Source organism: Bradyrhizobium sp. 191 (genome assembly GCF_023100985.1).
GTDB classification, from domain to species: domain Bacteria; phylum Pseudomonadota; class Alphaproteobacteria; order Rhizobiales; family Xanthobacteraceae; genus Bradyrhizobium; species Bradyrhizobium diversitatis.
The window spans coordinates 5,285,058-5,342,728 of the sequence record NZ_CP064692.1 but is presented as its reverse complement, the minus strand read 5'-3'; the positions used below and the strand labels follow the sequence as shown (position 1 = coordinate 5,342,728).

Genomic DNA, 57,671 nt, shown 5'->3' with positions numbered 1-57,671 from the left:
CCGCGCGCTCGGCGCCGGCGACCGCGACCGCGCCGAAAGTCTCGCCACCCACGCGCTGCTGATCGCGATCTTCTTCGGCCTCGCCTTCATGCTGGGCATGATGCTCGGTGGCCGGCAGCTACTAGAGCTGCTCGGCGGCCGAGGTGACGTACTGGCGCAGGCGGTCGCTTATAGCCAAGTGTATTTCGGCGGAGCCGTGCTCACCTGGCTGGTCAATATTCTGGCCGGCGTCCTGCGCGGCACCGGCAACATGAAATTGCCGTCGATGATGATCGTCAATTCAGCGATCTGCCAGATCATCCTGGGCGGAACGCTGGGTCTTGGTCTCGGACCTGTGCCGCAATTCGGCATGCCGGGAGTCGCGACGGGGTCATTGATCGCCTATTCAATCAATATCGCGATCATGAGCTGGTACCTGTTCTCCGGGCGGGGCCGCATCGTCCCCCGATTGCGCGGGTTTCGCATGCGGTGGGCGTTGTTCGCCGACATCCTCAAGGTCGGCGTAGTCGCCTGCTTCTCCCCGCTGCAAAATACGCTGACCAACCTTGTCTTTACTCATATGCTGGCCGTGTTCGGCACCGCGGTCCTCGCGGCTTATGGCATCGGAGCCCGGCTCGAATATGTGCTGGCGACCATTGCTTTCTCGATCGGCATCGGCTCGGTACCCATGATCGGTGTTGCGATCGGTGCGGGACGCATCGCGCGAGCCCGTCGCATCGCCTGGACGACCGGCGTTGTCGCGCTCATTGTGATCGGAGGACTCGCATGCGCGGCCGCTCTCTTCCCCGACCCGTGGGTTCGCCTCTTCACCGACAATGCTGAAGCGCATGCCGCCAGCCGGCAGTTTCTGCGGACCGTCGCCCCGTTCTACGCCTTCATCGGGCTTGCCTCGGCGATGTATTTTTCGTCGCAGGGCGCGGGCAACGTGCTCGGTCCGGTGCTGGCACAGACTGCCCGGCTTCTCCTCATCGTGCTCGGCGGCTCGTATCTGATGTCGCAGGCGGCAACTGCCGAGGGCTTCTTCGCGCTTACGGCCGCTTCGATGGCATCGCTCGGCCTTCTCTCCTGCGCAGCAGTTGCGTTTACGCGCTGGGAGCCTCGCAAGGAGGACACGAAGGGCAAGCTGAATTTGGCGAGCGCCGCCAACAAATAGGCACGCACGGCGAAACTCCCTCAGGTTGCTTTCGTTGACTTTGTTTCTTTTCGAATGATACGCTCTCAGAAGCCGGGTCAAGGAATTGGGGAGCCATCAATGGGTTCTGATGAACGCCAACTACTACCCGCTCGAAAACATGAAGAAGAGCGTGGCCCGGCTCAAGGCCTCCAAGCAGATCGACATCGAGACGATGGAATACGGCCAGTATCAGCCGATCCTTTCGCCGCTCGACACGTGGCCGAACGGCAGCGGCAAGGTCTGGTTCAAGGCGCTCGGCCACGCCCGCCTTCAGCTCACCGCCCAGCCCAACACCACGCCGCTGTCGAACGACGAGCGCGTCGTGGTGCCGCCGACGAAATGCGCGCTGCTGGATGCATCCATCCGCAAGTGCTTCAACTCGGAGCCGCCGATCCCGATGAAGGCCGACATCCGGCAGCACCAAAAGGACGACGCCAATTCCGACCAGCACGAGATTCGTCTGGTCTGGGAATATGGCAATGGTGAAGACAAGGCGCCGACGCTGCTCAACCTCACCATGGTCTGCCCTTACACGACCAAGTCGCGGAAGGCGGATGCCTCGGCCGAAGCTCGGCAGGAGCACTCCGAGAAGTAGGCCGCATCCGGCGACCTGATGTCCTGCTCTGCGCGAGTTGGCACTTTGCCGGCCCGCGTGTGGTCCCCTCGGAGACAGCACCGGCGACCCGCCTCCCAAAACAAAAATGGCCCGCATCAAGCGGGCCATTTTCGTGTCGGATCCGGCAAAATCCGAATTTGGTTGCGGGGATAGGATTTGAACCTATGACCTTCAGGTTATGAGCCTGACGAGCTACCGGGCTGCTCCACCCCGCGTTAAATCGTTGCGTGCCTTTGCGAAAATCCCGGGGACGGTCGGTTGAGGCCGGCGCTGTTCGCGTGGCTTGCTCTTCCGTCCCAAAGGCTTCCTTGGAAGGCGACCCCGGGGCAATGCCCGTCGGGTGCGGGGCGTATGTATCAAGGCGGGGTGCCTTTGGAAAGGGCTGCGCGAACGTTTTTTTCGACTTTATGACAGGGGATGGACGAATTTCCGCTGCGTTCCGCGCGCTCTTGCCAGAAGTTCCGCAAAGCGCCAGCTTGCGGCAACAAGATTCAGGCTGAAACGCCTGGAGGGAGGAACGCCGTGGACAAATCCCCGACGAGCGCCCCACTGCGGGCCCTCGAAGAGGCCCTCCATGCCATGCGCGCGCGGTCGCGGGAGGAACCGGCCCCTGACCTGGCCCAGCGACTCGACCGGCTGGCGCGGCTGCGCGCGGTGATCGCAGATAACGAGGAGCGCTTCCGGCAGGCGATCTCGGCCGATTTCGGCCACCGCTGCGCGGTCGAAACCACCATCGCCGAGACCATGCTGCTGTTCTCCGAGATCCGGCATGCCACCAAGCACCTCAAGGCCTGGATGGCGCCGCAGCGCGTCGCCACCGCGCTGCAATTCCTCCCCGCGCGCAACCGGCTGATGCCGCAGCCGCTCGGCGGCGTCGGCGCCTCCGGCACCGGCGCCTATCACGGCGAATGGGGTTTCAGGACGTTCAGCAAGCTGAAGCCGGTGTTCTATCGCTCCGGGTTCAACCGTCTCGCCGATCTCTATCCGCCCTATGACGGCAAGATCGCGCGACTGGAGAAGTTGATGCGGTTCATGTCGTCGGGAACAGTCATTCCGGGGCGCGCGTAGCGCGAGCCCGGAATCCATCTGTCCCGCATCGATGGTGGTGACATGGATTCCGGGCTCGCGACTTCGTCGCGCCCCGGAATGACGATAACGGGGAAACAACAATTGACCGACACATTCGATTTCGTCGTCGTGGGCGCGGGCTCGGGCGGCTGCACCGTCGCTGGCCGGTTATCCGAGGATGCGGCGACATCCGTGGCGCTGCTCGATGCCGGCGGGCCTTGCGACAACTGGGTCGTGACCACGCCGGGCGCGCTGGTGCTGATGGTCGCCGGCAACGTCAACAACTGGGCGTTCAACACCGTGCCGCAGAAGGGGCTGAACGGCCGCATCGGCTATCAGCCGCGCGGCAAGGGTCTCGGCGGCTCGTCGGCGATCAACGCCATGGTCTATATCCGCGGCCACCGCTCCGACTACGACCACTGGGCTTCGCTCGGCAACACCGGCTGGGCCTATGCCGACGTGCTGCCCTATTTCAAGCGCTCGGAGAACAACGCCGATTTCGACGGCAAGTATCACGGCAAGGACGGGCCGCTCTTCGTCAACAAATTGCGCTCCGGCAATCCGGTGCAGCAGATCTTCCTGCAGGCGGCACAGGAAGGGCAATTCCGCATCCGCGAGGATTTCAACACTGACGACCATGAGGGCCTCGGCATCTACCAGGTGACGCAGAGGAACGGCGAGCGCTGGAGCGCGGCGCGAGCCTATGTCCATCCGCACATGGGCAAGCGCGCCAACCTGCGCGTCGTGACCCAGGCGCATGCCACGCGCATCCTGTTCGATGGCAGGCGCGCGGTCGGCGTCGAATACCGCCAGGGCAAGGAATTGATGCAGCTTCGCGCGCGGCGTGAGGTGATCCTGGCCGCCGGCGCATTTCAATCGCCGCAGCTCCTGATGCTGTCGGGCATCGGCGATGCCGCCGCGCTGCACGGGCACGGCATCGCAAGCGTGCATCATCTGCCGGGCGTCGGACAGAACCTGCAGGACCATCCCGACTTCATCTTCGGCTACATGTCCGACAGCCCCTATTTCTCCGGCATCTCGCTGAAGGGCATGCCGCGGCTGATCCGCGCCATCCTGCAATATCGGCGCGAGCGCCGCGGTCCCCTCACCTCCAATTTCGCCGAATGCGGCGGCTTCCTGAAGACGCGGCCCGATCTCGACATCCCCGACATCCAGCTGCATTTCGGCATGGCGATGGTCGACGACCACGGCCGCAAGCGCCATAACGGTACCGGCTTCTCCTGCCATGTCTGCCTGCTCCGCCCGAAGAGCCGCGGCAGCGTTGCGCTCGCCAGCCTTGATGCGATGCAGGCCCCGCTGATCGATCCGAACTTCCTTGGGCACGAGGACGATCTCGAGACCATGGTCGCGGGCTTCAAGACCACGCGCCGCCTGATGGAGACACCGGCGCTGCGCGCGCTGCAGAAGAAGGACATGTTCACCGCCAACGTGCGCAGCGACGACGATATTCGCGCCGTGCTGCGCGAACGCGTCGACACCGTCTACCACCCCGTCGGCACCTGCAAGATGGGGACGGACGCGATGGCCGTGGTCGATCCGGCGCTGAAGGTGCACGGGCTCGAAGCTCTGCGCGTCGTCGACGCCTCGATCATGCCGACGCTGATCGGCGGCAACACCAATGCGCCGACCATCATGATCGGGGAGAAGGCGGCGGATATGATCAGGGCGGAGATGCGGTAATGTGAAGCTGCCGCCGCGTCATTCCCCTCTGTCGTCCCGGACAAGCGTAAGCGCCGATCCGGGACCCATAGCCACAGGACATGGTTTGGCGAAGACTCGGAGTTGCCATCGCGCGCCCCAACTTCTCCCTGTGGTTATGGGTCCCGGATCTGCGCGCGCTTGCGGCGCGCTTGTCCGGGACGACAGTTGGGCTCAATTCAGCAAGAACCCGCCGTCCACCGTCACGACACTCCCCGTCATGTAGCGCGAGGCCTTTGACGCCAGCAGCAGGATGGCGCCGTCGAGATCGGACTCGGCGCCGACGCGGCGCTGGGGGATGCGTTTGGCGAGGCGTTCGCCTGATGGCGTCGACCAGAACGCATGGTTCATTTCGGTGTCGATATAGCCCGGCGCGAGCGCGTTGATGCGGATGTTCTGCCCCGCCAGTTCCAGCGCCATCGCCCTGGTCGCCTGGATGATGCCGGCCTTGGAGATCGCATAGGGCGAGACTGCCTTCAGGACGCCGATGCCGAGCACGGAGGCGATGTTGACGATGTTGCCCTCCTGCTTGCGCGCGATCATGCGGCGGGCAATTTCGGTCGCGAGGAAATAGGCGCCCTTCAGGTTGGCGCCGATCACCGCGTCCCAGTCCGCCTCGGTCTGCTCGGTCGCGAGCTTCTCGATGGCGATGCCGGCATTGTTGATCAGCACGGTGACGGGGCCGAGCGCGGCTTCGGCGGCGTCGACAGCCCCGGCGATCGAGGCGGTGTCGGTGACATCGAGCGCGACCGCGGCCGCGCGGCCGCCCTTGCCGCGGATCTCCTCCTCGAGGCTCTTCAGCTTGTCGGTCTGCCGCGCAGCCAGCGCGACCGCCGCACCATGCGCCGCCAGCACCCGTGCAAACTGCCGGCCCAGCCCCTGGCTCGCGCCCGTGACGAGGATGGTTTCTTTACTGACGTCGAATAGGTCTGACATGACGACTTCCTTGCCGATTTCCTTACCGATTCCTTGGGCGCATCCCTTGAGCTTTGGGGCCATCAATACAGACGATTTTAGCGATCTGAAACCGGAATGATCGGTTCGGCGTTCATTCGTTCCAGAGGCAGGGTTTCGCTCATGAACAGTTTCGATCTCGCCGTGTATGCCGCGCTCGCCGTCGCGGTCGGCTTCGGGTTCAGGACCGGCCTGCTGCGCAGCGCCATGACCATCCTCGCCTATCTCCTCGCCGCGCCGATCGCGGTTGCGCTGATGCCGATGATCGCACCGCAGATTGCCGGCAATGCCAACTCGCCGCTGCCGCAGAACTGGATCTGGTTCTTCGCGATCTTCGTCGTGGTGGGCATGCTGTTCGGCCATATCGGCCGCATCGCGCTGAACGACACCGTCGGCGAGGCGGGCATCGGCGACCGGCTCGGCGGCGCCGCGCTCGGCGCCATCAGGGTCGGCCTCGTCGCCACCACGCTGGTGCTGGTGTTCGACCAGATCGTGCCGGCCAACCGCGAGCCGCCTTTCCTCGCCGGCTCGCATCTGCGGCCGCTGTTCTCGGCCGCCGGCCAGATGGGCTTCAAGTCGCTCCCGCCGGAGGCGGCCTCCGCGATCGACCGCCTCAAGCAGGAGCGGCGCATCTGATCTGGCGCATTTGCATCGCAGCGTGGCCGCGCATGCATTTTGGTGCGGGCCCGTCCCTTATCAGCGGCGCAACAGTTGGCTAGAGTGCCGCCGTCCAAAACCTGCCTGACATTACGGAGTGATACAGTGGATCTTGGGATCAAGGGTCGCCGCGCCATCGTCTGCGCATCCAGCAAGGGCCTCGGGCGCGCCTGCGCCATCTCGCTGGCGGAGGCCGGCGTTCACGTCACGCTGACCGCGCGCGGCGCCGAAGCCCTGAAGAAAACCGCCGATGAGATCCGCAAGGCCTATCCCGACGTGACGGTCACCGAGATCGTCGGCGACATCACGACGCCTGCGGGACGCGAGGCGGTGCTGAAGGCGTGTCCCGAGCCCGATATCCTGATCAACAATGCCGGCGGTCCGCCGCCCGGCGATTTCCGCAACTGGACCCGCGACGACTGGATCAAGGCGATCGACGCCAACATGCTCACCCCGATCGAGCTGATCAAGGCGACGGTGGACGGGATGATGGCGCGCAAGTTCGGCCGCATCGTCAACATCACCTCGGCCGCGGTGAAGGCGCCGATCGACATTCTCGGCCTCTCCAACGGCGCGCGCGCTGGCCTCACCGGCTTCATCGCCGGCCTGTCGCGCAAGACCGTGATCAACAACGTCACCATCAACGGCCTGCTGCCGGGCCCGTTCGAGACCGATCGCCTGACCAGCACCGCGAAGGGCGAAGCCGACAAGCGCGGCGTCACGCCGCAGCAGATCCTGGCCGAGCGTGCCAAGCTCAACCCCGCCGGCCGCTTCGGCCAGCCCGACGAGTTCGGCTATGCCTGCGCCTTCCTGTGCGGCGCCAAGGCCGGCTTCATCACCGGGCAGAACATTCTGCTGGATGGTGGTGCGTTCCCGGGCACGCTGTAACCGCGTTTGCAGGTGTACTCCCTCGCCCCGTTCTTACGGGGAGAGGGCTGGGGTGAGGGGCTCTCTCCACAAGCACCGTGAGGACTGGACTCGCGGAGGCTCCCCCTCACCCGGAATTCAAACTGCGTTTGAATTCCGGCCTCTCCCCGCAGGCGGGGAGAGGCAAAGCAACTCACCGCTGCTTCGTCGCCTCGTCCTCGTCCCGCTCGCTGGGATCGGAGGAATCGGCGGTGAGGCGCTCACCGGTCCAGTCGATGCCGAACTCCTCGAGCCCATTCGCGAGCAGGTCGCCCAGCATCGGCTCGCCGAGCAGATAGTGCACCGTTTCGCGGCGCGGGCTGCGATACTCGCCGCGCGCCTCCACGGCGCGGGCGCGCAGATCGTCCCAATCGTCGATCGTGCCGTCGCCGCGGCCAAGCCAGGTCAGCGCGACGAGATCGACCTGCTCGTCCTCGTTCAACGCAATCATGAAGCTGCCGAGCTCTTGCACGACAGGGTCGGAGCCATCGTCCTCGAGGACATCGATCGCATCGTCGTCGCTCGGGTTCGAGCCGGAATCCGGATCGGAATCCCCCTCCTTGACGTCGAATTCACGCGCCTTCTCGATGATGAAGGCAACCTTCTCGGCGGAAATCGTAAGCTCCGGCATGGCTCTCTCCAGGGTTCCCGCGATAACGCCGCATCGCGTCAGATGATCCATTGCGCTTGACGGCGGAAAACCGCATGTTTCTGCACCAAAAAGAAGCTGGGAAGGTGCCGGATGCAGTGGCAGGTGGGCAAGGTCAAAATCACCAAAGTGGTGGAATTGGAGACGGTCGGCTCGACCCGTTTCATCCTGCCGCTCGCGAGCAATGAGGAAATTTGCAAGCTGCCCTGGCTGATCCCGCATTTTGCCACCGAAGAAGGCCGGCTTAAAATGTCGATCCATTCGCTGGTGGTGGAGACGCCCGGCAGGCGCATCGTGGTCGATACCGGCCTCGGCAACGACAAGCAGGGCCGCAACGTCCCGACCTGGAACAACCGCAGCACGCCGTTCCTGGAGACCATTACGGCGGCCGGCTTTGCCCCCGACAGCATCGACACCGTGCTGTGCACGCATCTTCATGTCGATCACGTCGGCTGGAATACGAAACTGTCCGGCGGCAAATGGGTGCCGACCTTCCCGAAGGCGCGCTACGTTTTCGGCAGGACCGAATACGAATATTGGCGCGACCATTCGACCGCGCCGGACAAGCAGGCCGTGTTCGGCGATTCCGTGCAGCCGATCGTCGATGCCGACAGGGCCGATCTGATCCCGAGCGACCACCGGCTGTGCGAGGAGATCAGCATGATCCCGACCCCCGGCCACAGTCCCGGCCATATGAGCATCCTCATCCAGTCGGACGGCGAACAGGCCCTGCTCACCGGCGACGTCGCCCATCACCCCTGCCAGATGGCGCATCTCGACTGGTCTTCGACCGCCGATTCCGACCAGGCGCAATCGGCCGCAACGCGGGCAGCGCTGTTCGGCCGCTTTGCCGATACGCCGACGCTGGTGATCGGCGGACATTTTTCGGCCGGGCATATCAGGCGGGAGGGGGACGCGTTCAGGTTCGTCGCGCTGGGGTGATCTCTGTTTTGGGCGGTTGAATTTCCTGCCGCCCTGTTCCATGAAGCTGTTAACCGACCGGTCCAATCTCCAGGGAGAAACGAGAATGAAGCTTGTTCGTTACGGCGAGAAGGGTGCGGAAAAGCCCGGCCTGATCGACAGATCCGGCCAGCTGCGCGACCTGTCGGCGCATGTGAAGGACCTCACCGGCGAAGCCTATTCGCCCGAGTCCCTGAAGAAGCTGGCGGCGCTCGATCCCGCCACGCTGCCCGCCGTTTCCGGCAAGCCGCGGTTCGGCGCGCCCGTCACCGGCATCTCGAAATTCGTGGCGATCGGCCTCAACTACAGCGACCATGCCAAGGAGACTGGCGCCGACATTCCGAGCGAGCCGATCATCTTCATGAAGGCCAACACCTCGCTGTCGGGTCCGAACGATCCGGTCGAGAAGCCGCGCGGCTCGACCAAGCTCGACTGGGAGGTCGAGATCGCCGCCATCATCGGCACCCGCGCGAAATACGTCTCGGAAGCCGACGCGCTGAACCATGTCGCCGGCTATTGCGTCTGCAACGACGTCTCCGAGCGCGCGTTCCAGATCGAGCGTCTGGGCCAGTGGACCAAGGGCAAGTCGCACGACACGTTCGGCCCGCTCGGCCCGTGGCTCGCGACCAAGGACGAGATCAAGGACGTGCAGAGCCTGTCGATGTGGCTCGACGTCAACGGCCAGCGCCGCCAGACCGGCTCGACCAAGACCATGATCTTCTCCATGGCCAAGTGCATCTCCTACGTCTCGCAGTTCATGACCCTGCTGCCCGGCGACGTCATCACGACAGGCACTCCGCCCGGCGTCGGCCTCGGCATGAAGCCACCGACCTTCCTCAATGTCGGCGACGTCGTCACGCTCGGCATCGAAGGCCTCGGCGAGCAGCGCCAGGAGATCGTGGCGGCGTAAGACGCGCGCGCATCATACACCGTCGTCATGCCCGGGCTTGACCCGGGCATCCACGTCTCACAGTCTGACCACGACGCGACGCGTGGATGGCCGGGTCAAGCCCGGCCATGACGAGGAGACACCGTTCGCACAAGACCGAATGCAGGACATCCTCATGAAACTCACCTTCTCCCCCGCCTCGCCCTTCGCCCGCAAGGTGCGCATCGCCGCGATCGAGCTCGGGCTGATCGACAAGATCGAGTTCGTGCCTGCGGCGGTGACGCCGGGCACGGCCAACGAGGATTATTCGAAGATCACGCCGCTGAAGAAGCTGCCGGTGCTGATCACCAATGATGGCGACGTGATCCTGGATTCCTACGTGATCGTCGAATATCTCAATGAGATGGCCGGCGGCAGCCTGATCCCCGATTACGGCCCGCGGCGCTGGAAGGCCAAGACCAACCACTCGCTGATCAACGCCATGCTCGATTCCATGCTGCTGTGCCGCTACGAGAAGATGGTGCGGCCGCAGGGCCTGCAATGGCAGGCGTGGTCGGACGACCACTGGAACCGGGCCTGGACCGGCATGGCGCGCTTCGAGAACATGCCGGAGGTGCTGAACGGCCCGTTCGACATCTCGCAGATCGGCCTCGTTTGCGTGCTCGGCTATGCCGACTTCCGCTTCGCCGATTGCGGCTGGCGCAAGGCCTATCCCAAGCTCGACGCCTTCCACCAGAAGATGCTGGAGCGGCCGTCCGTGAAGATCTCGGTGCCGCCGGCAGCGTAGCGGAATACGCCGGGAGAATGACGGTGCGCGATCGCTTCTCCCTCACAAGTCTCAGTGCGAGCCTCGTGCTCGCGCTCACCGTTTCAGCCACCCATCTGCGGGCCGAGAGCATGCCGCCGGGACAAGCCGATCAGGCCTGCGGATCACCATCATCGGTCGACGATGGCTGGGAGATCGCCTCGCCCGACAGTGTCGGCATGAACACTGCGCAGCTGTGCACCCTCGCAGCGCGGCTCGCGCAGCGGTCAACCGCGGTCCATTCGGTCGTCGTCGCCAGGCATGGCAAGCTGGTTTTCGAACAGTATTTTGCCGGCTATGATCAACCCTGGGGACAGCCCGACGGCCAGTACGAGTTCGCTGCGACGATCAGGCACGACATGCGCTCGGTATCCAAGAGCGTGACCTCGCTGCTGGTTGGAATCGCGATTGATCGCAAGCTCATCGCGGGCGTAGATGTGCCCGTCCTGAAATTCTTCCCCGACTACGCAACCGTGAAGCAGCCGGGATGGGACGCCATCACGATTCGCCATCTGCTGACGATGTCCTCCGGCTTCAAATGGGACGAGGCGCGGGCCTGGACCGATCCAAAAAACGACGAACCGCGTCTCGTCACCGAGCCGGATCCCCTCGGCTATGTGCTGTCGCGACCCATCGCTGCACCGCCGGACACATTGTGGAACTATAGCGGCGGCAGCACGGAGCTGCTCGGCAACATCGTCGAGCGCGTCTCGAAACAGTCGCTGGAGGCGTTCGCGCGCGAGGCGCTGTTCCAGCCGCTCGGCATCACCGATGTCGAATGGAAGGCCTATAAGAACGGCAAGATCGCAGCGGCTGCGGGCCTGCGCCTGCGACCACGCGATGCGGCCAAGATCGGCCAGCTCGTGCTGAGTCGCGGCCAGTGGAACGGCCGACAAGTCGTCCCGGCCGACTGGATCGCGCAGTCGATCACGCCGCGTTTCCAAGCGGTCGGCCTTTTCGGCGGTACGCTGTTCTACGGCTATCAATGGTGGATGGGCCGCTCGCTCGCCGGTAGCAAGGAGATCAAATGGGTTGGTGCCTTCGGCTGGGGCGGACAACGCATTTTCATCGTGCCCGGTCTTGATCTCGTCATGATGACGACTGCTGCGCAGTACGGCCAACCGAAGGAAGGCCTGGCCGCGATCGACATCCTCTCCAATATCGTCATTCCATCCGTGCACGACGCACATTGATACCCGGGAAGCTTTTATGAGCCTGAAGTTCTCAGTCGGCGATCTCACCATCCATCGCGTCATCGAGCAGGAGACCTCGTTCGTCCCGGCGCTGGAGATGCTGCCAGCATTGACGCCGGACGTGCTGGCCGAGAACCGCGCGTGGATGCGCGAGGCGAAGGCGCTGGACGAAGAGGACGTGCTGCTGCTGTGCTTCCAGTCCTACGTGGTGAAGACGCCACATCACACCATTTTGGTCGACAGCTGCATCGGCAACGACAAGCCGCGGCCGCGGCCGAAATGGAACATGAAGACCGACGATACCTATCTGCGCGGGCTCGATGCCGCGGGGTTCTCGGTCGACGACATCGACTTCGTGATGTGCACGCATCTGCATGTCGATCATGTCGGCTGGAATACGCGGCTGGAGAACGGCCGCTGGGTGCCAACCTTCCCCAAGGCGCGCTATCTGTTCGCCAAACAGGAATTCGATCACTGGTTCGCGCAGAACGCCAAGACGGAGATCCCGCCCTTCGCCGACAGCGTGTTGCCGGTGGTCGAGGCGGGGCGCCATGAGCTCGTTGGCAACGACCACCAGATCGGCGATCACGTTCGCATCCTGCCGACGCCCGGTCACACGCCCGGCCATATCGCCATCACGATGGGGCGCGGCAAGGACGATGCGGTGTTCTCCGGCGATCTCATGCACTCGCCATTGCAGACGCTCTACCCCGAGCTGTCGATCAAGTTCGACGTCGACCCAGCCAAGGCAGCCACGACGCGCCGCAGCTTCCTGGAGCGCTATTGCGACGCCGACACGCTGTGCTGCACGGCACATTTCCCCTCGCCGTCGGTCGGCAAGATCAAGCGCAAGGGCAGCGGATTCGTTTGCGCGGCGGTGTAGCGCAAGCGGTCTTCCTGCTTCCTCCCGTCATGCCCGGGCTTGTCCCGGGCATCCACGCTCTTACAATCCATCGATCACGAAGAACGTGGATGGCCGGGACAAGCCCGGCCATGACGAGGAAACAACATGCCTGATCTGCCCGACATTCCCCTCCCCGCCGGCATCCGCTCGCGTACCATCGACGGCATCAACGGCTTGCGCGTGCATGTGCTCGAGGCGGGATTCGAGACCAGCGGACGGCGCTGCATCCTGCTGCTGCACGGCTTTCCCGAGCTTGCGTTCTCCTGGCGCAAGGTGATGCCGGCGCTGGCTGCGGCCGGCTACCACGTGATCGCGCCGGATCAGCGCGGCTATGGACGCACGACGGGATGGAGTGCGGAATACGACGGCAATCTCGCCCCGTTCTCGCTCTTCAATCTGGTGCGTGACGCGCTCGCCCTGGTGTCGGCGTTCGGCTACAGGCAGGTCGATGTGGTCGGGCATGATTTCGGCAGCCCGGTCGCGGCCTGGTGCGCCTTGATCCGGCCAGACGTGTTTCGGTCGGTGACGATGATGAGCGCGCCGTTCGGCGGACCGCCGCCGCTGCCGTTCGGCACCGCGCATGCGCCGGCTGAGCCTGCGGCCGAAGACGCGGTCCATCGCGAGCTCGCCGCGCTGCCGCGTCCGCGAAAGCACTATCAATGGTACTATTCGACGCGCGAGGCGAACGCCGACATGCACGGCGCACCGCAGGGCCTGCATGATTTCCTGCGCGCCTATTATCATCACAAGAGCGCGGACTGGACCGGCAACAAACCCTATCCGCTGGCGTCGTGGTCGGCGGGCGAGCTGGCGAAGCTGCCGACCTATTACGTGATGGACCTGAACGAGACCATGGCGGAGACGGTCGCGAAGGAGATGCCCTCGCCGGACGCGATCGCCGCCAATCGATGGCTGCCGGACAGCGACCTCGCCTACTACAGCGCCGAATATGGCCGCACCGGATTCCAGGGCGGGCTGCAATGGTATCGCTACGGCACCTCGGGCACGATGAACAACGAGCTGCAGCTGTTCGCGGGCCGCAGCATCGACGTGCCCTCGTGCTTCATCTCGGGCAAGCAGGACTGGGGCACTTATCAGCGCCCGGGCGTGTTCGAGGCGATGCAGGCGCGCGCATGCACGAAGATGCTCGGCTGCCATCTCGTCGACGGCGCCGGCCATTGGGTGCAGCAGGAGCAGCCGGCCAAGGTGAGCCGGTTGCTGCTCGACTTCCTCGCCAAAGCCCGCGCCGCATGATTTGACCGGGGAACCGCGGCCTCCTATATAGTTTAGAATAATTCTAAATTAGGAAGACAGGCCGCCGTGAAGAATTTTGCCGATCTGACCGAGCGCGAAGTGCTGGCGGTTGCGATCTCCTCCGAGGAGGAGGACAGCCGGATCTACATGACCTTCGCCGAGGATCTGAAGGAACGCTATCCCGACTCCGCGAAGCTGTTCGAGCAGATGGCCGAGGAAGAGCGCGGCCATCGCCACATGCTGCTGGAGATGTACGAGCAGCGCTTCGGCCAGCATCTGCCGCCGATCCGCCGCGAGGACGTCAAGGGTTTCCTGCGTCGCCGTCCGATCTGGCTGACCAAGAACCTGCCGCTCGACACCATCCGCCGGGAAGTCGAGACCATGGAGCTCGAGGCCGAGCGCTTCTACGCCAAGGCCGCCGAGCAGGCCGAGGACGTCAACGTGCGCCGGCTGCTCGGCGACCTCGCCGAGGCCGAGAAGGGTCACGAGCACACCGCCGCCAGGCTGACCGACGAGATCCTGAGGCCCGACGTGCGCGCCGAAGAGGACCGCACGCGCCGGCGGATGTTCGTGCTGCAATATGTGCAACCGGGACTTGCCGGCCTGATGGACGGCTCGGTCTCGACGCTCGCGCCGCTGTTTGCGGCCGCCTTTGCCACGCATCAGAACTGGCAAACCTTTCTGGTGGGCCTTGCCGCCTCGATCGGCGCCGGCATCAGCATGGGATTTGCGGAAGCGCTCTCCGACGACGGCTCGCTCACGGGGCGCGGCTCGCCCTGGCTGCGCGGCATCACCTGCGGCGCGATGACGACGCTCGGCGGGCTTGGCCACACCGCGCCCTATCTCGTTCCCGACAGCTGGGCCAATGCGTTCTGGATCGCGACGGGAATCGCCTGTGTCGTCGTGTTCTTCGAATTGTGGGCGATCGCCTTCATCCGCTCGCGCTACATGGACACGCCGTTCCTCCAGGCGGTGTTCCAGATCGTTCTCGGCGGCGCCATCGTGCTGGCGGTCGGGATCGTGATCGGGGCGGCGTAGGAGCCACACTGTCCCACTGACATAGCAATCGCCATCAAACAGCCGTTGCCGCGTTCGGCCAAACTGCGCATCATCCTCCAACAACCAGAGCGGGAGATGCGCCGTGGCCAAATCGGAATGGAGTTTCAAGAGTGCGGTCGAGCTGTCGGCCGCATTGAGCGCGAAGAAGGTCTCCGCGGTCGAGCTCACGCAGGATGCGATCGCGCGCATCGAACGGCATGACGGCAGGATCAATGCGGTCTGCGTGCGCGATTTCGGCCGCGCGCTCGTCGCGGCGCGCGAGGCGGACGCGGCGTTGGCGCGCGGCGAGCGCAAGCCGCTGCTCGGCCTGCCCGTGACGATCAAGGAATCCTTCAACATCGCCGGCCTGCCGACGACCTGGGGATTCGTGCCGCAGAAGGACTTCAAGCCTGTGGAAGACGCGCTGGCGGTGACCCGCATCAAGCAGGCTGGCGGCATCATTCTCGGCAAGACCAACGTGCCGGTGGGTCTCGGCGACTGGCAGAGCTACAACGACATCTACGGCACCACCAACAATCCCTATGATCTCGGCCGAACACCGGGCGGATCGTCCGGGGGATCGTCGGCGGCCCTTGCCGCAGGCTGTTGCGCGCTCGCCACCGGCTCCGACATCGGCGGCTCCCTGCGTGTGCCGGCATTTCACTGCGGCGTCTTCGCGCACAAGCCGACTCTCAATCTCTGCGCGGCGCGGGGCGAGACCCCGCCGCCGTTTCCAGCCATTCCGCGCGAGGGCGACCTCGCCGTCATCGGGCCGATGGCGCGCACGGCGGCAGATCTTTCCTTGCTGCTCGACATCATGGCCGGACCGGATCCGCTGGATGCCGGTGTCGCCTACAAGCTCGACTTGCCCGTTGCACGGCATCAATCATTGCGGGACTTTCGTGTCCTGGTGATCGACAGCCATCCGCTGCTGCCGACCGACCGGGATGTCCGCGGCGCGATCGACAAGCTCGCAACCGATCTTGCGAAGGCCGGCGTGACCGTCACACGAGAGAGCCCGCTGCTCCCGGACTTCGTGGAGACGTCGCGGCTTTACATGCGCATGCTGCTGAGCTTCCTCGGCGCGTTCTTACCTCCCGACGAGCTGGCGGACTCGCAGGCCCGGGCGAGCCAGTTGTCGCCCGAGGATCGCAGCCTCGGCGCGGAGCGACTGCGTGGCATCACCGCAAGCCACCGCGCCTGGGTGCTCGACGCCGGCAGCCGCGCCGGCCTGCGGGCGCAATGGCGCGCGCTCTTCAAGAGCTTCGACGCGGTGATCTGCCCGATCATGCCGACGCCGGCCTTTCCGCATGACCATTCGCCGGAGCAGCGTCTGCGGCGTATCAGCATCGACGGCAAGGACTATCCCTATTCCGACCAGCTCGCCTGGCCGGGCATTGCCACGCTTCCGGGGCTGCCTGCGACGGCCGTTCCGCTCGGTCTGTCGAATGACGGCCTGCCCGTCGGCGCTCAGATCGTCGGTCCGTGGCTGGAAGATCGCACGCCGCTCAAGCTCGCCGAGCTGATCGAGCGCGAGTTCGGCGGGTTCGTGCCGCCGAAGATGTTCGATGATTGATTCCTCCACGTCATTGCGAGCGAAGCGAAGCATCCAGACTACCTCCGCGGAGAATCATGGATTGCTTCGTCGCATCAGCGCAAAATTGCTTCGCAATTTTGTCGCGAGCTCCTCGCAATGACGTAGCGAAAACAGCGATACTGAAATCAACTATCGAACACAATCACGCTACGCAGCGTCTTGCCGGCTTTCATGTTGGCAAAGCCCTCGTTGATCTCGCTCAGCTTCAGCTTGGCCGAGATCCAGTCTTCGAGGTGCAGCCGGCCGCGCAGGTAAAAATCGACCAGGCGCGGCATGTCCACGCGAAAGTGGTTGGAGCCCATCGAGGAGCCCTGGATCTTGCGCTCGCGCAGGAAGTCGAAGCCGTGCAGCTCGATCTTCTGGCCGAACGGAATCATGCCGACGATGGTGGCGGTGCCGCCCGAAGCGAGCATGCCGAACGCCTGCTCGGCGGTCTCCTTGCGGCCGAGCACCTCGAAGGAATGATGCACGCCGCCATTGGTGAGGTCGCGCACCTGCTTCACGACGTCACCATCCGCCGGGTTGATGATATCAGTCGCCCCTAACTTGGTCGCGAGCTGGAGCTTCGCCGGATTGGTGTCGATGGCGATGATGCGGCCGGCGCCCGCGATCTGCGCGCCGTTGATTGCGGCCATGCCGACGCCGCCGCAGCCGATCACGGCCACGGTCTCGCCCGCCGTCACCTTCGCCGTGTTCACCACCGCGCCATAGCCGGTGATGACGCCGCAGCCGATCAGCGCGGCGAGATCGAGCGGCATCTCCTTCCTGATTTTGACGATGGCATTCTCGTGCACCAGCATCTGCTCGGCGAAGGAGGAGAGGTTCAGGAACTGGTGCAGCTTCTCCGGCTTCGACCATTGCATCCGGTTGGAGACGCCCGGCAGCATCTTCACCGTTGTGTCGGTGCAGAGCACGGTACGGCCCGTGGTGCAGTTGTCGCAGGTGCCGCAGAACACGGACAGGCAGGTGACGACGTGGTCGCCCGGCTTGACGTAAGTGACGTCGGAGCCGACCTGCTCGACCACGCCGGCGGATTCGTGCCCAAGCACCGCCGGCAGCGGATGCGGATAGAGCCCTTCCATGAAATGCAGGTCGGAGTGACAGAGGCCGGCGACCGCGGTGCGGATCAGCACCTCGCGCGGACCGGGCTTCGGCAGGCTGATGTCCTCGATGACGAGCGGCTGGTTGACTTCGTGGAGGACGGCGGCCTTCATTAGCGTTCCCTCATTGTTATGTTTATCGTTGCGTGCGGGGACTTCACCTCTCCCATCGGGAGAGGTGAAGGGAGAGCCTACGCCGCCAAAACCAGTTCGCCAACCTCGCTCATGCTGCCTGCGCGATCGCCGAGCAGCAACGCGGCGATCTTCGCTTGCGCGGCATTTTCCGTCAGCCGGAACGGATCGCTCGGCAACACGCGATGATTGATGACGAGGCGCGACAGTAGCAGGCGGCGCGCATCGCCGCGCATGTCGTGGATGCGATGCGCCTCCCAGGCGAAGGCGACCGCGCTCGCGACATGATAGAGCAGGCTGGTGGCGCGGCGCGCCTCCGCCTCATTCTCGGACTTGCTTGCGACCTCGCGCGCAAAGCCGACGGCGCGATCGGTGAGATCGCGCAGACGGTCGCGCCAGGCCTGCGGCACGGAGGCGCTGTCGTCGAGCCGGGCGTGCAGATCGGCCGCGAGCGCGGACTCCGCGCCGTGGCGACCGACCGCGCGCCTCAAGGCGTCGATCGCGACGATGTTGCCGGTGCCCTCCCAGACCGAGCCGAGATGCGCATCGCGCAGCAGGCGAGCGGTGGCGAATTCCTCGATATAGCCGATGCCGCCGCGCATCTCGAGCGCATCGCCGCAGACGTTGCGCGCATCGCGCGTGGCGCGGAATTTCAGCGTCGGGGTGAGAATGCGCAGGAGCGCCGCCGCATCCTGACTTCCGGCTTCGGCGCGATCGAGCGCATCAGCGGTGAGAAAGCTCATCGACAGCGCCTGCTCGACCGGGAGCATGATCTTCAGCATCTGACGCCGTCCGAGCGGCAGGTCGATGATGCGGCTGCCGAACACCACGCGGTTCGTCGCCACCGTCATCGCGTCGTGATAGGCGCGGCGCATCAGCGCGGTGGATTTGACGCCGTTGGACAGGCGCGAGGAATTCACCATCTCGGCCATCTGCACAAAGCCGCGGTCGAGCTTGCCGACCGCGTAGGCGACCGCGCCTTCGAGCTTGATCTCGCCCGAGGCCATCGAACGGGTGCCGAGCTTGTCCTTGAGGCGCACGATCCGGTAGTGGTTCTGCGTGCCGTCGTCGAGCAAGCGCGGCATCAGGAACAGGCCGACGCCGCGCGTTCCCGGCCCGGCGCCTTCGGGGCGCGCCAGCAGCATCACGACTTTCGCATCGGCATTCGAGCAGAACCACTTTTCGCCGTAGAGGCGCCAATGGTCGCCCTCCTGCACCGCGCGCGTGGTCAGGGTGCCGACATCGGAGCCGCCCTCCTTCTCGGTCATGAACTGGCCGCCTTGCGTCAGCTTGCTCATGTCGGTCGAGGTCAGGCCGTCGAGATATTTTGCCTTCAGCGCCTCGCTGCCGAATTTTGCCAACAGCTTGGCGCAGCCGTCGGTGACGTTGATCGGGCAGCCCATGCCGAATTCGGTCTGGTTGAACAGGAAGGTGAAGGCGTGCTTGGCGACGACGGGATATTTGTCCGGCCAGCCCATGATGCCCTTGCGGATCGAGAGCGCGTGGATGCCGAACTCGCCGAACGCGGCGTTCTCCAGTTCGCGATAGGCCGGGTGGTATTCGATCCACTGCACGTCACGGCCGAACTTGTCGCGCTGGTGCAGAACGGGCGTGTGCCGATCCGCGAGCCGCGCGCACTCGTCGAGATGGCCGCCGGCGAGCGCGCCGAGACGGTCGAGATGCGGCTCGATATGACGGAACAGCGTATCAGGCAGATGAATGCGCAGGAGATCGGCGAGCGCCGGATCGGCGCGGTAGAAATTCATGCCTGACGTATCGGGCGCCAGCAGGCCGGAAGGTGCGGCCGCGGCATTTTGTGGCTGCGCTGTGACCGGCTTATGCATGTTCGTCCTCTTCGTTTCCGTCCGACGGCAATTCTTTGCGCTTGCCGCTTTGGATGATGTCGATCATGCTCCAGTCGCGGAGAGCGATAAAGCCGCAAAATATCAGGGCGGCATGATCGCCGTGGAGGAGCAATTCGCTCTGCGGAACTGTCATCGTCCCGGCTGGTTCTTCGCACAGCCCACGCATAGATCAGCGGCTCCTGCTTCCGAGAGATCACGCCATGGAACATCCGAAATACAAGATCGCTCTCATCGTCGGTGCCGGCGAAGGCCTGAGCGCCTCGCTGGCGCGACTGCTCTCCGCCCAGGGCATCCGCGTCGCGCTCGCCGCGCGAAAGATCGAGAAGCTCGGCGCGCTCTGCAGCGAGACCGGCGCCAAGGCCTATGCCTGCAACGCCACCGAGCCCGACGAGGTCGAACGGCTGTTCGGCCTCGTCGAGCGTGAGATCGGAACGCCCGACCTCGTCGTCTACAATGCCAGCGGCCGCTCGCGCGGGCCTTTCGTCGAGCTCGTTCCGGCCGATGTCGCGCAGGCGATTGCGGTCAGCGCCTATGGCGGCTTCCTGGTCGCGCAGCAGGCGGCCAGGCGCATGCTGCCGAACAAGCACGGCGCGATCCTGTTCACCGGCGCCTCCGCCAGCGTCAAGGGCTATGCGCAGTCGGCCCCGTTCGCGATGGGCAAGTTCGCGCTGCGCGGCCTTGCGCAGAGCCTGGCGCGCGAATTGTCGCCGCAGGGCATCCATATTGCGCATTTCGTCATCGACGGCGGCATCCGCAGCGCGGCGCGAATTGAACCGGCGGATAAGCCGGATTCGATGCTCGATCCCGACGCGATCGCGCAGAGCTACTGGAACGTGTTGCAGCAACCGCGCAGCGCCTGGAGCTGGGAGCTGGAGCTGCGGCCCTGGGTGGAGAAGTTTTGAGGCGATAATGTCGCCACAACAACCGTCATTGCGAGGAGCCCTTGCGACGAAGCAATCCAGGGCTGTCTCCGCGGATACATTTCTGGATTGCTTCGCTTCGCTCGCAATGACGGCAGGGAGGATCAATGACCACGGAAACCACGATCGACACCGGCACCAGTGAACTCCTCTGCGTCGTCCGCGACCGCGTCGCGATCATCACGCTGAACCGGCCGGAGGCGCGCAATGCGCTGTCGGACGCGTTGACGCCGGCGCTGCGCACGATGATCCGGAGCTGCGGCGAGGACCCCGGTGTCGGCGCGCTGCTGCTGACCGGCGCGGGCGAAGCGTTCTGTGCCGGCGGCAACGTCAAGGGCATGGGCGCGCATCGCGATCCGAAGAAGCTCGACATGTCCTTCGACGACAAGGTCGCCGATCTCCAGGAGCAGCAGCGGCTGCTCACGGGCGCGCTGGTGTCGGTGCGCAAGCCGACCATCGCGGCTTTGCCCGGGCCCGCGGTCGGCGCCGGGCTCGCCATCGCCATGGCCTGCGACATCCGTATCGCCGCGCAATCGGCCTTCGTCGCCACCGGCTATGCCCGCATCGCGCTCAGCGGCGATTACGGCATCGCCTGGCTGCTCACCCGCCTCGTCGGCACCGCGCGGGCGCGCGAGCTGATGTTCACCGGCGATCGCGTCGATGCGGCGCGTTGCGAAGCCATCGGCCTCGTCAACCGCGTGGTGCCTGACGACACATTGCAGGCCGAGGCGTTCGCGCTGGCAAGATCGCTCGCCGAAGGCCCGCGCCTGGCGCTGCGCTACATGAAGGACAATCTCGACGAGGCCGTGCTGTTCGATTTCGAAACCGCCAGGGATCACGAAGCCGAGCGCCTGATCCGCCTGACCACGACCGCGGATCACAAGGAGGCGGTGCAGGCCTTCATCGAGAAGCGCAAGGCGGTGTTCACGGGGAAGTAGCGGCACTCCATCCGGGCTACGCGGTCCGAACCATTCGACCATTCCATATAGTAGAGACCCTATTTTGAGAGTGCTGAATGGATTGGTCTGAAGTGGTCCGAAAGGCCGCCATCCTGGCGGAGAAGACGGGCTATGTTACGTTCGATCAACTCAACGAGTTGATCCCGTCAGCTGAGGCGGAACCGGAAGACATCGATGCCATACTCACCGCTCTAAGCGAGCGGGGTATCTGGATCGAGGAAGAATAGGCCTTATCGTAGCTCGGATGGAGCGAAGCGTAATCCGGGAAGGTCTGCGCTTGGGGCCCGAATCCCGGATTGCGCTACGCTCCATCCGGGCTACGAAGAACAAAAAAAGCCCGGCTCTGGCTTTGCCAGGCCGGGCTGCAGTGGTGTCAGGCCGAGGCTGAGGGGCTGTCGGCCTGACGGGAAAGGGCGGCGAGGCGCCAGCTCGCGCAGGGAATGTCCTTCGGCGCGACGCTGATCTCCTTGTCGAAGCGCACCAGCTTCCAGTCGTCGGGATGGTTGACGAAAGCGAAGCCGGATTTGCGCGCGAGCGAGACCATCGCCTCGTTGGAACGCAGCGTGTCGCCGAACATGTGCTCGGCGCCAAGCGCGGCGGCGCGGCATTCGAGGTTCTTCATCAGCGCGGTGGCGATGCCGCGGCCCTGCCAGCGATCGTCGACCGACAGGCCGAACTCGAGAGTCGCGGTCTCGGCATGGAAGGCGTAGCGCGCTTCGGCCACGATGGTCTCGAAGCCGTCGACCATCATGGTCGCAACGATCGTGAAGCGCTCGCCCTCACCGACCCGAAGGAAGTCGTGCAGCAGGCCCTGCGGCAGCTCGCTGATCGCGCCGAAGAAACGGTTGTAGCGGGAACGGGTCGAGAGCGAGCGGAAATAGTGCTGGAGCTCGTCGGTGTCGCGCGGCTCGACGAAGCGAACGTTGAGCGCCGTGCCGTCGCTTGTGCGCAGCCTGTCCGAATATTGCTTCAGATCTTCGAGGCGAAGGATGCTCATGACACATGCCGTTCAAAAAGGGACCGCCGGCGCCCCACAGTCAGGCGGCGCCGGCCTGGCGGCCTATCAGGCCCGCCAGAAGGGCTTGTCGGCCTCGTAGGCAATATCGGACCAGGACAGCCCGACGTCGTGGAGGTCGCGGGCGGTCCAGTTGGTCAGCTCGCGCCGGGTCCGGTAGCGCTCGTGCCAGACATGGAGGACCTCGCCGATCTGGTAGAGGAGGCCGTGTGCATGATGATTTGTCATCGAATTGTCGGTCAATGTAGACATTTTCAGCTCCTGGAGCTAAGTTGACTGCTAATATCTGCCTTCTGCTGCGCCGCGACAAACGACAATTTGTACCTTTTCGCATGAAATAACGTCATGCATCCTGCTGCCAAATGACTGCCAGATTGCCCTCCCTGAACGGATTGCGAGCGTTCGAGGCCGCCGCGCGCCATCTCAGCTTCACGCTGGCAGCCAGTGAGCTGAACGTGACCCAGACCGCGATCAGCCATCAGATCCGCAGGCTGGAGGAGGAGCTTGGCATCCGCCTGTTCATCCGGCAGAACCGCGCGCTGGCGCTGACGCCGGAGGCGCGCGATTACCTGCCGGGCGTCCGCGCCGCCTTCAACGATTTGCGCCTGGCCACCGACCGCCTGTTGCGGAAGGAGGACGACAAGGTGCTGACGGTGTCGACGCTGGCATCGCTCGCGGCCAAATGGCTGCTGCCGCGGCTGACCGATTTCCAGGAGCAGCACCCCGGCATCGACGTGCGCATCACCACCTCGACCAGCCTCGTCGATTTCCAGCGCGACAATGTCGATGCCGCGATCCGCTATGGCCGCGGCCAGTGGCCGGGCCTGCGCGCCGACTGGCTGATGGCGGACGAGCTGTTTCCGGTATGCAGTCCGTCACTGCTGCGCGGCGACAAGCCGCTGCGCCGGCCCGAGGATCTGCGCAACCATCCGCTGCTGCACACCTCGAACGCCAACAGCGACGACTGGCGGCTGTGGCTGACCGCGGCGGGCCTGCCGGCGGACATCGCGCGGCATCCGGGCATCACCTTCGACATGATCTTCATGACCATCCAAGCCGCGATCGACGGCATCGGCGTGGCGATGGGACGGACCTCCTACGTCCAGGACGACATCGCCAAGGGCCGCCTCGTTGTGCCTTTCAAGATCGCGCTGCCGGCCGATGCCGGGTTCTACCTGGTCGCGCCGGAGGGCCGCCGCGAGGCGCCGAAGCTTGCCGCGTTCCGGCAATGGATCGTCGCTGCAACGCAAAATAAAGTCTGAAAAATCATCAGCTTCCTCCGGAATACCGGTTGACTCGCTCCGCTGCGCGCGGGATGGGGTATGACAGATTGTCGCAGCATCAATCTGTCGCCTTGCCGTGCAATGCATTTCGGCCCGGCCGCGTCTTTCCAAGGGAGCAACGTCATGGCTGGACCAGCCGCCTCAACCAATCCGGCCGCGATCAAGTCGCGCGTCGGCGCGATCCTGCGCGCAACCAGCGGCAATTTCCTCGAACAGTTCGACTTCTTCCTGTTCGGCTTCTATGCCGCCGCGATCGGCAAGGCGTTCTTCCCCTCGACCAACGAGACCGCCTCGCTGCTTAACACGTTCGGCGTGTTCTGGCTCGGCGCCTTGATGCGACCGGTCGGCGCGATCGTGCTTGGTGCCTATATCGACCGCATCGGCCGCCGCCAGGGCCTGATCGTCACGCTCGGCATCATGGCCTTCGGCACGATCGTCATCGCGTTCTGCCCGAGCTACGCAACCATCGGCATCGCAGCGCCGATCATCGTGCTGATCGGCCGGCTGCTGCAAGGCTTCTCGGCCGGCGTCGAGCTCGGCGGCGTATCGGTGTATCTCGCGGAGATCGCCACGCCCGGCAATCGCGGCTTCTACACCTCGTTCCAATCGTCGAGCCAGCAGGTCGCGATCTTCGTGGCCTCGATCCTCGGCTACATCCTCTCCGAGGTGATGCCGGCCGACACCGTGGCCGCCTGGGGCTGGCGCATTCCCTTCTTCGTGGGATGCCTGATCATTCCGCTGATCTTCCTCCTGCGGCGGACGCTGGAGGAGACGCCGGCCTTCCTCGCCATGAAGAAGCATCCCACCGCGAACGAGGTGTTCGCCTCCGCGCTCGCCAATTGGCGCATCGTCGTTCTCGGAATGATGATCGCGATCCTGACCACGACGACGTTCTACTTCGTCACCGTGTACACGCCGACCTTCGGCAAGACCGTGCTGAAGCTGTCGACGCATGACGCGCTGCTGGTCACGCTGCTCGTCGCGGTGACCAACTTCATCTGGAATCCGGTCGGCGGCGCGCTCTCCGATCGCATCGGCCGCAAGCCGGTGCTGATTGCGATCGCCTGCCTGTCGCTGGTGACCGCCTATCCGGCATTGCACTGGCTGGTGGCGGCGCCGACCTTCGGCAAGCTGCTCGCGGTCGAGATGATGTTCTCGTTCTATTTCGGCGTCTACAGCGGCACCATGTTGGGTGCCCTCGTCGAGATCGTTCCGGCGCATGTCCGCACCACCTGCTTCTCGCTGGCGTTTGCGCTTGCCGCGGCCCTGTTCGGCACCTTCACGCCGTTCGCCTCGACCTGGCTGATCGAGCGGACCGGCGACAAGGCCTCGCCCGGCTTCTGGCTGATGTTCGCCGCCCTGCTCGGCATCATCGCGGCCTCGACGGTGTATCGCGGCGGCGGCAAGGTGGCGCCGGCCTATGATGCGGTGCCGGAGCCGGTCGCGGGGCGTTGATGGCTCTTCGCCTCTCCCCGCTTGCGGGGAGAGGTCGGATCGCTCTTGCGATCCGGGTGAGGGGGTACAGGTCCGGCGGGAATCTCATGCGCGGAGAAAGGCCCCTCACCCCAACCCTCTCCCCGTAAGAACGGGGCGAGGGAGCGCACTGCCGGTGCGGCTACAGCTCCACCACCACGTAGTCGCTCTCGATCCTGACCGGGATCGTCTCGGCGACATACGGCCCCTTCACCACGCTCGCGCCCGGCTCGACATGGGCCGGATAGGCCTTCACGCGGAAGCGGCGGGGGTCGCAGTAGGATTGGCCGGTGCGGATGTCGAACTCCCAGCCGTGCCAGGGACAGCGAATGATCTCGCCGAGCTTCGTGTACTCGATCTCGCCGGGATTGTTCGATTGCGCAAGCCCGATCAGCGGGCCCTCGCACAGCGCCGCGCCCTGATGCGGGCAACGGTTCATCAGGCCGAAATACTCGCCCTTGACGTTGAAGATTGCGATCGGCCGTCCGTCGATCTCCAGAAACTTTCGCGTGCCCGGCGGAAGCTCGTCGACCGGCGCGATGACGTGTCTTGCCATCAGGAAACGCCGTAAAGCTTCTTCGCATTGCCGAGATAGAACGCCTCGCGATTGGCTTCGCTGACGCCCGCCGGCAAGACGCGCGACGGTTCGTCATAGTCCCAATGCGGATAATCGGTCGCGAACAGGAGCCGATCCCAGCCGATCCATTTGATGACGTCGAACAGATCCTCGCGGCTTTCAGGATCCTCCATCGGCTGCGTCGTCCACCACACCTGCTCGCGGATATATTCCGACGGCGGCCGCTTCACATGCGGCACCTCGCTCCTGAGCCGCTGCCAGGTCTTGTCGAGTCGCCACGCCAGCGATGGCGCCCAGCCGAAGCCGGCCTCGATCATCACCATCTTCAATTTCGGGAAGCGCTCGAACACGCCTTCCAGCACGAGGCTCGCCAAAGCCGATTGCTGGCACTGCGAGTGGCCCACCATCTCCTCGATGTAGTAAGACGGCCAGCCGGCGGGCGTGATCGGGTTGCCGCCGAAGCCGAAGGCATGGACGCCGACGGGAAGGCCTGCCTCCTCCGCGGCCTGGTAGATCGGCCAATAGCGGCGCTGGCCGAGCGGCTCGACATTGCGGCTGAGCAGCAGCACCTGCACAAAATTCTTGTCGCCGGCGCGCTCGCGGATTTCGGCGGCGGCCGACAGTCCGTCCTCGTTGCCGACCACGATCGAGGCCTTCAACCGCTTGTCCTTGCTGGTCCATTTGTCGATCTGCCAGTCGTTGATCGCCGAGCACAAAGCGGCCGAGAGCTCGTGATTGCGGATGCCCTGCCCGGTGTTGAGCGGATTGAGCACGCCCAGTTGCACGTTGTTGGGATCGAGCAGCTGCTTCTGCATAAAGGCGAGCGAGGAGCCCTGCGGTCCGCCCTCCGGCGGATAGGCATCGCGGCGCGAGGCGTTGGGCTGGGCCTTTGGATAGGGTGGGCCTTCCATCATGCCTTGATAGGCATGGACGCCGTAGACTTCGAGGTGATGCTGCCAGCGTTTGGCGAGGTAGGGGTAGAGCTCGGTGCGGGTCGTGCGTGCCGGATGGATGTCGCAGTCCGCGATCGCGGTTTTGACGGTCAGTGGGGAAGCGGCTTCTTGGTTCTCGCGGAACTGGATATTCATCGCCTTGCCTCCTTTGGCAGCGGGCTCATTTCAGGCGGGGATAGGTTGCATGCGGATTGTCGATCATGATCTTGCGCACGAGATCGGGGGACAGACCTTCGGGCAGCGCGTCCTGGCCGTCGAACTGCCAGTGCGGATAGTCCGTGGAGAATAGGACCAATTCGTCCGACTGCATATGATCAAACAGGCGAATTAATGTCTGAGGTTCCGGCGGCGCATCAAATGGTTGTAACGAGAAGCGGATGTTGCTGCGCACAATCTCCAGCGGCGCGCGATCGACCCATGGGGTCTCCATCCGCACCCCGCGCCAGAACTTGTGCAGGCGCCAGAGATAGGGCGAGATCCAGGACACGCCCGACTCCAGCAGCACCATTTTCAGACGCGGATATTTGGCGAACACGCCTTCCACGATCAGGCTGGTGAGCTGGGTCTGGAACGCCTGGGCCTGCCCCACATAATCCTCGATGTGATAGGATCCCCAGCCCACGGCGGTCGGCGGATTGTGATAGGCGGAACCGGCGTGAATGCCGACCGCGAGTTCCAGACGCTCCGCGGTTTCGTAGATCGGCCACAGCGCGCGCTTGCCGAGCGGCGTGTCGCCCATCACCAGCATCAGGACCTGCACGAAGCGCTTGTCCAGGGCGCAACGCTCGATCTCGACGACGGCCTTCTCGACGCTTTGCGTCGGGATCACGATCGAGCCACGCAGTCGCGCATCGCGATCGAGCCATTCCTTCGCCAGCCAGTCGTTCAGCGCGCGGCAGAAGGCGGCCTGCATGTCCTCGGAGAACACCATCTGCACGCCATAGATCGGATTGCAGATGGCATGCTTGAGCTGGAAGGGATCGAGCACATGGCGCTGCATGTCCGCCACACTCTCGCCCGGCTTGCCCTGCTCGGGCCGCCAGTCGGGCCGTGCCGTAATCGGCGAGTTCTGCGGATAGGATTGCGAGACGAGGTCGACCATGCCGCGCGTCGTCACCTGATCGCGCCAATAATCGTTCAGGTACGGCAGCAGGCTGGTCAGATGCGGCACGGCCGGATGCACATCGCAGTCCACCCCGCCGGCGATCAGGGACGCCATGACGTCTCCTTCACGTTTCCTCGTCAATTCTTGTCTCGTGCCCGCATTCAAGCAGGCCTGCCCGCCGCCCGCAACTCAGCCGGGGCCGCCGGCATATGCTAGGAAGGCGCAGCTCGGTTGCGAAGGAATGAGGGGTTTCAGCGATGAAAGAGCTCGTCGGCATTGCGGAACGGGTCGCGGCCCAACTGATCGCGCGCAAACAGACCGTCGCGGTTGCGGAATCATCGGCCGGCGGCCTGATCTCGGCCAGCCTGCTCGCGGTATCAGGCGCCTCCGCGTATTACCTCGGCGGCGCGGTGGTCTACACCCGCGATGCCAGACGGGTGCTGATGGATATTTCGGATGACGGCATGAAGGGCTTTCGGTCGTCGTCGGAGCCCTACGCGCAGTTGCTGGCCGAGCAGATGCGCAGCCGCTTCAAGTGTGATTGGGGCCTGTCCGAGACCGGTGCCGCCGGCCCCACCGGCAACCGCTACGGCGACGCAGCGGGCCATAGCTGCATGGCAGTCGCAGGACCCGCCGCGGAGGTGATGACGCTGGAGACGGGCAGCAGCGACCGGTTTGCGAACATGCAGGTGTTCGCAGCGACGGCACTGAAGTTGCTGCTGAGGAAGCTGGAGGGGTGAGATGGTGTGCTGCGAGCGAAGCGAGACATTCTCACTACCAACACCACTGTCATCGTCCGGCTTGACCGGGCGATCCAGTACGCTGAGACCGTTGTGATTGAAACGATACGCCGCGCGTACTGGATGCCCCGGTCAAGCCGGGGCATGACAACGGAATATATAAGCCTACTTTCCCAAATGCCGCATGAAAATCCGCACCACATAGCCATGAAAGCGCGGCGCTTCGTCGTAGACGTCCGACGCAATGCGTTCGATGGTTTCGCGCAGCGACAAAAATTGTGCCTGGCGCGCGCTGCTCTCGGTGCCCTGCATGCCCGCGAGCTCGTCCATGGCAGCGTCGCTGATCTGGCACTGCACGATCTCGCCATCGTTCAGCATCGTGAAGCGAAAGGCCAGACGTTCGAGATCATGGCCAATGATCTTGTCGCGCGTGAGCGGCATTGCAAGCGTCCCGGTCGGCCCCCTCGCGGACAATGCGAAAAATTCTCCGGCTTGTCAGCAAGGATGAAGGGGGCCCCGACCTACTGGAACGCGACTTCGGCGAAACTGCGGAGCTTTCGCGAATGCAGGCGCTCCGATTCCTGCTGCTTGAGCCGCTCCAGCGCCTTCAGGCCGATCTCGAGATGCTGGCCGACACGGCGGCGGTAGAATTCGCTGGCCATGCCGGCGAGCTTGATCTCGCCGTGCAGCGGCTTGTCCGAGACGCAGAGCAGCGTGCCATAGGGGACGCGGAAGCGGTAGCCGTTGGCGGCGATGGCGGCTGATTCCATGTCGAGCGCGACCGCGCGCGATTGCGACAGGCGGCGGATCACTTCAGGCCCGGAAATCTCCCAGTTGCGGTTGTCGACGCTCGCCACCGTCCCCGTGCGCATCAGGCGCTTCAGCTCGAAACCCTCGAGCCCGGTGACATCCTCGACCGCCTCCTCGAGCGCGACCTGCATCTCGGCGAGCGCAGGAATCGGCACCCACAGCGGCAGCTCGCGGTCGAGCACGTGGTCCTCGCGCACATAGCCGTGCGCGAGCACGTAGTCGCCGAGGCGCTGCGTGTTGCGCAGGCCCGCGCAATGGCCGAGCATGAGCCAGGCATGCGGCCGCAGCACGGCCACATGGTCGGTGACGTTGCGCGCATTGGACGGACCGGTGCCGATGTTGATCAGCGTGATGCCGCGATAACCTGGCGCGACCAGATGGAAGGCCGGCATCTGCGGTGTGCGCGCGGGGGCAGCGCCCGTCGTCACGCCGCCGCTGCGCGTGACGACGTTGCCCGGTGCGACGAAAGCGTCGAGGCCCGCCTCGCCGGACTGAAGACGCTGCTGGCAGAGCTGCGCGAAGGCGTCGACATAGAACTGGTAATTGGTGAAGATCACGAAGTTCTGGAAATATTCGGAATCGGTGCCGGTGTAGTGATAAAGCCGGCGCAGCGAGTAGTCGATGCGGGCGGCGCGGAACAGGGACAGCGGCTTGGGTGTCCCCGGCTGCAGCTCGAAGGTGCCGTCGGCGATCGCATCGTCCATCGTCGCGAGATCAGGCACGTCGAACGCATCGCGCAGCGATCGCGTGACGGCGGAATTCTCGCTGGTCGTGATGGCGGCTTCGATGTTGATGTCGCGGCGATAGGCGAAGTGGATCGGGATCGGCTCGGTGGATTCGCCGATCTCGACCGGCACGCCGTGGTTCTGGATCAGCAATCCGATCTGCTCGGTGAGATAGCTGCGGAACAGATCCGGCCGCGTCACGCTGGTCTCGTGCACGCCGGGCCCTGCGACGAAGCCGTAAGACAGGCGCGAATCCAGCCGCGCATGCGTCGCGGTAGTGATGCGGACAAAGGGATAATAGGCCCGCATTCGCGTCGTGACGGTCTCGCCATTGACATAGGCCTCGAACCGGTCGCGCAGGAACTTGGTGTTGCGCTCGTAGATCTCTTCGAGACGGGCGACGGCGAGGGACGCGTCGGAGAAGGATTCGGTGGCGATGGAGGGGGGAGATTGCATGGTTCGACCGCCGCTTTGCTTGAAACAAGCGCACTATAGCAGGATCGTAGCCAAGTCGTCATTGCGAGCGTAGCGAAGCAATCCAGAAATCCCACCGCGGAGACAATCTGGATTGCTTCGCTACGCTAGCAATGACGAAAGATGACGCGCGTTCGCGCGTCACTTCTCCCGGAAGGCGCGCATCAGCTGGTCGTGCAGCGGCTTCATCAGATAGGACAGCATGGTGCGGTCGCCGGTCTGGACGAAGGCTTCCACGGGCATGCCGGGGATCATCTTGACGTCGCCGAGCCGGGCGATCTCTTCCGGGGGCATCGAGACGCGGATGGTGTAGTAGCCCTGGCCGGTGCGCTGGTCGGTCGTGACGTCGGGCGAGACGCGGCTGACGACGCCGTTGAGCTCCGGCGTGGTGCGCTGGTTGAACGCGGAGAGGCGCAGCAGCGTCTTCTGGCCGATCTGGAGCTTGTCGATGTCGACCGGATTGACCTTGGCCTCGACCTGGAGATCGTCGGTCTGCGGCACGATCAGCATCAAGGTATCGCCGGCCGTGACGACGCCGCCGACGGTATGCACGGTCGATTGCAGCACCATGCCGTCCTGCGGCGCGCGGATGTCGATGCGGCGGAGCTGGTCTTCGGCAGCGACCTTGCGCTCGATCAGCTCGCCGATCTTGTCGTTGGTCTCGCGCAGGTCCTTGGAGACCTCGCTGACCACGTCCTTGTCGATCTGGATGATCTGGAGCTCGGTCTCGGTGATCTTGCCCTTGGCCTGGGCGCGCGAGGCGATGTACTGCGCGCGCTCGCCGTTGAGACGCGCCGAGTCGCGTTCGAGCTGGGTCAGGCGCGAGATCTGCACCAGGCGCTTTTCGTAGAGCTCGCGCACGCCGGTGAGCTCGTTCTGCACCAGCGCGATCTCCTGGTCCTTGGCCTTCTCCTGGGCGCTGAGACCGGAGATTTCCTCGTTGAGCTGCGTGATGCGCTCGCGCAGCTGCGCCTTCTGCCCGGTGCGGCCGTTGACGCGAACGTCGAACAGCTTGGTTTCGGCCGAGAGCAGCACCTTGACGTCGGGATCGCTGGTACGCTCGAGCAGCGTTTGCGGAAACTCGATGCTGTCGAGTCCGCGCTGCTCGGCCTGGAGTCGCGCCGCGCGCGCCTGCGCGGCGTCGAGATTCTTGGTGACGATGGCAAGGTTGGCCTTGGTCACGGTGTCGTCGAGCCGCACCACGATGTCGCCGGCCTTGACCCGATCGCCGTCGCGGGCGCGCACCTCGCCGACCACGCCGCCGGTCGGATGCTGCACCTTCTTGACGTTCGATTCGACCACGATCTGCCCCGGTGCGATCAGCGCGCCCGAGATCAGCACGGTCGACGCCCAGCCGCCGAGTCCGACGACCAGGACCAGCACGATGACGAGGCCGAGGATCAGATGAAACCTGATGGAATCACCTACAGTCTTCTTGGCGGGGGGCTTCGTTCCGCCGATAGCCAACGTGCTCATCTTTCACCTCTCCCCGCCTGCGGGGAGAGGATCGCGCAGCGATCGGGTGAGGGGGACTCTCCACGAGTCCAACTCTCACCTCCCCTGTCGAGACTCCCCCTCACCCCGACCCTCTCCCCGCAAGCGGGGAGAGGGAGAGGATAAACCAGTGATCGCAGCCTCATGATTTGGCCACTCCGCCTTCGCTGACGATCTTGATCGGTGCCGGCGGCGTCGCGCGCGGCTGCAGCACCTGGGCGAGCACCTGCTCCTTGGGGCCGAACGCCTGCATGCGGCCGTCGCGCAGAACCAGGATCTGGTCGACCGCCTCGACGCCGATCGGGCGGTGCGCCACCACGACGACGATGGCACCGCGTTCGCGCGCGGCACGGATGGCGCGGGTCAGCGCCTCGTCGCCTTCGGTGTCGAGGTTGGAGTTGGGCTCGTCGAGCACGACCAGGAACGGCCTGCCGTAGAGCGCGCGCGCCAGCGCCACGCGCTGCGCCTGGCCCGCGGAGAGCGCTGCGCCCTGCTCGCCCACCTGGGTATTGTAACCCTCGCGCATCTTGATGATCATATCATGCACGCCGGCTTCTTTCGCAGCCGCGATGATGTCCTCGGAGGTCGCCTCAGGATCGAACCGGCTGATGTTCTGCGCGATGGTGCCGCCGAACAATTCGACGTCCTGCGGCAGATAGCCGATGTGGCGGCCGAGCGCGTCGCTCGACCACTGATCGAGCGCCGCGCCGTCGAGCCGTACCTTGCCGCGCACCGGCTGCCAGACCCCGACCAGCGCGCGGATCAATGACGACTTGCCGGAGCCGCTCGGGCCGATCACGCCGAGGCCGTTGCCTGCGGCGAGCGCGAAGGTGACGTCCTGCACCACGAGCCGCTGATCGCCGGGAGGCACCATGGCGACGCCTTCGACCGAGAGCCGGCTGGTCGGCGCCTGCAACTGGGTCGGCATCGCCTGCGCCGGCATCTGCTCCAGCAGGCGGGTGAGGCGGTGCCAGCTCTGGCGTGCGGCGACGAAGGATTTCCAATGCGCGATGGCGAGATCGACCGGAGCGAGCGCGCGGGCGGAGAGGATCGAGCCGGCGATGATGATGCCGGCCGTCGCCTCCTGGTGGATGACGAGATAGGCGCCGACCGCGAGCACGGCCGATTGCAGCATCATCCGCAGTACCTTTGCGATCGCGCCGAGACCGCCGGCGACGTCGCTCGCACGCTGATTGCCGGCGAGATATTTTTCGTTGGCCTCGCTCCAGCGCTGGTTCATCCGTCCGGCCATGCCCATCGACACCATCACCTCGGCGTTGCGGCGGCTGGCCTGGGCGAGATCGTTGCGCTGGGCGGCGAGGCCCATCGCCTCCTTCGCCGGCTGGCGGGACATGAACTCGGTGACCAGCGTCAGCCCGACCAGGATGATGGCGCCGACCAGCGCGGTGACGCCGATCAGGACGTGGAAGGCGAAGCAGATGGCGAGATAGAGCGGCAGCCAGGGCAGATCGAAGAACGCGCTCGGGCCCATGCCGCCGAGGAAGGAACGGACGTTGTCGAGATCGCGCAGCGGCTGGAGGCCCTCGTTGCGGCTGCCGACCAGAAGCGGCAGGCGCACGATGGTGTCGAACACGCGCTTGTTGAGGGCCTCGTCAAGCGACGTACCGATCCGCCCCAGGATGCGGTTGCGAATCATGTCGAGCACGCCCTGCGCCATGTAGAGGAAGCTGGCGAGGATGATGAGGCCGACCAGGGTCGGGATGCTGCGGCTGGGCAGCACCCGGTCGTAGACCTCCAGCATGAAGATCGACCCGGTCAGATAGAGCAGGTTGATCATGCAGCTCATCAAGCCGACGCCGATGAATGCCGTGCGACAAGCGCGCAAGGCGTCACCGAGCTCCGAACGGCGGACGCCAGGGATGGCTGCCATCAGTCTGATCTCTTTCGACTAAGGGGCAAAGCCCCTGATTTCACGGGCAATTCAGGGTACTTGCCCCGGATTAACATCATGTTTGCCCGGCGTCCAACGCAGCCAAGCTCATCCAGAGCCCTGATGAGGCCACATCTACCCCTGATGCCCCCCCGCGCAAGTCCGGAATTTCACAGGCTTGCGGCTTTTTCTTGCAGGCTTTCAGTCTCTTCCGGGAAAACGGAGAGGCTGGAAGTTCCCGCCGCCGAATGCGGGACTAAAGCGCGATGCGATCAGGATGAATCGTCATCGCGCTTTAGCTTGTTGTTTAAGCATGATCTTTTCGGAAAACCGCTGCGCACTTTTCCCGATCGTGCCTAGAACCTGCCCCCGCCACGCACCAAGCGCACGACGACCAGCAGAATGACGGCGCCGATGGCGGAACGCGAACCGGGATGAATGCGGTGTGAATGCTGGCGGCGAGGCTCGCGCAGCCTGGCTCAACTCATCCGGGACTATGACACCACGGTGACCGGCTCCGCCAGCACGCATCTCGCCGCCCTGCCCGGTCCGACCTCGACATTCCCAGGCAACTGCTCCAGGCAGCGCGGCTCGGCGAGCTTGCAGCGGGGAGCGAAGGAGCAGTTGTGCGGCTTCTCCGCCAGCGAGGGCGGGGTGCCGGGAATGGTCTCCAGGCGGGCGCCGCGCTTGGCGCCATGGATGGTCGAGGCGAGCAGGCCCTTGGCGTAGGGATGCACCGGCGAGCGGACGATGTCGCGAAGCGTGCCCTGCTCCACGATCTGGCCGGCATACATCACCGCGACGCGGTCGCAGATCTCGATGGCGACGCCGATGTCGTGGGTGACGAAGATGACGGACATGCCAAACTCGCGCTGCAGCTCGCGCAGCAAGAGCAGGATCTGAATCTGCACGGTGGCATCGAGCGCGGTGGTCGGCTCGTCCGCCAGCAGGATCTTGGGACGGCAGGCGAGCGCGAGCGCGATCATCGCGCGCTGACGCATGCCGCCCGACATCTCGTGCGGATAGGCGTCGAGCCGGCGCTTCGCCGAGGGGATGCGCACGACCTCGAGCATTTCGAGCGCCCGCGCCCTTCCTTCCGCGAAACTCTTGCCTTCGTGGCGCACGACGCTTTCGGCGATCTGCGCGCCGATGGTGTAGACCGGATCGAGCGCGAGCGCCGGCTCCTGGAAGATCATCGACACGGTCTGGCCGCGAAACGACGACAGCTCCTCGTCGTTCATGGCGAGCACGTCGCGGCCCAGCACGTTGACCGTGCCCGTGATCTGCGTGCGCTTCTTCGGCAGCAGCCGCATCAGCGCACGCAGTGTCACGCTCTTGCCGGAACCGGACTCGCCGAGCAGGCCCAGCACCTCGCTATTACCGAGCGAGAGGCTGAGATCGTTCACGGCATAGACCGTGCGCTCGCCGGTGAAGCGGATGTTGAGGCCTGAGATCTCGACGAGCTTTGTCATAACGGCAGTTTCGGCAATCGATCGTGATAGTCGGTGGCGCGCTGGAAGGCCGCGCCGATGGTGAGCAAGGTCGCTTCGTCGAAGGAGCGACCGATCAGCTGCATGCCGACGGGCAAGCCGCTTCGGGTGAAGCCGGAGGGCACGGTGAGCGAGGGCAGGCCGAGGAAGTTCACCGGGCGGGTGAACAGCGTCAGCCGCTGCACCATGGCCGGCGCGCTCGGGCCGCCGCCGACATCGCTCTCCTCGATCGTCGGCGCCGGCACCGGCGAGGCTGGCGCGATCACCGCATCGACGCCTGATGTCGCCGCGTTGTGCGCGGCGAGCGCCGGCCCGCGCCAGCGCATCGCTTCGAGATAGGTGATGGCGGGAACGGCGAGGCCGTTCTGGAGCCGCATCAGGACCTGCGGGCCATAATCCTGCGGACGCTCGATCATCCAGCGCTTGTGGAAGGCGGCGGCTTCCGCGGCGAGCACGAGCTGGCTGGCCGAGGACAATTGCCGCTGGTCCGGCAGCTCGACCTTGACGATGTCGGCACCCTCGCGCTTGAGCACCGCGATTGTCTCGTCCAGCACGCGCGCAACCTCGCTGTCGAGATCGTCGACATAGAAGGAGACCGGCACGCCGATCTTGAGGCCCTTCAGCGCGCCTTTCGTCGCCCCGACGTAGTCCGACAGCGGCTCGTGGCTACAGGTCGAATCGGCGGGATCGGGGCCGGCCATCAGCGCCAGCAACAGCGCGCAGTCCTCGGCAGTGCGGGCCAGCGGGCCGACGGTGTCGAGCGATTGCGACAGCGGCATCGCGCCGGCACGGCTGACGCGGCCCACCGTGGTCTTGAGGCCGGTGACGCCGCAGAAATGCGCGGGCATGCGGATCGAGCCGCCGGTATCCGAGCCGAGCGCCGCATAGGTCAGGCGCGCGGCGACCGCGGAGCCAGAGCCGGATGACGACCCGCCAGTGATGTGGGCGACATTCCAGGGATTGCGCACCGGGCCGTAATGGGCGTTGTGCCCGGTCGGCCCATAGGCGAACTCGGCGAGATGCAGCGTGCCGAGGCGGACCTGGCCGGCGTCCTTCAACCGCTGCAGGGCCGTGGAGGTCACGGTCGGCACGAAGTCGCGGCGGATCAGCGAGCCACAGGTCGCGACGTGGCCCGCGTCGTAATACATATCCTTGTGCGCGAGCGGCACGCCGTGCAGCGGACCACGGACGTTGCCCTTGGCAAGCTCGGCATCGGCTGCATCGGCCGCCTTCAACGCAGCCTCCGCCTCGATCGACATGAAGGCATTGAGGTGCGGCTGCCACTGCGCGATGCGATGCAACAGCGCGCGCGTCACCTCATGCGAGGACAGCTGCTTCGTCGCGATCGCACGCGCGACCTCAGTGAGCGTCATCAATGCGGGTTCGGTGCTCATTTCGACACCTTCTGCGTCTGCGCGAGCACATAGCCGGCAGGCTCGAGGTCGAACGGCAGCGTGCCGGCGATGACCGCGAAGCCCTCGAAGGCAGGTCCGATGGCATTGGAAATGCGGGTTGCGATCTCGTCATCCACGGGCACGCCTGCAACCAGCGCGATCGGCTTGATGTCTTTCGGTGTCGGTCTCGTCATGCGGTCTTCTCCCTGGGCGCGCGGCTATGGCCTGAACCCGGTATCGCCATGTAGCACGCGGCCTCGTGGCCCATTCTATCGAGCGCGGTGAGCTTTGGTGTCGCGTTTGCGCAGAGCGGCTCCGCAAACGGACAACGGGTGTGGAAGCGGCAGCCCGGGGGCGGATCGATCGGATTGGGCGGATCGCCTGATATCGGCGGCGTCTCGGTACGCTTGTCGGGATCCGACGACGGCATCGCCGCGAGAAGGGCACGCGTGTAGGGGTGGGCAGGCGCGTCCCAGACCTGGTCGACCGGGCCGAGCTCGACGACCTCGCCGAGATACATCACCAGCACGCGATCGGAGATGTAGCGGACCACGTTGAGGTCGTGGCTGATGAACAGATAGGTCAGGCCGAACTCGCGTTTGAGATCGGCCAGGAGGTTGAGCACCTGCGCCTCGACGGATTTGTCGAGCGCCGAGACGGCTTCGTCCAGGATCACCAGCCGCGGCGACAGCGCCAGTGCCCGCGCGATATTGACGCGTTGGCGCTGGCCGCCGGAGATCTCGTGCGGATAGCGGTTGGCGAAGGTTTCCGGACGCAAGCCGACCTTGCCGAGCAGCTCGCGCGCGAGCGCGCGTGCCGTGGCGTCGGCCATGCCGTGCACCTTGGGGCCGAAGGCGATCGATTCCTCGATGGTGAGGCGCGGATTGAGCGAGGCGTAGGAATCCTGGAACACCATCTGCATGCCGCGGCGCAATTCGCGCAGGCTCAGCGATTGGCCGACGGTCATGCCGTCATAGATGATGTCGCCGGTATCGCGCGGCATCAGATGCATGAGGAGACGCGCGGTGGTCGACTTCCCGCAGCCGGATTCGCCGACGATGCCGACCGTCTCGCCCTTGGCGACGGTGAACGAGACGTTGTCGACGGCGCGCACGGTACGCTTGGCGGCGAACGGCCCACCGCGCACCGGGAAATGCTTCGTCAGGCCGTTGACCTGAAGCAGCGGCTGAGCGACGCCGCCAACGTCCTCGACCGGCTCCAGCATTTCGACGGATGTGCTGCTCTCGCTCATGGTCTAGTTCCTGATGTCCATGGCGCTGCGCAGGCCGTCCGAGAGCAGGTTGAAGCAGATCGAGACCGCGAAGATCATCGCGCCCGGAAGCGCGGCGACCCAGGGGTTGACATAGATCGCGGTCCGCAGCGTGTTCAGCATCAGGCCCCATTCCGGCTCCGGCGGTTTTGTGCCGAGACCGAGGAAGGAGAGACCGGCCGCCAGGATCATCGAGACCGAGATCAGGCTCGTGGCATAGACGAAGATCGCACCGAGCACGTTGCCGAGGATGTGCACGCGCATGATGGTGAAGGGCCCGGCGCCGGAGGCACGCGCGGCCTCGACGAAGTCCATGTTGCGCACGCCCGTCGTGACGCTCTCGGCGACGCGGGTGATCTGCGGCACGAACACCACGGTCAACGACACGATGGAGTTGAGAATGCCGGCCCCGAGCGCCCCGGAAATCGCGATCGCCAGCAGCACGGACGGGAAGGCGTAGAACACGTCGACCGTGCGCATGATCGCGGTGTTGAGCTTGCCGCCGACATAGCCGGCAATGATGCCGAGCGAGGTGCCGATGCAGAAGGCGAGGATCACGGGCAGGATGCCGATGACCAGCGACAGCCGGCCGCCGTAGATCAGCCGCGCCAGCATGTCGCGGCCGAGTTCGTCGGTGCCGAGCGGATAGCCGGCCGTGCCGATGTGGCGCAGGCGGCGGATCATCGAGCCCTTGTAGGGATCTTCGAGACCCAGCCATGGCGCAAGGACCGCGGAGAGGAAGATCAGCAGCAGCACCAGCGCGCAGGCCACGCTGACCTTGTCGCGCATGATGCGGCGGCCGACCGTCGCCCAATAGCCGCGTGCCTTTGTGGCGGGTGCGGCCTGCAGCGCGGCATCGGCGGTGGCGTGAAGCGGAAGCTCGCTCATCGGCCGGCTCCCGGTGCGCATTGCTTCAACCGGTGCAAGCCGCGGGCTCGCTTAACCTCTCCCGCTTGCGGGAGAGGTCGCGCCGCAGGCGCGGGTGAGGGCTTCCTCCTCTTGGGGGTTCTCGATTGTGGAGGCACCCTCTCCCGCTCGCGGGGGAGGGTGCGCACCTGTTGCCTAGTCACAGCTGGGCTCATCTTCTAGCCCCGCTTGATGCGCGGGTCGATCGCGGCTTGGGCGATGTCGACCAGCAGATTGAGGAACACGAAGAACAGCGCGAGGATCAGGATCGTGCCTTGCAGCAGCGGCAGGTCGCGCTGGAAGATTGCCGAGTTGAGCAGGAAGCCCGAACCCGGCCAGGAGAATACGGTCTCGATCAGGATCGAGCCGCCGAGCATGTAACCGAGCTGAAGACCCATCACGGCAAGCGCAGTGGGCGCGGCGTTCTTGACGACGTGGCGGAACACGCCGCGCTCGTGCAGACCCTTGGCCCGCAAGGCTTCGACGAAGTCCTGCGAGAGAATGTCACCGGTGAGGGCACGCACCGTGCGGGTGACGATGCCCATGGGAATCACCGATGTCGTGATCGCCGGCAGCACGAGATATTTCAGATGCGCCCAGTCCCAAGCCCAGGAATTGGAGCCGCCGGGCCCGGCGCCGACGGCGGGCAGCCAGTTCAGCTGAACCGAGAAGATGATGACGAGCAGCATGCCGAGCCAGTAATGCGGCACCGAGACGCCGGCGATGGCAAAGGAGGTCGCGACCTTGTCGATCCAGGTCTCGCGAAAATAGCCTGCGATCAAGCCGAGCAGGATGCCCATCGTGAAGCCGATGATGGCCGCGGCAATCGCGAGCGTGACGGTGTTGCCGACCGCACGCATGACCTCGGCGAGCACGGGGCGTCCGGTCGCGATGGAATTGCCGAGATCGCCATGGAGGGCACGAAGCAGCCAGAGGCCGAACTGCACCGGCAGCGGCCGGTCGAAGCCATAGGCGGCGCGAAGCTGCGCGGCGAGTTCCTGCGAGGCATCGGCCGGCAGCACCGCGACGAGCGGATCGCCCGGCGTGATGTGCACGAGCAGGAAGCACACCAGCGCCACGCTGATGACGATGGGGACGACATAGACGATGCGTCGGGCGATATAGGTGAGCACGTTGTCTCTTTTCTTCCCTTCTCCCCTTGTGGGAGAAGGTGGCGCGAAGCGCCGGATGAGGGTTCTGGCCGCGGACACAGTCTTTACGAACGCGAGAGAGGTATCCGTGGAGAGAGACCCCTCATCCGGCTTCGCTAAAGCGAAGCCACCCTCTCCCACAGGGGGAGAGGGTGCAGCGAGTACGCGGCGCGAATTACTGCTTGATCGACACCGGCGAGAAGTCGATGAACCAGCTCTTCGGCTGCACCACGCCCGTCACCTTCGGGCTCATCGCGCGCGGGCCGACGTCGTGGGCGACGTAGAGGAAAGCCGCGTCGTCGACGGAGGCCGCATGCAGTTCGGCGAGCGCGGCATCGCGTGCGGCGGGATCGAAGGTCTGGCGTGCCTTCTTCACCAGCTCGTCGAACTTGGGGTTGTTGATGAAGCCCCAATTGTTCGAGACCGGCGGCGCCATGCCCGATTGCAGGAAGCGCACCAGGGCGAAGAACGGGTCCATCGCCGCATAGGTGACGTTGGTCGCGTTCGAGCCGTTGGCCGAGGGGTCCTTGGCGCCGCGGCGCCAGTTGGTGAACAGCGTGTTCCACTCGATGACGTCGAGCTTCACATCGAAATAGCATTCGGCCAGCGCCTGCTGGAGATATTCGTTCATCGCCAGCGGCTGCATCTGTCCCGAGCCCGACGCGGACGTCTGCGTCTTGACCGTCAGCTTCTTGTTGGGACCGAAGCCCGCTTCCTGCATCAGCTTCTGCGCTGCCGCCTTGTCATACTTGATCTCGAAGGTCGGCTTGCCGCGCCAGGGATGGCCGGGCTCGAAAGTGCCGGACGCCGGCACCATCAGGCCGGCGAGGAGGCCGTCCTTGAGGCCTTCGCGGTCGATGCAGAGGTTCGCCGCCTTGCGCACGCGGATGTCGTTCCAGGGCGAGCCCTCGACGCGCGAGAACTGCCAGGGCCAGACGTGGGGCTGCTCGTTGGCGTAGAGCTTGAAGCCGCGCTGCTTGAGCTCGGGCAGCGCGTCGGGTGCCGGCGCCTCGACCCAGTCGACCTGGCCCGAGAGCAGCGCTGCGGTGCGCGCATTCGCCTCCGGCATCGGCAGGAGCACCATCTTGTCGATCTTGGGCACGCGCGCCTTGTCCCAATAGTTCGCGTTCTTGACCAGCTCGAGCCGTTCGCGCGGCGTGAAGCTCGACATCTTCCACGGGCCGGTGCCCGAGGCGTCCTTGGCGAACGCCGTCCAGGCGGCCTGCGACTTCGCCTTGGCATCGGCGCCTTCGGCCTTGTCGTAGAAGGCCTGCCACTTCGCCGGGCTCGCCATGAACAAATTGGTGAGGTTGATCGGCAGGAAGCTGTCGGGCTCCTTGGTGGTGAGCTCGACCGTCATGTCGTCGATCTTTTTCGCCGAGGCCAGCGTCGGCATGCGCGAGGCGGTGACGCCGACCTGGCTGGCGTCGAATTGCGGCGCGTCCTGCTTCAGCACCTTTTCGACGTTCCACACGACGGCATCGGCGTTGAACGGCGAGCCGTCATGGAAAGTGACGCCGGGGCGCAGCTTGAACACCCACTTGGTCTTGTCGGCATCGTCGACCTTCCACTCGGTGGCAAGACCGGGGATCACCACGCTCGCCTTGTCGGCAGAGGACAGGTCCCAGCCGGTCAGCGCGTCGTACATGGTGAGGCCGGTGAAGCGATTGCCTTCAAAGCCCTGATCGGGCTGACCCAGGGTGCGCGGAATATCGGCAGCGGTCATGCCAATGCGCAGCACGGTCTCGGCACTGACCGCGCGCGGCCATGCGGCCACGCTCCCGAGCGCCAACAGCACGATCAGCGCCGCGCGGGTCTTGTTCTTCTTGATAAGCATCGCCTCAGTCCTTCTCCGGCTTTCGATGATTAATTTTGATGCACTCGTATGCAATGGCTATGCCAAGGAGAAACTTATTCTGCAAATTGCCCTCGGGACGACAAGTACTTGTGATGACGCACCGGCGAAATCGGCGCGCTGCCTATTCTGGCATCAAGATTGCAAGCTCGGCCCCAGATCCTCCCTGGAGCTTTGATTCATGCGTATTCGTCTGTCGACCTGTCTCGCCCTGCTTGCGCTGGCAGTTTCCGCAATCTCGGCGCGCGCCGAAACGGTGGTGCGTTACGGCATCTCGATGGCGGACATCCCGCTGACGACAGGCCAGCCCGATCGCGGCGCCGGCGCCTACCAGTTCACGGCCTACACGATCTACGATCCCCTGGTCGCCTGGGAGATGGACGTCGCCGATCGCCCCGGCAAGCTGGTGCCGGGCCTCGCCACCGAATGGAAAGTCGACGATGCCGACAAGACCAAGTGGCGCTTCACGCTTCGCAAGGGCGTGAAGTTTCACGACGGCAGCGAGTTCAACGCCGATGCGGTGATCTGGAATCTGGACAAGGTGCTCAACGACAAGGCGCCGCAATTCGACAAGCGGCAGAGCGCGCAGGTGAAGACCCGCCTGCCCTCCGTCGCCAGCTACGCCAAGATCGACGACTTCACCGTGGAGATCACCACCAAGACGGTCGATTCCTTCTTCCCGTATCAGATGCTGTGGTTCCTCGTGTCGAGCCCGGCGCAGTATGAAAAGCTCGGCAAGGATTGGGACAAGTTCGCCAGCCAGCCCTCGGGCACCGGCCCATTCAAATTGACCAAGCTGGTGCCGCGCGAACTCGCCGAGCTGACCAAGAACCCCGACTACTGGAACAAGAAACGGATTCCGAAGGTCGACAAGATCGTGCTGGTGCCGATGCCGGAAGCGTTGACGCGCACCAATGCATTGCTTGCCGGACAAGTCGACCTGATCGAGACGCCGGCGCCGGATGCCGTGCCGCAGCTGAAAGCGGCCGGCATGAAGCTCGTCGACAACGTCACCCCGCATGTCTGGAATTATCATCTCAGCGTGCTGCCCGGCTCGCCCTGGACCGACATCCGCCTGCGCAAGGCGCTCAACCTTGCGATCGATCGCGAGGCGGTGGTCGGCCTGATGAATGGCCTCGCCAAGCCGGCCAAGGGCCAGGTCGACCCGTCGAGCCCGTGGTTCGGCAAGCCCAGCTTCGAATTGAAGTATGATCTCGCCGCCGCGAAAAAACTGGTCGAGGAGGCCGGCTACTCCAAGGCGAAGCCGCTCAAGACCACCTTCATCATTGCGCAAGGCGGCACCGGCCAGATGCTGTCGCTGCCGATGAACGAATTCCTGCAGCAGAGCTTCAAGGAGATCGGCATCGACATCGACTTCAAGGTGGTCGAACTGGAGACGCTCTATACGCATTGGCGCAAGGGCGCGGCCGACGAGATGAACGCCGGCATCACCGCCAACAACATCGCCTATGTCACCTCCGACCCGCTCTACGCCATCGTCCGCTTCTTCCACTCCGGGCAGATCGCGCCGGTCGGCGTCAACTGGGGCGGCTACAAGAACCCGAAGGTCGACGCGCTGATCGACGAGGCCAAGCAGACCTTCGACAGCGCCAAGCAGGACGCATTGCTGGCCCAGGCGCATGCGCTGATCGTGGACGATGCCGCGCTGGTCTGGGTGGTTCACGACACCAACCCGCACGCGCTGTCACCGAAGATCAAGCAATTCGTGCAGGCGCAGCACTGGTTCCAGGATCTGACGACGATCGGGGTGGAGTGAGGGGACGCCCTGCTTCCGCAAACACCACTCCCGGGGCGCGACATAGGCGCGAGCCCGGGACCCATAGCCACAGGAAGATGTTTGGCGAAGACTCGCGGTTGCCGATCTCGCGCCGCAACTCCTCCCTCGGGTTATGGGTCCCGGATCGGCCCGCGCCTTAGGCGCGCTTGTCCGGGACGACAGCGAGTGTGTGACCACTACTTCGTCAGCAGCGCATACGCGCCGGTCCAGCCCTCCGGCGGTGGATTGAGCTGGAAATCCTTGATCCTCGCCTCGTAGAGCCTGAACAGCTTCTCAAGTGTGTCGGCGTCCTCGCTGCGGCGGCCGCGCTCGATCGCGTCCAGTGCGCCCTGCCAGTTGCGGCTGCGGTAGCAGCCGAGCATCTCGATGGTGATGTTGCGCAGGCGCTGGAACGCGCCCGAATGCATCACGTCCTCGCGGCCCGCAATGGCATAGATGACTTCCGGCTCGGTCTTGCCCTTGACCATGATGAAGTCGAGCTCGAGGATCGCGAACTTCTCCTTGGCCGCGAGCGCGGTCCTGGACCCCACGATGATCGGGAAGCCGTATTCCTTGGTCTGCCCTTCCAGCCGCGAGGCCAGGTTCACGCTGTCGCCAAGCACCGAATAATTCTTCTTCAGGTCGGAGCCCATGTTGCCGACGACGCCGATACCGGTGTTGAGACCGATGCCGACGTTGAGCGGGATGTAGACGTGGCCGCCATCCGCGGCTTCCTGCTCGCGCTCCCTGTTCACCATGTCGATCTGCTCCAGCATCTGGATCGCGGCCTCGCAGGCATTGACCTCGTGCTCGGCATCGTCGAGCGGCGCGTTCCAGAACGCCATGATGGCGTCGCCCATGTATTTGTCGATGTAGCCCTTGCGCTCGATGATCACGTCGGTCAGCGGCGTCAGGAAGCGGTTCATCAGCGCGATCAGCCCTTGCGGATCGTGCTTGTAGCTCTCGGAGATCGTGGTGAAGCCGCGCACGTCGGAGAACATGATCGTCATCTCGCGCTCCTCGCCGCCGAGCACGAGCTTTTCTGGCGACTGCGCCAGCTGCTCGACCAGCACCGGCGACATGTATTGCGCGAACATGCCGCGGATCTGCACGCGCTGGCGCTGCTCGCGCACGAAGCTGGCGAAGATCAGCGTCAGATAGATCGCCGTGGTCGAGAGCAGCGGATAGGTGAAGTCGATCAGGTAGCGGTACTGCGCGTAGAAGAACCAGGACGTGCCGACCAGGATCGCCGCGAAGGTCGCACCGGCGAGCACGAGGCGCACCGGCCCGAGATTCGGAGTGAAGATGATGACGAGCAGGCCGATGACGAGCGCGGCGATCAATTCGACGCCGAGCGCGTAGTTCGGCTGGGAGATCACCGCGCCGCTCAGCAGGCTCTCGAGCACCTGGGCATGGATCTCGACCCCAGGCATGGTCGAGGACACCGGCGTGGTCTTGATGTCGTTGAGCCCGACCGCGGAAGTGCCGACCAGCACCAGCTTGCCGGCGAGCCTGGCGGGCGGGACGGTGTTGTCGAGGACGTCGGCCGCCGAGACGTAGATCGAGGGGTCCTGGCGCGCATAGTGCACCCAGAGCTGACCGTTCTTGTCGGTCGGAATCTCGACGCCCTTGAGGCGAATGGCCCTCACGCCGGTCTTGTCGGTCCGGATCAGCAGCGTCGGTGTGCCCGTGGCGACGCGCAGAATCTCGAGGCTCAGCGAGGGCATGATGTTGCCCTGGGCGCGCATCACCATCGGCACGCGGCGGATCAGGCCGTCGCGCTCGGTCTTGATGGAGAACAGGCCGCGGCCGGCCGCGACCTTCTCGATGACCGGCACGTTGCGGAGCAGGCCGGGGAATTCGAACAGGAAGCGCTCGGCGCCCTCCTCACCAACCGTCGCGATGCCGGTGAAAGGCAGCGACTTGTCGATCTCGGAGGAGATCGCCGACTGTCCGGTCTCGCCCAGCACCACGCGCGAGCGCTTGATTGCATCGGCGAGAATCTGGTCGTTGGTCGGCAGCTCGCGCAGCTTGGCGCGGGTGGCATCGTCGAGAGAGCGCATCTGGCCCGCGACCAGATCCGGATTGAGCCGGTCGGGCTCAGAAAACACCACGTCGAAGCCGATCGCCACCGCGCCGTTGCTGGTGAGGTTCTGGATCATATCGGCGATCCGCGTCCGCGGCCACGGCCACTGGCCAAGCCTGGCGAGGCTCTTGTCGTCGATGTCGACGATGGTGACCGGCCGCGCCGTCTTGTGGCGCGGATCGATCAGCTGGAACATGTCGAAGGTGCGCAACCGCAATTCCTGGATCGGCGGCGGATCCCAGAGGCGAACGCCGGCAAACAGAACCAGCAGCGCAAGGCACATCAGCCGGGCAAAGCCAAGCTTCCGCGCAAACCACCGCCGCAGGATCTTGAGACGTTTCATGGGGGTTGGATATCACGCTTTGACGGCGAACGGCAGCGCGGATCGTCTTGCAGACGGTCGCGGCCCATCGCGCAGCGATCAGGCATGGACGATGAAGTCGCTCGCCTGGACCTGGGCGACACCCTTCAGGAGGATGGTGTCCGTCGCATTGATCGTGATCAGGGTGTCCCCCCCTGAGGCCGCCGCGTGCTGGGCTATCCATGCCGCGTCAATATCGGTCGTCACAACCGCCGTCAGGTCGATGTGGTCCTGACCGTGCTCAAAATCGAGGATCGTGTCGTGGTTGGAGTTGGCGGCGAATACGAACTGATCCTGATAGCCGGTCCCGAACAACACATCCTTGCCGTTGGTGCTGGCGAGGGTCACCGGGCCTTGTTCGTTCAAGTTGAAGATCAGGTTGACCGTATCGGTCGCGCCGTGACCGTCGGTCACCGTGATCACGACCTTGTCCGTTGCAGCCGCGCTCTGGCTCGGCTCCGTATAGGTCAGCCCCTGGAGTGCTGAATTGACGCTCGCCAGCGTATCGGACGTCGGTTCAGGCTCCACATAAGTGCCCGAATCCGCCGCCACGGTAAGTGCGAAGGTTTCATCGGGAGCAGCGTCGGCGTCGGTGACCGTGATGCCGTGGATGAAGACCTGGACGCCTTCCTGCGATACGCTGATCTGGTTCACGTCGATCACCGGTGCGACGTTCCCGTCGTTCGCGCCTGTCACGTCCACCGTGAGCGTTGCCGTGCCGGTCGCACCATGAGCGTCCTTGGTCTGGACGGTGAATATATCGGTATATGCCCCATCCGAAAGCGCGTTGATGGCCGCTGCGTCGGGAACGTAGCTGTAGCTGCCGTTGGGGTTGACCGTCAGCGAGCCGTACAGTCCTGCAACCGTCGTCACCGCATGGTGATCTGCGTTCAGAACGGCATAGGTCAGCGTCGCCGTCTCGCCGCTGTCGACATCCGTTCCGGACAAATGGCCGGCGAGATTGGCGAAGGTGTCGGCCGCGGCAGTATCCGTGAGCGGACCAATGTCGAGATCGGCGAGCGTCGGCGCGTCGTTCGTGCCGTTGATCGTGACCGTCACGTCCTGAGAGACTCGGGCGCCATGATCGTCGGTGAAGGTGACGGTGTAGACCTGGGCGATGGTCTGGCCCTGCGCCAGCGACTGCAGCACCGCATTGTTGTTGTCGAGGCTGAAGTGCCAGCCCAGCGTCGCGCCGTTGCTGGTATCGGTGCTGGATTCGAGCACCGACGAATCGATCGTGAAGCTGCCGATATTCGCGCCGGCACCGAACCCCGGCACAGCCGAACTGACGGACGACGACTTGAACACGGCTTCCGCCGTGTGGGTATCGATCAGGTCGAGATCCTGGATCGCCAGCGTCCCGCAGATCGCCAACGTCGCACCGGCATCCTCCGTCACCGCTCCAGTACCATCTTCGGCACTGCTGGTGATGGTCGGCGCGTCGTTGGCGCCGTTGATCGTGACGGTCACGTCCTGAGAGACCTCGGCACCGTGACTGTCGGTGAACGTGATCGTGTAGACCTGGGTGATGGTCTGCCCTTCGGCTAGCGACTGCAGCACCGCATTGCTGTTGTCGAGCGTGAAATGCCAGCCCAGCGTCGCGCTGTTGTCGGTGTCGGTGTTGAACTCGTCAACCGCGCAGTCGATCGAGAAGATGCCGAGCGGCGTGCCCGTGGCGAAGCCCGGAAGCTGAACGCTCGACGTGGACGATTTGAAGACGGCTTCCGCCGTGTGGGTGTCGATCAGGTCGAGATCCTGGATCGCCAGCGTACCGTCGATCGACAACACGGCGCAGGCGTCCTCAGTGACGCTCCCCGTCGCGGCGTCCGCGTCGCTCGTCATGGTCGGCGCGTCATTGGTCCCGGTGATGGTGACGGTGACGTCTTTGGTGACCGTTCCACCGTGATGGTCGTCGACCGTCACGGTATAGACCTCGGTGATGGTCTGGCCTTCGGCCAGCGACTGGAGCACCGGATCGTTGTCGTCGATCGTAAAGGTCCAGCCCACCGATCCACGGGAGCTGACGCCCGGGCTCTCGCTCACCGCCGTCAGCGCGAACGTGCCGATATGCGAGGTCCCGCTGCTGAAGCCGGGTAGATGCGCGCTCGAATTCGTCGACTTCAGCTCGAAGCTTGCGGTGTGGGTGTCCGTGAGATCGGGATCGTTGAAGGTGATGGTGCCGTTCGCCGTCAGGGTTGCCGCATCCTCGGTCACCGCGCCGGTCGAGGTCGTGTCGTCCTCGATGATCGTCGGCACGTCGTTGGTGCCCTCGACGTTGACGTCGGCACCATTGATGGAAACCGTGAGCGGCGTGCTGACAATGCCGCCGTGCCCGTCATCGACCTGCACCACGTAATTGAGGATCAGCTTCTCGTCCTCGGCAAGGAAGTCGAAGAGATGGTCGGGGACGCTGTAGGTCCAGGTGGCCGAGCCGTTGTTGCCGTTCCCTGCACCCTGCACCACCGTCAGCGGCACCTTGACGGCTGCGATCGCGGCCAGTTGCTGCGGCGTCAGCGTGGCCGTGATGTCGTTGCCTTCGGCATCGAGATATTTGAACGGCTGGGTCGACGAGAGCTCAGCGCTCACGATCGGCCGGTCCGTCAGATCAACGTCGGTGAAGGTGACCGTGCCGGTGATGACGTCCAGAGCCTCGTTACCGGTCCCGACCTGCTCGATGACGGTGCCACCCGACGTCGCAACGGTAGGCTTGTCGTTCGTCCCCGTGATCGTGATGGTGATCGGGATGAACCTGGACTCGGGATTCACCACGAAATTGGTGTCGACCCGCACCATGTAGGTCAGCGTCAGGGTTTCGCCGGCCGCGAGGAAGTCGAAGACCTTGTCGGGGATCGTGTAGGTCCAGACCGCCGATCCGTTGTTCTCGTTGGCGGGGTCGGCAACGACGCTGATCTGGATCTGCGTCGCTGCGATGCCGTGCTTCTGGAGCTCGGTGAGCGAGCCGGTAACGTCCTGCTGGCCGGCGCTCTTGTAGACGTAGTTCGGCGCTTCGGCGAGGCTCACCGACACCGTCGGCCGGTCGCCGAGGTTTTGATCGACGAATCTGATCAGGCCGGTAACAGTATCGGCCGTCGTGTCGCCCGTCATGCCCGCGCGCTCAGTCAGCGCGAAGGCCGTCTTCAGATTCCCGCCGGCGTCGAAGCTTTGCACGATCGGCTGGCCGGGAACACGGGTGGCCTGCTGCGTTGAATTGCCGGAGCCGTCGCGTTGCGGCGCACTGATAGTGACGAATGTCGCGATTGCGGCGGTGCCGGACCCCGACTTGAACGCGAAGTCCAGGCTGATCGGCGTGATCGTGTCGGTGAAGTTCGTGGTCAGCTTGGTGTTGGTGTTGTTGTCGGTGAATTTCAGTGTGAACACGTCCGTGATCAGCTTCTGAATTTCCGGCGACATCAGCGCATTGCCGATCGAGACGTTGCCGCCGCTGATCTGGATCATCTGGCCGGCCTGGTTGACCGTCGCGATCGGCAGCAGCGTGATCTTGTCGAACAGGATGTAGGAGCCGGTCGTGCCGTTCGGCTCGACCAGCACCTGGAAGCTCGCCTGCGGCTGCGGATCGCCGCCGCCGGCGGGAACGACGAAGTTGATCTGGGTCAGCACTGCCGTGCCGCGGATGCCCATGGTGGCGACCGGCGTGTCGACCTTCATGTCGCCATGCTTGGCGGTCTCGCCGGCGACGAAGGTGATGGTGCCCGCAACCAGGCTGAGCAGCGAGGAGTTGCTCGACCCGTTGGGGTCGTAGACCATCTCGTTCAGCACCATCCGCGCATTGGAGGACAGGCCGAATACGGTGCCGTCGATGAAGGTGATGCCGAGCGTCGAATCGGCGCCGGTCGAGACCACGTCGCCCTTCTCGACATTGTCGCCGTTGTTCAGGATGACCGAGACGCCGTTGCGAATCGCGGTCGCACTGCCGGAGAGCTTCGTGACGTGGCCGATGACCTGGGCCGCAGCGGCGCCGGGCGCGGCCTGGGCAACCTGGACGTGGCCGGTGAGGGCATTGACGAGGTCGCCGGTGAGGTGGGCTCCGTCGGGCGAGGCGACCGCGGCGCGCTTTTCGCCCCTGAAATAATCGTGAACCACGAACTCCTGACCTTCGTGGGACAGCACGAGATCGAGGCCGGCGCGCTTGAACTCGCCGTTGAAGATCAGGTTGGGGTCGGGAACAACGAACGCGCCATCAGGCACATGGCCATGTCCCTTTGCGATGAAGGGCTTGGCCGCAAGAGAATCGGCATGGACGAGGCCGGACGTACCGGAAACCTGGCCGTCCAAGGACGTCGCGGCGTCGAATTTGCCAGCGTAATTCAACCGGGGCACCGCAAAGGGTTAAAATTTAGGTAAGTATCAATTGCCTAAGCTTGCTTAGCATTACCAAGTCCTTGGCGAAACCATCTATTTGCTTGTGTGATTTCGCGTCACTTGGCCATAAGAGCCCCGCAGGCCGGCGCCCTCCCAGAGAAGCTGAAGTAATACGCCAAGCATTCTGAAGTCGAATTGAGCTTAGATGCACGCATTTCCGATCATCCCAAGTCGTTCACTGTAAATTTGGTCGAAGAGATACTTGCGTCATCTTCATTGCATGATGCCCTGCAATATCCTGCGCCAAATATGGAACTAGATCTGTGACCTAGCTAACAGAACCCGTGAAATAGCGCGCTGTTAGCCATAGGACGCAGAATCAACCACCTTGCAACGCCTGCCTGCAACGGGATCCATATCACAGCAGCGCCGTCCTAGCCTCGGGATCGTAAAATTTTAGGCAATTTGGGCAGGCCTGCTTCAGCCTGTCCCACGGTTTTAGGACCCCTGCCGGGCGCGTTAAGCAGAACAAAACGGCCCGCCTCGCACTATCTCCAGGAAAGCAACACAGCCCGGCACGTCGAGATCGAGGGGGATCTCGCGAAGCCTGGGAAGGGGATGTCAGATGGAGACCGCTGCTCGCTCGCGCGCTTGGCGCGCAATCCTGATCTTATGCGGCTTGATCCTGCTCGGATCGGCCACCGAGCTTCGCGCCGGCACACTGCTGTCGCCCGGCGCCGGCGTCCTCGTACGCAAATCCGCCGAACCGTTCGGCGTGTTCGCCTTCGCCATCTCATCCGGCAGCCTCCAGCAGAAATGGTCCACGCTGAAGGACAAGCTCGACGACGACATGGTGCAGCTTGCGCTGTGCGACGGCGACCGGGACAATTGCGTCTCGCCCGCGGCCCTGAAGCTGCTCGCCATCGTCGACCAGGCCCGCGCACGCGATGGCCGTGCGCGCCTCGGCGAGACCAACCGCGCCATCAATCTCGCCATCCACGCCGCCAACGACGGCACCGACGATGTCTGGAGCTCGCCGCTCGCGACCTTCGCGCGCGGTGCCGGCGATTGCGAAGACTATGCCATCGCCAAGCTGGCCGCGCTGCGGCTGGCGGGCATTCCTCCCGAAGACCTCCGCATCCTCGTGGTGCGCGACACCCGCGCCGGCGAGGAGCACGCGATTGCTGCTGCCCGGCTCGACGGCCACTGGCTGATGCTCGACAATCGCCGCATGGCTATGCTCGAGGACGACGCCGAGCGGAGCTATCAACCGCTGTTCGTGCTCTACCAGTCGGCCGTGATGAAATATGTCGACGAGCCGGTGCGAGTCTCGATCGCGGCCGCCGAGGCGCGTTGATCCTTCTCGCAGGTCGGATTCACCCCCACCACAAAGCCATTTCGCCGCGCGATCCCAGACGCTAGCATGCTGCTTTCCATGCGGGGCGACCGGAATGCGATTCATCGTGCTGTCTGTGCTTGCGCTGCTGGCATTGCCGTCGGCGCCCGCCTTCGCCCAATCCGAACGCTCGATCGCCGACAGGCTGCCGCTGTTTGCCAAGAACAACTGCCAGCAGATTCGCGATCCCGGCAACCAATTATTCTGCGGTGACGCCGAGCTGGCCGCCGCCGCCGAGAAGCTGAGCACGGCGATCGAGGCGCGGCTCGCCCGCCTACCCGATCGCCTGCCTGCCATCGAGGAGAATGCGATCTGGATCCGTCAGCGCAATCTCGGCTGCGGCATCGTCGGCCAGACCGCAATCCGCCCTGAGGATTTCGACCGGGTGAAGGCGTGTCTGCTCAAGGTGACCGAGGAGCGCGCCGCGATCGTGCGCGATCCTGATTTCGACTGCCTCGCGGCCAGCACCGCAGCGGGCGCGCTGATCTGCGCGGACCCGTCGCTGGCGCTCGCCGAAACCGAGCTCAACGGCCAGGCGCTCGGTCTGATCGGCAAACTGGACCCGACCGCGGCCCGCTTTGCCTTCGCCGAATATGGAAGGTGGACGCGAGAGCGCGACCGCAGATGCAATCTGGTCGGCAAGGAGAACGTGCCGCTGCAAGAGCTCGAATCCGCGGAGGACTGTCTCGCCGATCATTTGAAGCGCAAGACCGATGAAATCCGCGCGGCGAAGGGTGACCCCAAGAAGGTGTTCGGCCGGCAGGTCGCGGCCCGCTCTCCCGACACCGACGCGGTCGATTTCTGCGCCGCGCGCATCCATGCGGCCAATTCCTGCGGCAACTTCCTGCGCATCAACCGCGTCTACGCCATCGACAGCCAGGTGACCGAGCAGGAGGCGCAGGTCACCGCCGAAATCGAGATGGCCGTGCTGGCGCCCTTCACCATGTGCAGCAAGATCGCCTCCACCTGCACCGGCACCTGCTGGGACGCGAGGACGGGGCGTCCACAACCGGCAGCCGGCAACAAGGAGCGCTCCGCAGAAGCGTTCAAGGTCACACGCCGCCTCAGGATCCAGCGGACTTTCGCCTTCGTGAAAGCCGCCGACGGCTGGCGCTGCCGGGAAGACGAGCTCGCCCCGGTGAGCTCGGGCACCGCAGGCGGGGGATCGTAGGCCTTCTCGCCGCGCGCGGCTCTTTCTTCCTTCTCCCCTTGTGGGAGAAGGTGGCGCGCGCAGCGCGGCGGATGAGGGGTTCTTTCCGCTCACGAGACCGTTCGTGAGGAGAGATACCCCTCACCCGGCTCGCCGCTTTTGCGGCGATCCAACCTCTCCCGCAAGGCCCGCAAGGGGAGAGGGTACACCGAGTTCTCCGCAAGAGAAGCATCAAAACATCAGATTGTCCTTGATCAGCACCCAGCGGCCGTTCTTGACCTGCTGCACCTGGGTGATGGTGGTGGCGAGATGGTTGCTCTTCGAGAACACCGTCGGCGGCGAATTGAAGATGTCCTGGAACTTGTCGCCGGACTCCAGCGCGTCGAGCATCTTCTGGCCAGTGAGATCATTGCCAGCCTTGTTGGCATAATGCGCGAACGTCATCACCGCGTTGTAGCCGATGATGGCCTGGGTGTTGGCGTCGGTGCCAAACATCTTCTTGTAGTTGACGAGCCAGTCCTTCACCTTTCCTTTTGCGGTGTCTTCATAGGGAATTTCGAAGTTCGAAGCGGAATACAAGCCTTCCACCACTTCCTTGCCGAGCGCCGGCACTTCGAGCACGTTGACGGGCGTGGCGCCGAGGAAGGTGACGTCCCATCCGAGCTTCTTCGCTTCACTCATGGTGCCGATCGGCTCACGGAGGACGGCGCCGAGCACGACGAGGTCGCAGCCGTCGGACTTCATCTTGGCGACCTGCGCCGAGAAGTCGGAGGCGCCGCGCTTGTAGCTCGTGATCGAGGCCGGCTGCACCTTCATGGCGGCGAGCTGCTGGTTAAAACCATCGAGCACGTTCTTTCCGTACTCGTCGTCCTGATGCATGATGCAGGGCTTCTTGAAGTTCTTTGCCTCAATCATGTATTTCAGCGCCGCCCGCGTGCTCTCGACGTAGGGCAGGAGGTTGTTGAACTTCAACCGCTCCTGCGGCTTGGCGGGATCGAACTTGAAGGTGAACTCGGCCGCCGTCAGCGGAAACAGCTGCAGCACGCCGGCGTCGAGCAGGATATCCTGCGCGGCGAGCACGGTAGGCGATCCCATCGGCCCAACCATCGCGAAGATCTTGTCGCGCTCGATCAGCTTCTGCGAGGCCAGCACGGCCTTCTTCGGATCGTAGCCGCTGTCCTCGACCACCAGGCGAATCTTGCGGCCGTTGATGCCGCCGGCGGCGTTAACCTCCTCGACCGCCATCTTCATGCCGTTGGAGACCGGCACGCCCCAACCCTTGATCGGACCCGACAGATCCTGGTGGGTACCGATGACGATCTCGGTTGCCGAGATGCCATCGTTAGTGACCTTGGTTTGCGCTGCGGCCGGCAGACAGGTAAGCGCCACGGCACCCACAGCAAGGCCGAATGCGCTGAACGATCTCGACATTGACGTCTCCTCTCCTAAAGGCCCGTGTTGGACGAAGGGCGAGGGCCACGGCTCCTTCGCTTTCTCGAATGGGACTTTTCCTTTTTGCGCATGCCCTTCTCGGAAAACCGGTTCCCACTTTTCCGGGGCATGCGCATGCGTCACGCCACTGCACGCTCGCGATACATCGCCTCGATCTCGGCGGCGTAGCGCTTGTTCACGAAGCCGCGCTTCAGCTTCATGGTCGGCGTCAGCTCCTCGTCCTCGGGGGTGAGCTGGCGCTCGATCAGATGAAACCTCTTGATGGTCTCGACACGGGCAAAATTGCCGTTGACCTGTTCGATCTCGCGCCAGATCAGGTCCTGGATTTCCCTCGCCCGGCACAGGCTGGCGTAATTGGTGAAGGGGATGTCGTGATCCTGGGCGAACTTCTCGACGTTCTCCTGGTCGATCATCACGAGGCAGGTGAGATACGGCCGTTTGTCGCCGATCACCACGGCGTCGGAAATGTAGGGCGAGAATTTGAGCTGGTTCTCGATCTCGGACGGCGTGATGTTCTTGCCGCCGGACGTGATGATGATGTCCTTCATCCGGTCGGTGATGCGGACGAAGCCTTCATTGTCGATGGTGCCGACGTCGCCGGTATGCAGCCAGCCGCGCGGATCGATGGTATCGGCCGTCTTCTCCGGCTGGTTCAGGTAGCCCATGAACAGGAAGTCGCCCTTGATCAGGATCTCGCCGTCGGGCGACAGCGCGACCTCGCCCCAGGGCACCGCGGTGCCGACCGAGCCGAGCTTGATCCTGCCCGCCGGCATCATGGTGGCGACCCCGCAATTCTCGGTCTGGCCGTAGACCTCGTGCATGTCGATTCCGAGCGCCAGATACCAGCGGATCAGCTCCGGTGCGATCGGCGCCGCGCCAGTGAACGCGATGCGGCAGCGGTCGAGCCCGATCATGCGGCGAATGTTGCGAAACGCGACCAGGTAGGCAATGCGGTTGGCGATCCGCAGCGACAGCGGCGGCGCCCTGCCCTCGAGCCGGCACTCGACCATGCGGTAGCCGATGCCGATGGCGCGCCGATAGACCCATTGCTGCAGCGGCGTCGCGTCCTTCAGCGCGATGGTGATGGCGGAATAGAACTTTTCCCAGACCCGCGGCACCGCCAGAAAGGCGGTCGGCTGCACTTCGCGCAGATTGTCCGGGACGGTTTCCGGGCTCTCGGCGAAATTCATCACCGAGCCGAGCGCGACGGAGATGTAATAGCCGCCGATGCGCTCGGCGACATGGCAGAGCGGCAGGAAGATCAACCGGTCTTCGTCCTCTCGCGCCGGGATGAAGTCGTTGGCATGGCGCATCTGATGCGTGACGCTGCGGTTGGCGTGCATCGCGCCCTTGGGCGGACCGGTCGTGCCGGACGTATAGACGAGGATGGCGAGATCGCCGGCGCCGCGGCTGTCGATCATCTCCCGCCACAGCTCTTCGCGGCCGACCATGTGGTTGCGGCCGAGCGCGCGAAGCTCGTCGAGCGACAGCACCATGTCATCGCAGAAGCCGCTGAGGCCCTCCATGTCGAACACGATGATCTTCTGCAGGGACGGACAGCGTGCGCGGCAGGTGAGAATCTTGTCGAGCTGCTCCTCATCCTCGGCGAAGATCACCCTGGTGCGGGAATCGTTGACGAGATACTCGACCTGGGACGCGGAATCGGTCGGATAGATTCCGGAGGAGACGCCGCCGGCGCACAGGATGCCCATGTCGGCATGGACCCATTCCGGGACGGCGTTGGCGACGATGGAGGCGACGTCGCCGGGCATGAAGCCGATCGCGCGAAGCGCGTAGGCGATCTCCTTCGAGATTTCCAGCCATTCGCGCCAGCTCGTCGGCTGCCAGATGCCGAACTTCTTCTCGCGGATCGCCGGCCTGTCGCCCCGCGTCTCGGCGGCGCGCAGGAAGCTCTTCGCGATCGTATCAGCGACCGTCAGCACCGCCGGTCGGGCCATGCGCCTCTCCTCCCTCCTTGTCGCCAGCCTCCGCTGCCTGCCTTGCCGGCGGTCTCTGTTGCGGATGGCAAGCTCATCTTACTGCCAGCTCTTCCTCACCGCCACGTCTTCTTCTTTTTCCAGCGCCGCTCGCCTCGCGCGCCCGCTTCCTTGGCGCCAAGGTAGAACTCCTGAATGTCCTGGGAATGCATCAAGCGGTCGCAGCTGTCGTTCATCACGATACGGCCGATCTCCAGCACATAGCCGTAATGTGCCGTCTCCAGCGCCACCTTGGCGTTCTGCTCGACCAAGAGGATCGACATGCCCTGCTCCTCGTTAACCCTACGGATGATGGTGAAGATCTCCTTCACCAGCAGCGGTGACAGACCGAGCGAGGGCTCGTCGAGCAGCAGCAGCGTCGGCCGGTTCATCAGGGCGCGTCCGATCGCGAGCATCTGCTGCTCGCCGCCGGAGAGCTGGCCCGCCGGCTGGTTGATGCGCTCCTTCAACCGCGGGAAATAGCCGTAGACACGCTCCAGATCCTCCGCAACGCCGTCCCGGTCCTTGCGCGGATAGGCGCCCATCATCAGGTTCTCGCGCACGGAGAGGAACGGGAACACCTCGCGCCCCTCCGGCACGTGGCTGAGGCCGAGCCGCACGATGCGGTCGGCCTCCATGCGCTGGATCGGCTTGCCCATGAACTCGATCGCGCCCTTCTGCGGATCGAGGATGCCGGAAATCGTCTTCAGCACCGTGGTCTTGCCGGCTCCGTTCGCCCCGAGCAGCGTGACGATTCGGCCGCGCGGCACCTCCAGCGAGATGCCGCGGATCGCCATGATCGGCCCGTAATAGCTCTCGACGTTGGAGAGCTTCAGGATGGTGTCCGGTGTCGTGGCGGCATCCATCGGTCAGGCTCCCAGATACGCGGCGACGACGTCGGGGTGCTGCTGAACCTCGGCGGGCGAGCCCATCGCCAGCACCCGGCCGTAGTTCAGCGCAATGACCCGATCGGAGACGCGATTGACCAGCGACATGTCGTGTTCGACCATCAGCACAGTGACGCCGAGCTCGTTCTTCAGGTCGCGGATCCAGAACGACATGTCGTCGGTTTCCTCGACATTGAGACCGGAGGACGGCTCGTCGAGCAGGATCAGTTTCGGCTCCGAGCACAGCGCGCGCGCCAGCTCGATCACCTTGCGCACGCCGTAGGGCAGGCCGGAGATCAGC

At 64.5% G+C, this 57,671-nt stretch carries 49 protein-coding genes, 1 tRNA gene and 1 pseudogene (2 of these 51 cut by a window edge); 23 read left to right on the top strand and 28 right to left on the bottom strand.

Annotated elements, in window-relative coordinates; translation table 11 throughout:
* Together IVB23_RS24835 and IVB23_RS24830 are read left to right on the top strand one after the other, a co-directional pair.
* On the top strand, positions 1–1,153 hold the 3' portion of the coding sequence (locus IVB23_RS24835; protein ID WP_247800400.1) for an MATE family efflux transporter. The gene continues 251 nt to the left of window position 1, outside the view; the window shows 1,153 of its 1,404 coding nt (coding positions 252–1,404); its start codon lies off the left edge, out of view; it ends in the stop codon at positions 1,151–1,153.
* A 109-nt stretch (positions 1,154–1,262) separates the two neighbouring features.
* Positions 1,263–1,769, top strand: coding sequence for a hypothetical protein (locus IVB23_RS24830; RefSeq protein ID WP_247800399.1), 507 nt, complete (start codon positions 1,263–1,265; stop codon positions 1,767–1,769).
* A 159-nt stretch (positions 1,770–1,928) separates the two neighbouring features.
* Here IVB23_RS24830 and IVB23_RS24825 read toward each other — a convergent pair.
* Positions 1,929–2,005: transfer RNA gene (locus IVB23_RS24825), tRNA-Met, on the bottom strand.
* Between the two features lie 192 nt (positions 2,006–2,197).
* On the opposite strand from IVB23_RS24825, the pseudogene IVB23_RS24820 reads away from it, so the two are divergent.
* Positions 2,198–2,669 (top strand): annotated as a pseudogene (locus IVB23_RS24820) (coniferyl aldehyde dehydrogenase); the annotation flags it as partial.
* A 291-nt stretch (positions 2,670–2,960) separates the two neighbouring features.
* Positions 2,961–4,559, top strand: coding sequence for a choline dehydrogenase (locus tag IVB23_RS24815; protein ID WP_197966641.1), 1,599 nt, complete (start codon positions 2,961–2,963; stop codon positions 4,557–4,559).
* Positions 4,560–4,751: 192 nt separating this feature from the next.
* Here the strand turns inward: IVB23_RS24815 and IVB23_RS24810 are convergent, their stop codons facing one another.
* The gene (locus tag IVB23_RS24810) at positions 4,752–5,513 is read right to left on the bottom strand and encodes an SDR family oxidoreductase (RefSeq protein ID WP_197966640.1); all 762 of its coding nucleotides are present in this window, start codon (positions 5,511–5,513) and stop codon (positions 4,752–4,754) included.
* 141 nt (positions 5,514–5,654) lie between these two features.
* Between IVB23_RS24810 and IVB23_RS24805 the strand changes: the two genes are divergently transcribed.
* Complete coding sequence (locus IVB23_RS24805) at positions 5,655–6,167, top strand: CvpA family protein (protein WP_247800398.1); 513 nt, start codon at positions 5,655–5,657, stop codon at positions 6,165–6,167.
* A 126-nt stretch (positions 6,168–6,293) separates the two neighbouring features.
* Entirely contained in the window at positions 6,294–7,076 is a 783-nt protein-coding gene (locus IVB23_RS24800) for an SDR family oxidoreductase (protein WP_197966639.1), read from the top strand.
* A gap of 172 nt (positions 7,077–7,248) precedes the next feature.
* Here IVB23_RS24800 and IVB23_RS24795 read toward each other — a convergent pair whose 3' ends face one another.
* The gene (locus tag IVB23_RS24795; protein WP_247800397.1) at positions 7,249–7,725 is read right to left on the bottom strand and encodes a DUF3775 domain-containing protein; all 477 of its coding nucleotides are present in this window, start codon (positions 7,723–7,725) and stop codon (positions 7,249–7,251) included.
* Between the two features lie 111 nt (positions 7,726–7,836).
* Between IVB23_RS24795 and IVB23_RS24790 the strand changes: the two genes are divergently transcribed.
* From IVB23_RS24790 to IVB23_RS24755, 8 genes are all read left to right on the top strand, one after another.
* Entirely contained in the window at positions 7,837–8,685 is an 849-nt protein-coding gene (locus IVB23_RS24790; protein WP_247800396.1) for an MBL fold metallo-hydrolase, read from the top strand.
* An 85-nt stretch (positions 8,686–8,770) separates the two neighbouring features.
* On the top strand, positions 8,771–9,613 hold the full coding sequence (locus IVB23_RS24785; protein WP_247800395.1) for a fumarylacetoacetate hydrolase family protein: 843 nt from the start codon (positions 8,771–8,773) through the stop codon (positions 9,611–9,613).
* A 154-nt stretch (positions 9,614–9,767) separates the two neighbouring features.
* Positions 9,768–10,379, top strand: coding sequence for a glutathione S-transferase family protein (locus IVB23_RS24780; RefSeq protein WP_247800394.1), 612 nt, complete (start codon positions 9,768–9,770; stop codon positions 10,377–10,379).
* 23 nt (positions 10,380–10,402) lie between these two features.
* Complete coding sequence (locus tag IVB23_RS24775) at positions 10,403–11,590, top strand: serine hydrolase (protein ID WP_247800393.1); 1,188 nt, start codon at positions 10,403–10,405, stop codon at positions 11,588–11,590.
* Positions 11,591–11,606: 16 nt separating this feature from the next.
* Positions 11,607–12,473 (top strand): MBL fold metallo-hydrolase, encoded by an 867-nt coding sequence (locus tag IVB23_RS24770; RefSeq protein ID WP_061881069.1) that lies wholly within the window; start codon positions 11,607–11,609, stop codon positions 12,471–12,473.
* A gap of 126 nt (positions 12,474–12,599) precedes the next feature.
* Positions 12,600–13,748, top strand: coding sequence for an alpha/beta hydrolase (locus IVB23_RS24765; RefSeq protein WP_247800392.1), 1,149 nt, complete (start codon positions 12,600–12,602; stop codon positions 13,746–13,748).
* Between the two features lie 66 nt (positions 13,749–13,814).
* On the top strand, positions 13,815–14,786 hold the full coding sequence (mbfA, locus tag IVB23_RS24760) for an iron exporter MbfA (RefSeq protein WP_197966632.1): 972 nt from the start codon (positions 13,815–13,817) through the stop codon (positions 14,784–14,786).
* Positions 14,787–14,889: 103 nt separating this feature from the next.
* Positions 14,890–16,362 carry an amidase gene (locus IVB23_RS24755; RefSeq protein ID WP_247800391.1) on the top strand — a complete coding sequence of 491 codons (1,473 nt, stop codon included), beginning with the start codon at positions 14,890–14,892 and terminating at the stop codon, positions 16,360–16,362.
* 146 nt (positions 16,363–16,508) lie between these two features.
* Here the strand turns inward: IVB23_RS24755 and IVB23_RS24750 are convergent, their stop codons facing one another.
* The 3 genes from IVB23_RS24750 to IVB23_RS24740 form a co-directional block, all read right to left on the bottom strand.
* A complete protein-coding gene (locus IVB23_RS24750; protein ID WP_061881073.1) occupies positions 16,509–17,597 on the bottom strand; it encodes a Zn-dependent alcohol dehydrogenase in 1,089 nt (362 codons plus the stop codon).
* Positions 17,598–17,674: 77 nt separating this feature from the next.
* Positions 17,675–19,459 (bottom strand): acyl-CoA dehydrogenase family protein, encoded by a 1,785-nt coding sequence (locus IVB23_RS24745; protein ID WP_247800390.1) that lies wholly within the window; start codon positions 19,457–19,459, stop codon positions 17,675–17,677.
* Positions 19,452–19,613, bottom strand: coding sequence for a hypothetical protein (locus IVB23_RS24740; protein ID WP_156505202.1), 162 nt, complete (start codon positions 19,611–19,613; stop codon positions 19,452–19,454). Before IVB23_RS24740 ends, IVB23_RS24745 begins: the two co-directional genes overlap by 8 nt.
* 67 nt (positions 19,614–19,680) lie before the next feature.
* On the opposite strand from IVB23_RS24740, the gene IVB23_RS24735 reads away from it, so the two are divergent.
* From IVB23_RS24735 to IVB23_RS24725, 3 genes are all read left to right on the top strand, one after another.
* Positions 19,681–20,382, top strand: a complete 702-nt coding sequence (locus tag IVB23_RS24735) for an SDR family NAD(P)-dependent oxidoreductase (RefSeq protein WP_247800389.1) — start codon at positions 19,681–19,683, stop codon at positions 20,380–20,382.
* A gap of 125 nt (positions 20,383–20,507) precedes the next feature.
* Positions 20,508–21,338, top strand: a complete 831-nt coding sequence (locus IVB23_RS24730; protein ID WP_247800388.1) for an enoyl-CoA hydratase — start codon at positions 20,508–20,510, stop codon at positions 21,336–21,338.
* 77 nt (positions 21,339–21,415) lie between these two features.
* On the top strand, positions 21,416–21,586 hold the full coding sequence (locus IVB23_RS24725; protein ID WP_197966627.1) for an RNA polymerase sigma factor region1.1 domain-containing protein: 171 nt from the start codon (positions 21,416–21,418) through the stop codon (positions 21,584–21,586).
* Between the two features lie 146 nt (positions 21,587–21,732).
* On the opposite strand, the gene IVB23_RS24720 is transcribed toward IVB23_RS24725, so the two are convergent.
* On the bottom strand, positions 21,733–22,356 hold the full coding sequence (locus tag IVB23_RS24720) for a GNAT family N-acetyltransferase (RefSeq protein ID WP_197966626.1): 624 nt from the start codon (positions 22,354–22,356) through the stop codon (positions 21,733–21,735).
* Positions 22,357–22,422: 66 nt separating this feature from the next.
* A complete protein-coding gene (locus IVB23_RS24715; protein ID WP_197966625.1) occupies positions 22,423–22,626 on the bottom strand; it encodes a DUF1127 domain-containing protein in 204 nt (67 codons plus the stop codon).
* A 110-nt stretch (positions 22,627–22,736) separates the two neighbouring features.
* On the opposite strand from IVB23_RS24715, the gene IVB23_RS24710 reads away from it, so the two are divergent.
* Together IVB23_RS24710 and IVB23_RS24705 are read left to right on the top strand one after the other, a co-directional pair.
* The gene (locus IVB23_RS24710; RefSeq protein WP_247800387.1) at positions 22,737–23,636 is read left to right on the top strand and encodes a transcriptional regulator GcvA; all 900 of its coding nucleotides are present in this window, start codon (positions 22,737–22,739) and stop codon (positions 23,634–23,636) included.
* 144 nt (positions 23,637–23,780) lie between these two features.
* Positions 23,781–25,112 (top strand): MFS transporter, encoded by a 1,332-nt coding sequence (locus IVB23_RS24705; RefSeq protein ID WP_247800386.1) that lies wholly within the window; start codon positions 23,781–23,783, stop codon positions 25,110–25,112.
* 160 nt (positions 25,113–25,272) lie between these two features.
* On the opposite strand, the gene IVB23_RS24700 is transcribed toward IVB23_RS24705, so the two are convergent.
* From IVB23_RS24700 to IVB23_RS24690, 3 genes are read right to left on the bottom strand one after another with little or no spacing between them, the layout of a single operon-like run.
* Positions 25,273–25,686, bottom strand: a complete 414-nt coding sequence (locus IVB23_RS24700) for a Rieske (2Fe-2S) protein (protein WP_061881081.1) — start codon at positions 25,684–25,686, stop codon at positions 25,273–25,275.
* Positions 25,686–26,795: an amidohydrolase family protein gene (locus IVB23_RS24695; protein WP_247800385.1), complete on the bottom strand. Its 1,110-nt coding sequence runs from the start codon at positions 26,793–26,795 to the stop codon at positions 25,686–25,688. Before IVB23_RS24695 ends, IVB23_RS24700 begins: the two co-directional genes overlap by 1 nt.
* Positions 26,796–26,820: 25 nt before the next feature.
* Positions 26,821–27,879, bottom strand: a complete 1,059-nt coding sequence (locus IVB23_RS24690) for an amidohydrolase family protein (RefSeq protein ID WP_247800384.1) — start codon at positions 27,877–27,879, stop codon at positions 26,821–26,823.
* 143 nt (positions 27,880–28,022) lie between these two features.
* Here IVB23_RS24690 and IVB23_RS24685 point away from each other — a divergent pair, with 143 nt between their 5' ends.
* Entirely contained in the window at positions 28,023–28,505 is a 483-nt protein-coding gene (locus IVB23_RS24685) for a CinA family protein (RefSeq protein WP_247800383.1), read from the top strand.
* 165 nt (positions 28,506–28,670) lie between these two features.
* Here IVB23_RS24685 and IVB23_RS24680 read toward each other — a convergent pair whose 3' ends face one another.
* The 11 genes from IVB23_RS24680 to IVB23_RS24630 form a co-directional block, all read right to left on the bottom strand.
* Entirely contained in the window at positions 28,671–28,946 is a 276-nt protein-coding gene (locus tag IVB23_RS24680) for a DUF1488 family protein (protein WP_247800382.1), read from the bottom strand.
* A gap of 80 nt (positions 28,947–29,026) precedes the next feature.
* The gene (locus tag IVB23_RS24675; protein ID WP_197966619.1) at positions 29,027–30,496 is read right to left on the bottom strand and encodes an AMP nucleosidase; all 1,470 of its coding nucleotides are present in this window, start codon (positions 30,494–30,496) and stop codon (positions 29,027–29,029) included.
* Positions 30,497–30,655: 159 nt separating this feature from the next.
* On the bottom strand, positions 30,656–31,990 hold the full coding sequence (locus IVB23_RS24670; RefSeq protein ID WP_247800381.1) for an HlyD family type I secretion periplasmic adaptor subunit: 1,335 nt from the start codon (positions 31,988–31,990) through the stop codon (positions 30,656–30,658).
* Between the two features lie 160 nt (positions 31,991–32,150).
* Entirely contained in the window at positions 32,151–33,899 is a 1,749-nt protein-coding gene (locus tag IVB23_RS24665; RefSeq protein ID WP_197966617.1) for a type I secretion system permease/ATPase, read from the bottom strand.
* Between the two features lie 494 nt (positions 33,900–34,393).
* The gene (locus tag IVB23_RS24660) at positions 34,394–35,371 is read right to left on the bottom strand and encodes an ABC transporter ATP-binding protein (RefSeq protein ID WP_061881089.1); all 978 of its coding nucleotides are present in this window, start codon (positions 35,369–35,371) and stop codon (positions 34,394–34,396) included.
* On the bottom strand, positions 35,368–36,783 hold the full coding sequence (locus IVB23_RS24655) for an amidase (RefSeq protein WP_247800380.1): 1,416 nt from the start codon (positions 36,781–36,783) through the stop codon (positions 35,368–35,370). The genes IVB23_RS24660 and IVB23_RS24655 overlap by 4 nt, the downstream gene beginning before the upstream one ends.
* A complete protein-coding gene (locus tag IVB23_RS24650; RefSeq protein WP_061881091.1) occupies positions 36,780–36,977 on the bottom strand; it encodes a hypothetical protein in 198 nt (65 codons plus the stop codon). The genes IVB23_RS24655 and IVB23_RS24650 overlap by 4 nt, the downstream gene beginning before the upstream one ends.
* The gene (locus tag IVB23_RS24645) at positions 36,974–38,035 is read right to left on the bottom strand and encodes an ABC transporter ATP-binding protein (RefSeq protein WP_247800379.1); all 1,062 of its coding nucleotides are present in this window, start codon (positions 38,033–38,035) and stop codon (positions 36,974–36,976) included. The genes IVB23_RS24650 and IVB23_RS24645 overlap by 4 nt, the downstream gene beginning before the upstream one ends.
* Positions 38,036–38,038: 3 nt before the next feature.
* Entirely contained in the window at positions 38,039–38,941 is a 903-nt protein-coding gene (locus tag IVB23_RS24640) for an ABC transporter permease (RefSeq protein WP_131874819.1), read from the bottom strand.
* A 197-nt stretch (positions 38,942–39,138) separates the two neighbouring features.
* Positions 39,139–40,092 (bottom strand): ABC transporter permease, encoded by a 954-nt coding sequence (locus IVB23_RS24635; protein ID WP_061881093.1) that lies wholly within the window; start codon positions 40,090–40,092, stop codon positions 39,139–39,141.
* Between the two features lie 193 nt (positions 40,093–40,285).
* Positions 40,286–41,947 (bottom strand): ABC transporter substrate-binding protein, encoded by a 1,662-nt coding sequence (locus IVB23_RS24630; protein WP_247800378.1) that lies wholly within the window; start codon positions 41,945–41,947, stop codon positions 40,286–40,288.
* Positions 41,948–42,146: 199 nt separating this feature from the next.
* On the opposite strand from IVB23_RS24630, the gene IVB23_RS24625 reads away from it, so the two are divergent.
* Complete coding sequence (locus tag IVB23_RS24625) at positions 42,147–43,742, top strand: ABC transporter substrate-binding protein (protein ID WP_247800377.1); 1,596 nt, start codon at positions 42,147–42,149, stop codon at positions 43,740–43,742.
* Positions 43,743–43,939: 197 nt separating this feature from the next.
* On the opposite strand, the gene IVB23_RS24620 is transcribed toward IVB23_RS24625, so the two are convergent.
* Complete coding sequence (locus IVB23_RS24620) at positions 43,940–46,171, bottom strand: adenylate/guanylate cyclase domain-containing protein (protein WP_247800376.1); 2,232 nt, start codon at positions 46,169–46,171, stop codon at positions 43,940–43,942.
* 78 nt (positions 46,172–46,249) lie between these two features.
* Positions 46,250–50,527, bottom strand: a complete 4,278-nt coding sequence (locus IVB23_RS24615; RefSeq protein ID WP_247800375.1) for a VCBS domain-containing protein — start codon at positions 50,525–50,527, stop codon at positions 46,250–46,252.
* 607 nt (positions 50,528–51,134) lie between these two features.
* On the opposite strand from IVB23_RS24615, the gene IVB23_RS24610 reads away from it, so the two are divergent.
* Together IVB23_RS24610 and IVB23_RS24605 are read left to right on the top strand one after the other, a co-directional pair.
* Positions 51,135–51,866, top strand: a complete 732-nt coding sequence (locus IVB23_RS24610; protein ID WP_247800374.1) for a transglutaminase-like cysteine peptidase — start codon at positions 51,135–51,137, stop codon at positions 51,864–51,866.
* A 94-nt stretch (positions 51,867–51,960) separates the two neighbouring features.
* Complete coding sequence (locus IVB23_RS24605) at positions 51,961–53,076, top strand: lysozyme inhibitor LprI family protein (protein ID WP_247800373.1); 1,116 nt, start codon at positions 51,961–51,963, stop codon at positions 53,074–53,076.
* Between the two features lie 210 nt (positions 53,077–53,286).
* On the opposite strand, the gene IVB23_RS24600 is transcribed toward IVB23_RS24605, so the two are convergent.
* The 4 genes from IVB23_RS24600 to IVB23_RS24585 all read right to left on the bottom strand — a co-directional run.
* Positions 53,287–54,486 carry an ABC transporter substrate-binding protein gene (locus tag IVB23_RS24600; protein WP_247800372.1) on the bottom strand — a complete coding sequence of 400 codons (1,200 nt, stop codon included), beginning with the start codon at positions 54,484–54,486 and terminating at the stop codon, positions 53,287–53,289.
* A 140-nt stretch (positions 54,487–54,626) separates the two neighbouring features.
* Positions 54,627–56,465 carry an AMP-dependent synthetase/ligase gene (locus tag IVB23_RS24595; RefSeq protein ID WP_247800371.1) on the bottom strand — a complete coding sequence of 613 codons (1,839 nt, stop codon included), beginning with the start codon at positions 56,463–56,465 and terminating at the stop codon, positions 54,627–54,629.
* Between the two features lie 95 nt (positions 56,466–56,560).
* Positions 56,561–57,349 (bottom strand): ABC transporter ATP-binding protein, encoded by a 789-nt coding sequence (locus IVB23_RS24590; RefSeq protein WP_197966607.1) that lies wholly within the window; start codon positions 57,347–57,349, stop codon positions 56,561–56,563.
* A gap of 3 nt (positions 57,350–57,352) precedes the next feature.
* On the bottom strand, positions 57,353–57,671 hold the end of the coding sequence (locus IVB23_RS24585) for an ABC transporter ATP-binding protein (RefSeq protein ID WP_061881102.1). 440 nt of this gene lie beyond the right edge of the window; only the last 319 of its 759 coding nucleotides appear in the window; its start codon lies beyond the right edge, outside the window — the gene reads right to left on this strand; the stop codon is at positions 57,353–57,355.

Coding starts and splice junctions, on each gene's coding strand:
- IVB23_RS24830 (WP_247800399.1), top strand. CDS start 1,263: ATGAACGCCAACTACTACCCGCTCGAAAACATGAAGAAGAGCGTGGCC.
- IVB23_RS24810 (WP_197966640.1), bottom strand. CDS start 5,513: ATGTCAGACCTATTCGACGTCAGTAAAGAAACCATCCTCGTCACGGGC.
- IVB23_RS24805 (WP_247800398.1), top strand. CDS start 5,655: ATGAACAGTTTCGATCTCGCCGTGTATGCCGCGCTCGCCGTCGCGGTC.
- IVB23_RS24795 (WP_247800397.1), bottom strand. CDS start 7,725: ATGCCGGAGCTTACGATTTCCGCCGAGAAGGTTGCCTTCATCATCGAG.
- IVB23_RS24790 (WP_247800396.1), top strand. CDS start 7,837: ATGCAGTGGCAGGTGGGCAAGGTCAAAATCACCAAAGTGGTGGAATTG.
- IVB23_RS24785 (WP_247800395.1), top strand. CDS start 8,771: ATGAAGCTTGTTCGTTACGGCGAGAAGGGTGCGGAAAAGCCCGGCCTG.
- IVB23_RS24780 (WP_247800394.1), top strand. CDS start 9,768: ATGAAACTCACCTTCTCCCCCGCCTCGCCCTTCGCCCGCAAGGTGCGC.
- IVB23_RS24770 (WP_061881069.1), top strand. CDS start 11,607: ATGAGCCTGAAGTTCTCAGTCGGCGATCTCACCATCCATCGCGTCATC.
- IVB23_RS24765 (WP_247800392.1), top strand. CDS start 12,600: ATGCCTGATCTGCCCGACATTCCCCTCCCCGCCGGCATCCGCTCGCGT.
- IVB23_RS24750 (WP_061881073.1), bottom strand. CDS start 17,597: ATGAAGGCCGCCGTCCTCCACGAAGTCAACCAGCCGCTCGTCATCGAG.
- IVB23_RS24745 (WP_247800390.1), bottom strand. CDS start 19,459: ATGCATAAGCCGGTCACAGCGCAGCCACAAAATGCCGCGGCCGCACCT.
- IVB23_RS24740 (WP_156505202.1), bottom strand. CDS start 19,613: ATGACAGTTCCGCAGAGCGAATTGCTCCTCCACGGCGATCATGCCGCC.
- IVB23_RS24735 (WP_247800389.1), top strand. CDS start 19,681: ATGGAACATCCGAAATACAAGATCGCTCTCATCGTCGGTGCCGGCGAA.
- IVB23_RS24730 (WP_247800388.1), top strand. CDS start 20,508: ATGACCACGGAAACCACGATCGACACCGGCACCAGTGAACTCCTCTGC.
- IVB23_RS24725 (WP_197966627.1), top strand. CDS start 21,416: ATGGATTGGTCTGAAGTGGTCCGAAAGGCCGCCATCCTGGCGGAGAAG.
- IVB23_RS24720 (WP_197966626.1), bottom strand. CDS start 22,356: ATGAGCATCCTTCGCCTCGAAGATCTGAAGCAATATTCGGACAGGCTG.
- IVB23_RS24715 (WP_197966625.1), bottom strand. CDS start 22,626: ATGTCTACATTGACCGACAATTCGATGACAAATCATCATGCACACGGC.
- IVB23_RS24710 (WP_247800387.1), top strand. CDS start 22,737: ATGACTGCCAGATTGCCCTCCCTGAACGGATTGCGAGCGTTCGAGGCC.
- IVB23_RS24705 (WP_247800386.1), top strand. CDS start 23,781: ATGGCTGGACCAGCCGCCTCAACCAATCCGGCCGCGATCAAGTCGCGC.
- IVB23_RS24700 (WP_061881081.1), bottom strand. CDS start 25,686: ATGGCAAGACACGTCATCGCGCCGGTCGACGAGCTTCCGCCGGGCACG.
- IVB23_RS24695 (WP_247800385.1), bottom strand. CDS start 26,795: ATGAATATCCAGTTCCGCGAGAACCAAGAAGCCGCTTCCCCACTGACC.
- IVB23_RS24690 (WP_247800384.1), bottom strand. CDS start 27,879: ATGGCGTCCCTGATCGCCGGCGGGGTGGACTGCGATGTGCATCCGGCC.
- IVB23_RS24685 (WP_247800383.1), top strand. CDS start 28,023: ATGAAAGAGCTCGTCGGCATTGCGGAACGGGTCGCGGCCCAACTGATC.
- IVB23_RS24680 (WP_247800382.1), bottom strand. CDS start 28,946: ATGCCGCTCACGCGCGACAAGATCATTGGCCATGATCTCGAACGTCTG.
- IVB23_RS24675 (WP_197966619.1), bottom strand. CDS start 30,496: ATGCAATCTCCCCCCTCCATCGCCACCGAATCCTTCTCCGACGCGTCC.
- IVB23_RS24670 (WP_247800381.1), bottom strand. CDS start 31,990: ATGAGCACGTTGGCTATCGGCGGAACGAAGCCCCCCGCCAAGAAGACT.
- IVB23_RS24665 (WP_197966617.1), bottom strand. CDS start 33,899: ATGGCAGCCATCCCTGGCGTCCGCCGTTCGGAGCTCGGTGACGCCTTG.
- IVB23_RS24660 (WP_061881089.1), bottom strand. CDS start 35,371: ATGACAAAGCTCGTCGAGATCTCAGGCCTCAACATCCGCTTCACCGGC.
- IVB23_RS24655 (WP_247800380.1), bottom strand. CDS start 36,783: ATGAGCACCGAACCCGCATTGATGACGCTCACTGAGGTCGCGCGTGCG.
- IVB23_RS24650 (WP_061881091.1), bottom strand. CDS start 36,977: ATGACGAGACCGACACCGAAAGACATCAAGCCGATCGCGCTGGTTGCA.
- IVB23_RS24645 (WP_247800379.1), bottom strand. CDS start 38,035: ATGAGCGAGAGCAGCACATCCGTCGAAATGCTGGAGCCGGTCGAGGAC.
- IVB23_RS24640 (WP_131874819.1), bottom strand. CDS start 38,941: ATGAGCGAGCTTCCGCTTCACGCCACCGCCGATGCCGCGCTGCAGGCC.
- IVB23_RS24630 (WP_247800378.1), bottom strand. CDS start 41,947: ATGCTTATCAAGAAGAACAAGACCCGCGCGGCGCTGATCGTGCTGTTG.
- IVB23_RS24625 (WP_247800377.1), top strand. CDS start 42,147: ATGCGTATTCGTCTGTCGACCTGTCTCGCCCTGCTTGCGCTGGCAGTT.
- IVB23_RS24620 (WP_247800376.1), bottom strand. CDS start 46,171: ATGAAACGTCTCAAGATCCTGCGGCGGTGGTTTGCGCGGAAGCTTGGC.
- IVB23_RS24610 (WP_247800374.1), top strand. CDS start 51,135: ATGGAGACCGCTGCTCGCTCGCGCGCTTGGCGCGCAATCCTGATCTTA.
- IVB23_RS24605 (WP_247800373.1), top strand. CDS start 51,961: ATGCGATTCATCGTGCTGTCTGTGCTTGCGCTGCTGGCATTGCCGTCG.
- IVB23_RS24600 (WP_247800372.1), bottom strand. CDS start 54,486: ATGTCGAGATCGTTCAGCGCATTCGGCCTTGCTGTGGGTGCCGTGGCG.
- IVB23_RS24595 (WP_247800371.1), bottom strand. CDS start 56,465: ATGGCCCGACCGGCGGTGCTGACGGTCGCTGATACGATCGCGAAGAGC.
- IVB23_RS24590 (WP_197966607.1), bottom strand. CDS start 57,349: ATGGATGCCGCCACGACACCGGACACCATCCTGAAGCTCTCCAACGTC.